This is a genomic window from Pseudomonas sp. PGPPP1, assembly GCF_002255865.1.
Lineage (GTDB): Bacteria > Pseudomonadota > Gammaproteobacteria > Pseudomonadales > Pseudomonadaceae > Aquipseudomonas > Aquipseudomonas cremoris.
The window spans coordinates 1-57,671 of sequence record NZ_NKIG01000037.1; the positions used below are offsets into that span (position 1 = coordinate 1).

Here is a 57,671-nt window from a genome sequence, read left to right on the forward strand (position 1 = left end):
GCCGCTGCTCGCGAAATCTCGTACTTTTTCGCTGCTACTGAAGTAACCGCTCGCTAAGCATTGGCTTAAAGAGTGAGGGTGAATCCATGACTACATCGACTGTTAAAACCAACCTGCTGGGTCTGACCCAGCCGGAAATGGAGAAATTCTTCGACTCAATCGGGGAGAAGCGTTTCCGTGCCGGTCAGGTAATGAAATGGATTCACCACTTTGGCGTCGACGATTTCGACGCCATGACGAACGTCAGCAAGGCCCTGCGCGACAAGCTCAAGGCCATTGCTGAGGTCCGTGGTCCCGAAGTGGTCAGCGAGGACATCTCCAGCGACGGTACCCGTAAGTGGGTAGTGCGCGTGGCGTCCGGCAGCTGTGTCGAGACCGTGTACATCCCTCAGGGCAAACGCGGCACCTTGTGCGTTTCGTCCCAGGCAGGCTGTGCCCTGGATTGCAGTTTCTGCTCCACCGGCAAGCAAGGCTTCAATAGCAACCTCACCGCCGCCGAAGTCATCGGCCAGGTGTGGATTGCCAACAAATCCTTTGGCAGCGTCCCGGCAACCGTCGACCGTGCCATCACCAACGTGGTGATGATGGGCATGGGTGAGCCGCTGCTGAACTTCGACAACGTCATCTCTGCTATGCATTTGATGATGGACGACCTTGGCTACGGCATCTCCAAACGCCGTGTGACCCTGTCGACCTCCGGCGTGGTACCGATGATCGATGAGCTGGCCAAGCACATCGACGTCTCCCTGGCGTTGTCGCTGCACGCACCCAATGACGCATTGCGTAACCAATTGGTGCCGATCAACAAGAAGTATCCGCTTAAGATGCTGCTCGAATCCTGCCAGCGTTACATGGCGACCTTGGGCGAGAAACGCGTGTTGACCGTTGAGTACACCCTGCTCAAGGACATCAACGACAAGGTCGAGCACGCGGTTGAGATGATCGAGTTGCTCAAGAACACTCCGTGCAAGATCAACCTGATCCCGTTCAACCCGTTTCCACATTCTGGCTACGAGCGGCCGAGCAACAACGCCATCCGCCGTTTCCAGGATCAACTGCATCAAGCCGGCTACAACGTCACCGTGCGCACCACGCGGGGTGAAGACATCGATGCCGCTTGTGGCCAGTTGGTAGGGCAGGTAATGGACCGCACCCGCCGCAGCGAACGTTACATCGCCGGGCGCGAATTGAACGCCGCCGACGATTTGCCGCTAATCGCTGTGAATCGAATCTGAGAGAGGATCTCTATGCCCTTGCGCCTTGCGCTGCTTTTGCTTGTTACCGGTCTAGCGGCCGGTTGTGTTTCATCGGGTTCTGACAACCCTTTGCAAACCAGTAAAGGCCGTGACGAGGCGCGGGTTGCCTATGTGCAACTGGGCTTGGGCTACCTGCGACAGGGCATGAGCGAGCAGGCCAAAGTGCCGTTGAAAAAGGCCCTTGAACTCGACAGCAACAATGCGGATGCCAATGCCGCGCTGGCCCTGGTGTTCCAGGCACAAGTGGAGCCTGAACTGGCTGACCGCTATTTCCTCAAGGCACTGGCCTCCCGGCCTGCAGACCCGAGGCTGCTGAATAACTACGGCAGCTTCCTGTTCGAGCAGAAACGTTATGACCAGGCAGCCCTTTATTTCCAGCAAGCCAGCGCCGATACCCTCTATCCTGAGCGTTCCCGTGTATTCGAGAACCTTGGGGTGACCTCGATGCGGCTCGGCCAGCGCGACAGCGCACGCAAGCAACTGGAAAAAGCCCTGCACATGAATGGTCGTCAGCCTCGGGCATTGCTCGAAATGGCTGAGTTGTCCTACGAAGACAGGCATTATGTGCCGGCACGTGACTATTACGAGCGTTTTAGCCTGCTCAGCGGGCAAAATGCACGTAGTCTATTGCTCGGTGTGCGCCTGGCGACGGTTCATGAAGAACGCGACACGGCCGCACGTTTTGGCCAGCAACTCGAACGACTCTATCCCGGTACGCCGGAATATCAGCAATACCTGTCGGAGCAATGATGAAAGCGGCGCACCCGGAAGTTGTAGCAGCTAATCGCGTAAACCCAGGCGACACCTTGCGCCAGGCCCGCGAAAGCAATGGTTGGTCGCTGGCAGAAGTGGCCCTCAAGCTCAATTTGACCACCACGTCCCTGGCCAATCTGGAAGCCGGCGCGTTCGATAAGCTGCCTGGGCATACCTTTGCTCGCGGCTATATCCGCGCCTACGCCAAATTGCTGGGCATCGACCAGGCCGTGCTGGTCCAGGAATTTGATCAGTTCACCGGTACCGACTCCCAGGGCAGCAATGTCCATGGCTTGGGGCGTATCGAAGAGCCTGTGCGTGTTTCCCACACTATTTTGCGAATTGTCAGCCTGCTGCTGCTGATCGCCGTGATCGGCGGCGGTTTCGTCTGGTGGCAAGACCAGACCTCCCAGCGCACCAAGGACCTGACCAGCAACGCCATGGAGCACGTCGAAGTCGAAAGCGCCGACGGCACCACCCAGATTCACCCGCTGGACGAGCCGGAAGACCAAGCCGTTGCCGAAGGCCAGGCCGCGCCAGAAGCGCCAGCCACCGTAGAACAACCTGCGCCGGAAACTACGCCGTCCACGACCGCTGCGGTACCGGCCACTCCAGCAACTGCCCCGGTAGCCCATGTTCCCGCCGCACCCGTGCCGGCTCCTGCTCCAGCCGCACCGGCTGCTCCTGCTATTTCTGCGCCTACCACCCCAGCACTCATTGCCGGTGATGGCCGCGTGCAAATTACCTTCATCGCTGACTGCTGGACGCAAGTCACCGATGGCAATGGCAAAGTGCTGTTTAGCGGTCTGAAGCGTAAGGGAGATACGCTCGACCAGGGCGGCAAGCCTCCTTTGACGCTGCGTCTGGGCTTTGCCCGTGGCGCGCAAGTGGCCTACAACGGCCAGCCTGTGGACGTGGCGCCGTTCACCAGTGGCGAGACTGCTCGCCTGAAGTTGGGACAATAGTCATGCACGGCGAATCTCCAATCAAACGTCGCGTATCGCGCAAGATCTGGGTCGGCTCGGTGCCTGTGGGTGGTGATGCCCCCATCGCAGTACAGAGCATGACCAACAGCGACACCAACGATGTGGCCGCCACTGTCGCCCAGATCAATCGTCTGGAAGCGGCTGGCGTCGACATCGTGCGGGTATCCGTACCGGACATGGACGCTGCAGAAGCCTTTGGCCGCATCAAGCAACTGGTCAAGGTGCCGTTGGTTGCCGACATTCACTTTGACTACAAGATCGCCTTGCGCGTCGCTGAACTGGGTGTGGACTGCCTGCGTATCAACCCGGGCAACATCGGTCGCGAAGACCGTGTTCGCGCCGTGGTGGACGCGGCCCGTGACCGCGGCATTCCAATCCGTATCGGCGTCAACGCCGGTTCCCTGGAAAAAGACCTGCAAAAAAAATACGGCGAACCTACTCCGGCCGCACTGGTTGAGTCGGCACTGCGCCATGTAGAACATCTTGAACGCCTGAATTTCCAAGACTTCAAGGTCAGCGTAAAGGCTTCCGACGTGTTCATGGCCGTAGAAGCCTACCGCTTGTTGGCCAAGGAAATCGTGCAGCCGCTGCACCTGGGCATCACCGAAGCCGGCGGTTTACGCTCAGGCACAGTGAAATCTGCGGTGGGTCTCGGTATGCTGCTCGCCGAAGGGATTGGCGATACTATTCGCATCTCGCTGGCGGCAGACCCCGTAGAGGAAGTGAAGGTCGGTTACGACATTCTCAAATCCCTGCGTTTGCGTTCCCGTGGTATCAATTTCATCGCCTGCCCGAGCTGCTCGCGGCAGAACTTCGACGTGGTGAAAACCATGAACGATCTGGAATTGCGCCTTGAAGACCTGCTGGTGCCGCTGGATGTTGCGGTGATCGGTTGTGTGGTCAACGGGCCTGGCGAAGCCAAGGAAGCCCATGTGGGCTTGACTGGCGGTACACCGAACCTGATCTACATCGACGGCAAGCCGGCGCAGAAGTTAACGAATGACAATCTGGTGGATGAGCTCGAAAGACTGATCCGCGAGAAAGCGGCCGAGAAGGTCGCGGCTGACGCAGCGCTGATCGCGCGCGGCTGATTGAACGAATTTAAGGATTTGATGTGAGCAAGTCTCTGCAAGCCATTCGTGGCATGAACGACATCCTGCCGGAGCAGACGCCGCTGTGGCGTTATTTCGAAGGCACTGTCGCGCGCCTGCTGGATAACTACGGTTACAAGCAGATCCGCATGCCGATCGTCGAGTTCACCGAGCTGTTCAAGCGCTCCATCGGTGAAGTTACAGACATCGTCGAAAAAGAGATGTACACCTTTGAAGACCGCAACGGCGACTCCCTGACCCTGCGTCCGGAAGGCACCGCCGCGTGCGTGCGCGCCGTGCTGGAGCATGGCCTCACCGGTGCTGGCCAACCGCAGAAATTGTGGTACATCGGCCCGATGTTCCGCCACGAGCGCCCCCAGAAAGGCCGCTATCGCCAGTTCCACCAGATCGGCCTGGAAGTGTTCAACATCGACGGTCCGGATATCGACGCCGAACTGATCGTGCTGACCTGGCGCCTGTGGGGGCTGCTGGGCATCCGCGACGCGGTCAAGCTTGAGCTCAACAGCCTGGGCACCAGCGAATCTCGCGGCCGCTACAAGGTAGCCCTGGTCGAGTACCTGTCGGCCCACCTCGACAAATTGGACGAAGACAGCCAGCGCCGTCTGAAAACCAACCCGTTGCGTGTACTGGATACCAAGAACGCCGACACTCAGGCCGTCCTGGTCAACGCGCCGAAAATGGCCGATTACCTGGACGACGAATCGCGCATTCACTTCGAAGGCCTCAAGGCTCGTCTGGATGCGGCCGGTATTCCGTTCGTGATCAACACCAAGCTGGTGCGCGGTCTCGATTACTACAGCAAGACTGTGTTCGAGTGGGTCACCGACAAACTTGGCGCCCAAGGCACTGTGTGTGCGGGTGGCCGCTACGACGGCCTGGTCGAACAGATGGGCGGCAAGCCGACCACCGGCGTAGGTTTTGCCATGGGTATCGAGCGGCTGATCTTGCTGCTGGAAACCCTGGAGCAAGTCCCGGAAGAAATTTCCCGTCAAGTCGATGTGTACCTCTGCGCCTTTGGCGAGGCCGCCGAACTGGCAGCCTTGGCCCTCAGCGAAAAAGTACGTGATGAGTTGCCGAACCTGCGCCTGCAGGTCAATGCCGGCGCCGGCAGTTTCAAGAGCCAGTTCAAGAAGGCCGACAAGAGCGGTGCGCTGTACGCACTGATCCTCGGCGATGACGAACTGGCCCAGCAAGTGATAGGTTTCAAACCCCTGCGTGGCCAGGGCGAGCAACAGAACATTGCCTTTGATGCGCTCGCTGCGCACTTGGCCACCTGCGTCGTGCAGGGTTGAAGCTGTCGAACAGCCGAATTTAGCGATTAAGGAGTATTGGGGTGTCGAGTACTGATGATGAGCAGTTGGCCGAGTTCAAGGACTGGTGGCAGCGTAACGGCAAACCCCTGGTTACCGGCGGCCTGCTGGCTTTAGTGGTGGTGTTCGGCTGGCAAGCCTGGCACAAGTATCAGGCCAACCAATCCCAGGGCGCCTCGATCCTGTATCAGCAATTGCTGGAAACCACGCTGACCCCGGACGGCAAGCCTGATCCTGCTCAGGTCGCAGACCTGGCCGGCAAGCTGAAAAACGAATTCGGCGGTAGCACCTACGCCCAATACGGCAGCCTGTTCGTCGCGAAAGTCGCGGTCGATACCGGCAAGCTGGATGACGCCGCTGCGGAACTGAAGGCTATCGCCGACAAACCGACCAACCCAACCCTGGGTGAAATCGCACGTCAGCGCCTGGCTCAGGTACTCGCCGCACAGAACAAGGCTGACGAGGCACTCAAACTGCTCGACGGCGATGCTGACAAGGCATTTGTAGCCACTCGCGAAGAGCTCAAGGGCGACCTGTTGGTCCAATTGGGTCGTACCGACGAAGCCAATGCTGCGTACCAAAAAGCCAAGGCGGCGCTGTCTGATGAAGCGGCGGTCGGTGGCTTACAAATCAAGCTGGACGACTTGGCCAAAGGGGATGCGTGACGTGATCCGTTGGAAACATGCAGCATTGCTGGCTCTGGCCGTTCTGGCCGCGGGTTGCAGCAGCAACAGTAAAAAAGAACTGCCTCCTGCGGAGCTGACCAGCTTCAAGGAAGAAGTGGTCCTGCAGAAGCAGTGGAGCCGCTCCATCGGTGATGGTCAGGGCGACCTCTACAACCTGTTGCAGCCGGCAATCGACGGCGACAACATCGTGGCCACTGACTCCACCGGCGTGATCGTTGCCATGGATCGCATGAACGGCGACGTCAAGTGGAAGAAAGACCTCGAACTGCCGGTTTCCGGTGGTGTGGGTGTCGGTTATGGCCTGGTGCTGATCGGTACGCTCAAGGGCGAAGTCGTGGCACTGGACTCCAGCACCGGTGAGGAAAAATGGCGCGCTCGCGTGACCAGTGAAGTCCTCGCAGCACCTGCTACCAACGGCGATGTTGTCGTTGTGCAGACGCAGGATGACCGCCTGATCGGCCTCGATGCCAGCACCGGCAACCAGCGTTGGCTGTACGACAACACCCCGGCGGTGCTGACCTTGCGCGGTACCAGTGGTCCGATTGTGACCAACAATCTGGCCGTTGCAGGTCTGTCGACCGGTAAAGTGGTCGCCCTCGATACCCAGAACGGCGTGCCGGCCTGGGAAACCCGTGTGGCTATCCCGCAAGGTCGTTCCGAACTGGACCGCGTAGTGGACATCGACGGCGGCCTGCTGCTGTCCGGTGAAACCATCTACGTTGCCACTTACCAGGGCCGTGTAGCGGCACTGGACCTGCAGAGTGGCCGTGTGAACTGGCAGCGTGATGCTTCCAGCTACGCCGGTGTCGCCCAAGGGTTTGGCAGCGTCTACGTAAGCCTGGCGTCCGGCACCGTTGAAAGTGTCGACGAGCGTTCCACCACTGCACTGTGGAGCAACGACTCCCTGGCTCGCCGTCAGCTGTCGGCACCGGAAGTGTTCTCCAGCTACGTAGCGGTGGGCGACTTCGAAGGCTACCTGCATCTGCTGAGCCAGGTAGACGGTCGCTTTGTCGGTCGCGAACGTATCGACAGCGACGGCCTGCGCGCTCGTCCGCTGGTCGTGGGTAACATGCTTTATGTGTTTGGCAACAGCGGCAAGCTGGAAGCCCTGACCATCAAGTAAGAACTATGCTTGGGGTAACACCCAGGCGGCCCCGCTTCGGCGGGGCATGCGGCATTTGATTATGCTGCCCCGAGCACCAGCCGCTGCCCTGCAGCGGCTTTTGTATTTTCTGAAATAACGAAGTGGAGAGCCGCATGGTTCCCGTAATCGCCCTGGTGGGCCGACCTAACGTCGGCAAGTCCACCTTGTTCAACCGCCTGACCAGGACTCGCGACGCCATCGTCGGCGACTTGTCCGGTCTGACCCGTGATCGCCAATACGGTGAGGCAAAGTGGCAAGGGCGCTCCTACATTATTGTCGACACCGGTGGTATCTCCGGTGACGAGCATGGCATGGACGAAAAGATGGCCGAGCAGTCGCTGCTCGCCATTGAAGAAGCCGATGTCGTGTTGTTCCTGGTGGACGCCCGTGCGGGCTACACCGCCGCCGACCAGATGATTGGCGAGCACCTGCGCAAGCGCAACAAGCGTTCCTATTTGATCGCCAACAAGATCGATAATATCGATCCTGAGCAGGCCCGTGCCGAATTCAGCCCGATGGGCCTGGGCGACGCGATCCCGATCGCCGGTGCCCACGGTCGCGGTATCACTCAGATGCTGGAAGTCGCCCTGCGCGATTTCCCTAAGGATGATGCTGAGGAAGAAGAGGGCGAAGAGGAAATTGTCGCCGAAGGTGAGGAAGCCAAGCGCATTCCTGGCCCGAGCGAAAAAGACGGTATCAAGATCGCCATTATCGGCCGTCCGAACGTCGGCAAGTCGACCTTGGTCAACCGTATGCTCGGTGAAGACCGCGTCATCGTGTACGACCAGCCCGGCACCACCCGCGACAGTATTTACATCCCGTTTGAGCGTAACGACGAGAAGTACACACTGATTGACACCGCCGGTGTGCGCAAGCGCGGCAAGATCCACGAGGAAGTTGAAAAGTTCTCGGTGGTCAAGACCCTGCAAGCGATCAAAGACGCCAACGTGGTGATCTTCGTGATGGACGCCCGCGAAGGCGTGGTGGACCACGACCTCAACCTGCTGGGCTTTGCCCTGGAGGCCGGTCGGGCACTGGTCATCGCGATCAACAAGTGGGACGGCATGACGCCGAGCGAGCGCGACTTCGTCAAGATCGAGCTGCAGCGTCGCCTGTTCTTCGTCGAGTTCGCTGATATCCACTTTATCTCGGCACTGCACGGTACTGGCGTGGGCAACCTCTACGCGTCCGTACAGAACTCGTTCAAGTCCGCGGTGACCCGCTGGCCGACCAACCGCCTGACCCAGATCCTGGAAGACGCTGTTGGCGAGCACGCGCCGCCAATGGTCAACAACCGCCGGATCAAGCTGCGTTACGCCCACTTGGGTGGTGCCAACCCGCCGATTATCGTGATCCACGGTAACCAGATCGAGAAGGTGCCGAAGTCCTACGTGCGTTACCTGGAAAACACCTATCGCCGTGTCTTGAAACTGGTCGGTACGCCGATCCGTATTGAGTTCAAGGGCGGTGAGAACCCGTACGAAGGCAACAAGAACACATTGACTGACCGTCAGGTGAACAAGAAGCGTCGTTTGATGACTCACCACAAGAAGGCCGACAAGAAGCGCCGCGACAAGAAATAACAGCCGCTTCAAGTTGTAAGCTACAGGCTGCAAAAAAGGGCTCCTTTGGAGCCCTTTTTTGTGCGCGGTAGTTTGTCGCTTGACCTGCTTGCAGCTTGCAGCTTAAAACTTGAGGCTCACCTGCAGGGGCCTTTTGATGATCACCAGCAAGCTGCCGAATGTCGGCACGACCATTTTCACCACGATGTCGCAACTTGCCGCCGAGACTGGCGCGCTCAACCTGTCCCAGGGTTTCCCGGACTTCAATGGCCCCCAAGGCTTGCTCGATGCGGTGGGCAAGCACGTCGCCAGCGGGCACAACCAATATTCGCCGATGACCGGCCTGCCCGCCCTGCGTCAGCAGGTGGCGGGCAAGATCGCCCGCAGCTATGGTGCGACGGTCAACGCCGATAGCGAAGTGACCATAACCCCAGGCGCCACTGCCGCGATCTTCTGTGCGATCCAGGCCGTGATCCGCAGTGGCGATGAAGTCATCGTGTTCGACCCAAGCTACGATAGCTACGAGCCGTCGGTCGAGTTGGCCGGTGGGCGTTGCGTGCACGTGCAGTTGAGCCTGCAAGGCTTTGCATTGGACTTTGAGCAGATCAAGGCCGCGCTATCACCGCGCACACGCATGATCATCCTCAACACCCCACACAACCCCACAGGCGCCTTGATCAGCCGCGCCGAATTGGACCAGTTGGCCGAGTTGATCCGCGACCGTGATATCTACCTGGTCAGCGATGAAGTCTACGAGCACCTGGTCTTCGACGGCGTGCCCCACGTCAGCGTGCTGGCCCACGAAGAACTGTATCAACGCGCGTTCGTCGTCAGCTCCTTTGGCAAGACTTACCACGTCACTGGCTGGAAAACCGGCTACGTGGTTGCGCCACCGGCCCTTACTGCCGAGCTCCGCAAGGTGCACCAATACGTCAACTTTTGCGGTGTGACGCCGTTGCAATTCGCCTTGGCCGACTTCATGGCCGAACACCCAGAGCATGTGGATGAGTTGCCGGCCTTCTACCAGGCCAAGCGTGACCTGTTCTGCGACCTGCTGGCACCGTCGCGTTTCAGCTTTACCCGTGTGACCGGCACTTACTTCCAACTGGTGGATTACTCACAGATTCGCCCGGACCTGGATGACGTCGCCATGTCCCTGTGGATGACCCGCGAACACGGCGTGGCGACCATTCCTGTCTCGGTGTTCTACCAGACCCCACCCCAAGGCCAGCGCCTGGTGCGCCTGTGCTTTGCCAAACGCGAGGAGACGCTGCAACAAGCAGCTGAAAAACTATGCGTGATCTGAGTGCGCTGCCGAACCTGAATATCGCTCTGGTCCAGACCAGTCTGGCCTGGCACGACCGCCAGGCTAACCTTGAGCATTTTGAACTGCTGTTGGAGCAGGCCAAGGGCGCCGATCTGATTGTACTGCCGGAGATGTTTACCACCGGTTTCTCCATGGAGTCGGCCACCCTTGCCGAGCCGGAACACGGTCCGACTCATCACTGGCTCAAGGCTCAAGCCGCCAAGTACAACGCGGTGATCACCGGCAGCGTGATCATCCAGGCCGCCGACGGCAGCCATCGCAACCGCCTGCTGTGGGCGCGGCCTGATGGCGAGGTGTTGCACTACGATAAGCGCCACCTTTTCCGCATGGCTGGTGAACATAATCACTACACACCGGGCGAGCGCCAGGTGCAGTTCGAGTTGAAGGGCTGGCGCATACGCCCGCTGATTTGCTACGACCTGCGCTTCCCGGTGTGGAGTCGTGATGCCCAAGACACCGACCTGCTGCTGTACACCGCCAACTGGCCCGGTGCGCGGCGCCTGCACTGGAACCGCCTGCTGCCTGCGCGAGCCATCGAGAATCTGTGTTACGTGGCCGCGGTGAACCGGGTTGGCACGGACGGCAAGGGCTTTGCCTACACCGGTGACAGCCAGGTGCTGGACTTTCAGGGTGAGACGTTGCTGAGTGCAGGGGAGGCGGACGGGGTGTTCCAGGTGTGCCTGGATGCGGCGGAGTTGGCGGCGTATCGCACGCGGTTTCCGGCGAATCTGGATGCCGATACTTTTCAGTTTGTCTGACAGACTGCATTCGCAAGCAAGCCCGCTCCCACATTCGACCGCATTCTGTCTGTAGGAATGCGGCCGAATGTGGGAGCGGGCTTGCTCGCGAAGAGGCCAGAACTATCACCACACCCCTCAAATAAAAAGGCCCCTGGACTCGCACCCAGGGGCCTTTAGCATTTCAGCAGTAGTTAGGCCGCTTTGGCTTCCTGCTGGCTCAGCGAGCGATTCAGCGCGCTGAACAGTGCCTTGAAGCTGGCAGTAGTGATGTTTTCATCAATACCCACACCATGCACCGGACGCTCACCGTTCACGCGCAGCTCAATGTAAGCCGCTGCCTTGGCGTTGGTACCCGCGCCAATCGCATGTTCGTTGTAGTCCATGATCTCCACGCCAATCGGCAGGCCGGCCACCAGGGCCTCCAGTGCGCCGTTGCCTTTGCCTTTCCAGTGCAGGTTGGTTTCGCCTTGGCCCTTGCCAGAGACTTCAACCTCGACAAAGCTGTTGCCGTTCTCTTCCTGCAAACGATGGCTGACCAGCGCGTACGGGGTGTTGGCTTGCAGGTATTCACGCTGCAGCAAGGCGTAGATCTGCGGTGCGGTCATCTCAAGGCCGACGCGATCGGTTTCAGCCTGTACCACCTGGCTGAATTCGATCTGCATGCGGCGCGGCAAGCTGATGTCGTATTCCTGCTCCAGCAGGTAGGCAATACCACCTTTGCCGGACTGGCTGTTCACACGGATTACCGCTTCGTAGCTGCGACCGATGTCGGCCGGGTCGATCGGCAGGTACGGCACTTCCCACAGGGCGTCGTCTTTCTGCTGGGAGAAACCCTTGCGGATCGCGTCTTGGTGGGAGCCGGAGAACGCGGTGTGTACCAGGTCGCCTACATACGGGTGACGTGGATGAACCTGAATCTGGTTGCACTCCTCGACGACTTTGCGCACGCCGTCGATGTCGGAGAAGTCCAGTTGTGGGTCCAGGCCCTGGGTGTACATGTTCAGTGCCACGGTCACCAGGTCGACGTTACCGGTACGCTCGCCGTTGCCGAACAGGCAGCCTTCGACGCGGTCTGCGCCGGCCATCAGGCCAAGTTCGGTCGCTGCTACGCCGGTGCCACGGTCGTTGTGGGTGTGCAGGCTGATGATCACGCTGTCACGACGGTTGATATGGCGACCGAACCATTCGATCTGGTCGGCATAGATGTTCGGCGTGGCGCACTCAACGGTGGCTGGCAGGTTGAGGATCATCTTGTGCTCAGGCGTCGGGTTCCACACCTCGATCACTGCGTCACAGACTTCCTTGGCGAACTCCAGCTCAGTGGCGCTGAAAGTCTCAGGAGAGTATTCGAAGGTCCACTGGGTTTCCGGCTGCTGGGCAGCATATTTGACGAACAGCTTGGCCGCGTTGACCGCGATGGCCTTGATGCCGTCCTTGTCCTGATTGAATACGATGCGGCGGAAGGACGGTGAGGTAGCGTTGTACAAGTGCACGATGGCTTTCTTGGCACCGCGCAGGGATTCGAATGTGCGCGCGATCAGGTCTTCGCGGCCCTGGGTCAGCACCTGGATGGTGGTGTCCTCGGGGATGTGACCGTCTTCGATCAGGGTACGTACAAAGTCGAAGTCGGTTTGCGATGCCGCCGGGAACGACGCTTCGATTTCCTTCACGCCCACGGCGACCAGCGTCTTCCAGAAACGCAGCTTTTTCACCGCATCCATTGGCTCGATCAGCGACTGGTTGCCATCACGCAGGTCGGAGCTGCACCAGATCGGCGCGGTGGTGATGGTTTTCGAAGGCCAGGTGCGATCCGGGATATCGATGGTCGGGAACGCGCGGTACTTCGAAGACGGGTCTTTGAGCATGCTCATCGGGAAATCCTTTGTTTTGGGGCCGAAAAGAGGCGGCCTGCCGTGGAACTATTGTTGGGGATAAAACGGGGACGAGGCAGATCGATTCAGCCTGGCAGTCGTGCGCTGACGAGGCACAGGCTGCGGTGCTGGCGAAGCTGAATGAGGGTGTGAGAGGTTTTCATAAGCCCAACCCTAACCGCCGGGGTGAAAGATGGCAAGCTGTCGAGAAAAATTGAGAGAAGTTCTGCTATGTGTGTATGAAACGAGATTTTATGCTAAGAGATAAGTGCTGGGTTGGTTTTAATTGCGCGCCCATTATCGAGCGCGCAATCGAGCGCATCACGGCTGGAACGCGCCAATAAAGATTGCCGGATCGACCCGCGCATCGTTGAGGCTTATGTTCCAATGCATGTGCGGCCCGGTGGCGCGGCCTGTTGAACCGACCTTGCCAACTACTGCGCCGCGTGTGAGTTGATCGCCGACTTTCACATCGATCTTCGACATATGGCAGAACATGCTGATAAAGCCCTGGCCGTGGTCGACGAACACGGTGTTGCCATTGAAGAAGTAGTTACCCACCAGAATCACCTTGCCGTTGGCTGGCGTCTTGATCGGCGTGCCGGCCGGCACGGCGAAGTCCAGGCCCGAGTGCGGGTTGCGTTCTTCACCGTTGAAGAAACGACGCACGCCGAACTTGCTCGACAATGGCCCGTTCACCGGTTTATCCAGCACCAGATTGCTCGGCAGGTTTGGGCTGAAACTGCGGTAGGCCTTGAGCTGCACCGCCAACTCCGCCTCGATGCGCTTGAGCTGCGCCGGGTCGGGGTTGACCTGGCTTTTATTCTTCAAAGTGATGTGTTGTTCCGGGTACTTCTTGTAGCCGACGATAAACGGCAGGCTACGGCTGCCGCTGCTGATGCGCTCGTTGCCCGGCTTGACCGTCAGCGGAATACCGACAATCGCCAACCAATTCTCCTGCTCTTTCACCACCAGTACCGGCTTGCCTTGGTAAGTGGCTTTCGGCGCCGCCGCCGATGGGCCCAGTTCGACCACGGCAACACCGCCTGGCACCGGCTTGTTCAAAGTGCGGGTGATGTAGCTGTCGGCGTGGGCATTAAAGGCGAGGCACAGCAGCATCAACAGGCTAAATAAACGTGGCATCAATCAATCCAATAACGAAAGGGTGACGGGTGTCAGGTGGTTGTCTTCCACCCGCACTTGCAATTGGCCTTCACCGAGGCGCGCGGTCAGGCGCTGGCCGGTGTGGGTTTGCGCGGCATTGCGGATCGCCTGGCCACGCTCGTCCAGCAGGATGCTGTAGCCACGGCCCAAGGTCGCCAGTGGGCTCACCACCTGCAACGTCTGCACCTGGCTTTGCAGTTGCAAGCGGCGCGCCTTGAGGCCTTCGCGCATGGCGCGGGGCAACCGTTCGGCAAGGCTGTCCAGGCGTTGGCGCAGCAGGGCCAATTGGCGACCAGGGTGCTGGCCGGCGAGGCGGGTGTCCAAGCGGATCAGGCGCTCGCGACGGGTATTGAGGCTGCGTTCGAAGGCCCGGCGCAGGCGCATGTCCAGGTCATCCAGGCGCTGGGCTTGCTGGCGCAGGCGCTCGCCGGGGTGACGCAAGCGACGGGCCATGCCTTCCAGGCGCAGACGGTCATGGGTCAGGCGGTTGCGCATCAGCATCACCAGGCGGCGATGCAGGTTTTCCACTTGACGTACCAAGTGGCTGGCGTCTGGCGCGAGCAATTCAGCTGCGGCGGAGGGGGTAGGCGCGCGCACGTCGGCGACGAAATCGCTGATGGATACGTCGGTTTCATGGCCGACGGCACTCACGATCGGCGTGACACAGGCGTCCACCGCACGGGCCACGGCTTCTTCGTTGAAGCACCAGAGGTCTTCCAATGAGCCGCCGCCACGGGCCAGGATCAATGCATCAAAGCCGCGCGCATCCGCGAGTTTCAGTGCTCGCACAATTTGCGGGATGGCTTCGCGGCCTTGCACGGCGGTGGGGATCAGCGTCAGTTCAACGTTTGGCGCACGTCGGCGGAACACACTGATGATGTCGCGGATAACGGCGCCCGTCGGCGAACTGATGATGCCAATGCGACGAGGATGGGCCGGCAGCGGCACCTTGCGTTCGGCACTGAACAAACCTTCGGCGCTGAGCTTTTCCTTCAGCGCATCGAAGGCCATGCGTAGCGCGCCGTCGCCGGCGGGCTCCACTGTGTCGAGGATCAACTGGTAGTCGCCACGGCCCTCGAACAGCGAGACCTTGCCGCGCACTTTCACCGCCAAGCCATCCTTCAACGCTTGGCGCACCCGCGCGGCGTTATTGCGGAACAGTGCGCAACGCACCTGGGCACCGCTGTCCTTGAGGGTGAAATACACGTGGCCGGAAGCCGGGCGGGCGAGGTTGGAGATCTCGCCTTCGACCCAGATATTGGTGAACACGTCTTCCAGCAACACCCGCGCACGGCCGTTGAGCTGGCTGACAGTCAGGACTTCGCGGTCCAGGCCCAGACGGGCAAAAGGATCTTTAATCATGGGCGGCAGTTTATAGGCATTCGTGCAGGGTTTGGCAGAATTGCTCCACCAGCGCACTTGGCGTTTGCTGGCAGGCCAGGGCCACGGTGCTGAGGCAGTCCGGGTCCGCCAGGGGTAAAAAACGCACACTGGCGGGGGAAATGTCCTGCATGGATTTTGGTAACAAGGCAATACCGAAGCCTGCCTGGATCAGTTGCAGTTGGGTGGTCTTGCGCGACATCACCCGTGCGGCCTTGGGGAAAAATCCCGCGCGCATGCACAGCTCGGCTGACAGATAACTCAGGCCGCCGCGTTGGGGGTGAGGGATGGAGATAAACGCTTCGTCCTTGAGTTGCTCCAGTTCTATCGGCGTATTGCTGGTCGCCAGCGGATGATTCGGCGGTACTGCCAGCAACAGTTGTTCACTGTATAGCGGCACCACTCGCACACCATCGCGCTGACGTAATACCGGCAGGCGCAATAGCCCAACGTCCAGGCGTCCGTCAGCGATTTCTTCCAACTGCGCTTCGGAGGACAGTTTGGCAATATCCATCGACACACCAGGGCAGCGCTCCAGCCAGGTGCTGATGCCTTGCAACAGCGGTCCGCTCATTGGCACGGTGCTTGAGTGGCTCAACCTCAGGGTGCCGAGTTGGCCGTTGCCGATTTGAGTGGTCATCTCGCTGGCCTTGAGCAGTTCACTCAACAGGTTCCTCGCCCGTGGGTAAAACGCCTCACCGGCGGTCGTCAGCCGGGGCTGGCGCGCGGTGCGTTCAAATAGCGGGGTTTGCAGCTGGGTTTCCAGCTCTTTGATCTGTCGGCTCAAAGCGGATTGCGCGACAAACAAACGCTCGGCGGCGGCGCTGAAGCTGCCACTGTCGGCGATTTCGACGAAGTAACGCAGTTGGCGAGTGGAAATCACGCGTCATGCCTTTTCGAGATGGGTGGAGGGCTTTGAAGATATTAGTCGCAACCCTCGTCGATGGCTAAAGTGAAGGTCATCTCTTTCAAGGAATAACCCATGAGCCCGCTTGAGCTGATGAGCCAGTGGTCGTTTGGCAGTGTGGATTGGCTGGTGATCGGCCTGGGCGTGGTAGTGGCTTACATTGTGTTCGGCATCGCAGGTTTTGGCACGGCGCTGGTGGCGGGCCCGGTGCTGATCCTGTTCATGCCGTTGTCGAAGATCATTCCGCTGCTGGTGCTGCTGGATTTTGTCGCGGCGTTCGGCAACCTGCTGCAGTCGCGCCGAGACGTCAATAAGCCGGAGTTACTGCGCTTGCTGCCGTGCATGGCCATCGGTTGCACATTGGGCGTGGTGTTTTTGCTCAATCTGCATTCGGATTTGTTGCTGCTGTTGATGGGGCTGTTTATCAGCGCCTATGCGGTCTACAGCCTGGCGGTCAAAGCCCTGCCGACACAATTGGCGGCGGGCTGGTCGATTCCCATGGGCACCGTCGGTGGGTTGTTTGGGGCGCTGTTTGGCAGCGGTGGCTTTTTATATGCGATCTACCTCAATAGCCGTTTACCCAAAGACGCGGCCCGAGCCACCCAAAGCGCGTTGATCAGTTGCAGCACGGTGGTGCGCCTGAGCCTGTTTCTGATCGCCGGGGTGTATGCGGAATTGCCGTTGTTGATGCTGGCGGTGTGCCTGTTGCCGGCGATGGCGCTGGGCTTGTGGTGTGGGCGCCGGCTGACCATGCGCCTGTCGCGGGAGGCGTTTGTGCGGTTGGTGACGTGGTTGGTGCTGGCAAGTGGCATTGCGTTGATTGGGCGGTATTTGAGTACTTGACCTGAGTGGGGCAGGGATTAAGCTGCCTGCCTTTAGGGCCTCTTCGCGAGCAAGCCCGCTCCCACATTTGGAATGCGTTCCTCTGTGGGAGCCGGGCTTGCCCGCGATGGCGCCAGTGGCCACACCGCAGGACTCCCATGAACTCCCAAAGCATCCTTGTCCCGAAAATCTCCACCTTGCCCGTTCACGAACCCCGCGCCCGGGCGATCGTGCGTTGGCTGGTGCGCAAGAACATCATCAAGGAAGAACTGACCACCTGCGGCCGCACCGGCAATCGCATGGGCTATGCGCTGGCCGATGGCGCCCGCGCCGTAGTGCTGCACCCGCAAGCGTTGCCGTTCAATGAGCCGGTCAATGGCCTGGAGATCATCTACAAACGCTGCATCTACACCCCAGCCAAGGGCTTTCTCGAAGAAGCCGGTTGCCCGGAATGCCGCAAGGAAGTCGGCGAGGCGTTGTTCGAAAGCCTGGAAGACTGGATGCCCGGCCACACCGACAACTTCACCTGCCCGCTGTGTGGGCATGAAGATGACATCAACGGGTTTCTTTTCCTGCAGGAATGCGGGTTTTCCAACCTGGGATTCATTTTCAACAACTGGGCGGAGGCGGGGTTCAAGCAGAGCTTTATCGACGAATTTGCCGATTGGCTGGATCAGAAGATGAGTTGGGTCAAAGTCGAGTTGTAACCCTTCTATCAGTATTACCAAGTTTGTCAGAGTTTTACATTGAGCCCGGCAGGGTGCATGTATATAATGGCGCGCTTCCATTTTCCCGCTCGGGAGCCCCCGCGATGCTGCGTATCAGCCAAGAAGCTCTGACATTCGACGACATTCTCCTAGTGCCCGGTTATTCCGAGGTGCTTCCTAACGAAGTCAGTCTCAAGACCCGCCTAACCCGTGGCATCGAGCTGAATATTCCCCTTGTTTCCGCTGCCATGGACACCGTCACTGAAGCCCGCTTGGCAATTGCCATGGCTCAGGAAGGCGGCATCGGCATCATCCACAAGAACATGACCATCGAGCAGCAAGCTGCCGAAGTGCGCAAGGTCAAGCGTTACGAAGCCGGTGTGGTCAAAGACCCCATCACTATCGAAGCCGACGCTACCGTGCGTGACCTGTTCGACCTGACCCGCCTGCACAACATCTCCGGTGTTCCTGTGCTGCACGATGGCGACCTGGTTGGCATCGTCACTTCCCGTGACGTGCGTTTCGAAAACCGTCTTGAAGTCACCGTCCGTGAAGTGATGACGCCGAAAGAGCGCCTAGTCACTGTCAAGGAAGGCGCCGACAAGAACGATGTGCGCGAGCTGCTGCACAAGCACCGTATCGAACGCGTGCTGATCGTCGACGACAAATTCGCCCTCAAAGGCATGATGACCGTCAACGACATCGAAAAAGCCAAGGCTTACCCGCTCGCCAGCAAGGATGACCAAGGTCGTCTGCGCGTTGGCGCTGCCGTTGGTACCGGTAAAGACACCGGTGACCGCGTTTCGGCCCTGGTTGCTGCCGGCGTTGACGTGGTGGTGGTCGACACTGCCCACGGTCACTCCAAAGGCGTGATCGACCGCGTGCGTTGGGTCAAACAGAACTTCCCTGAAGTGCAAGTGATCGGCGGCAACATCGCCACCGGCGCAGCTGCCAAGGCCCTGGCCGAAGCGGGCGCGGATGCGGTCAAGGTCGGTATCGGCCCAGGCTCGATCTGCACCACCCGTATCGTCGCCGGTGTGGGCGTGCCGCAAATCAGCGCCATCGCCAACGTCGCCGCTGCCCTTGAAGGCACGGGCGTTCCGTTGATCGCCGACGGCGGCATCCGTTTCTCCGGTGACCTGTCCAAGGCCATCGTCGCCGGTGCCTCCTGCGTGATGATGGGCTCGATGTTCGCCGGTACCGAAGAAGCGCCAGGCGAGATCGAACTGTTCCAGGGCCGTTCCTACAAGGCTTACCGTGGCATGGGTTCGCTGGGCGCCATGTCCCAGGCGCAGGGCTCTTCCGACCGTTACTTCCAAGACTCCTCGGCAGGTGCCGAGAAGCTCGTTCCGGAAGGCATCGAAGGCCGTGTACCTTACAAAGGCACCCTGAGCGCGATCATCCATCAACTGATGGGCGGCCTGCGTTCCTCGATGGGCTACACCGGCAGCGCCGACATCGAAGAAATGCGCACCAAGCCAGAGTTCGTACGGATCACCGGCGCCGGCATGGCTGAATCCCATGTCCACGACGTGCAGATCACCAAGGAAGCGCCAAACTACCGCGTAGGTTGATGCTTCCAGCAAAACGTTAAGTAACCGGGGCTGTTCTTTCAGCCCCGAGTTGTTTCTGATTCATTAGACGAGACTGACTTCATGGCCCTCGACATTCACGCCCACCGCATCCTGATCCTCGACTTCGGTTCCCAGTACACCCAGCTGATCGCCCGCCGCGTGCGTGAAATCGGCGTGTACTGCGAACTGCATCCGTTCGACATGGACGACGAAGCGATCCGCGAATTCGCACCAAAAGGCGTCATCCTCGCCGGTGGCCCCGAGTCCGTGCACGAAGCCAACAGCCCGCGCTGCCCGCAAGCCGTATTTGACCTGGGCGTGCCCGTCTTCGGTATTTGCTACGGCATGCAGACCATGGCCGAGCAACTGGGCGGCAAGGTTGAAGGTTCCGAGCTGCGTGAATTCGGTTATGCCCGTGTAGACGTGGTCGGCAAGAGCCGCCTGCTGGACGGCATCGAAGACCACGTCGACGCCGACGGCCTGTTCGGCCTCGACGTGTGGATGAGCCACGGTGACAAGGTCACCAAGATGCCGGAAGACTTCCACATCCTGGCCAGCACCCCGAGCTGCCCGATCGCCGGTATGTTCAGCGACGAGCGTCGCTACTACGGCGTGCAGTTCCACCCGGAAGTGACCCACACCAAGCAAGGCGGCCGCATCCTGTCGCGCTTCATCCTCGACATCTGCGAGTGTGAAGCCCTGTGGACCCCGTCGAAAATCGCTGAGGACGCTATTGCTCAAGTCCGTGCTCAAGTGGGCACCGACAACGTACTGCTGGGCTTGTCCGGCGGCGTTGACTCCTCCGTGGTTGCAGCCCTGCTGCACAAAGCCATCGGCGACCAACTGACCTGCGTCTTCGTCGACAACGGCCTGCTGCGTCTGCACGAAGGTGAGCAAGTGATGGCCATGTTCGCCGAGAACATGGGCGTCAAGGTGATCCGCGCCAACGCCGAGGACCAGTTCCTCAACAACCTGGCCGGCGAGTCCGACCCAGAGAAGAAGCGCAAGATCATCGGTCGCACCTTCATCGACGTATTCGATGCCCAGTCCAACAAACTGGACAACATCAAGTACCTCGCCCAGGGCACCATCTACCCTGACGTGATCGAGTCGGCTGGCGCCAAGAGCGGCAAGGCCCACGTGATCAAGTCCCACCACAACGTGGGTGGCCTGCCTGAGGAAATGAACCTCAAGCTGGTAGAACCGCTGCGCGAACTGTTCAAGGACGAAGTCCGCCGTCTGGGCCTGGAACTGGGCCTGCCGTACGACATGGTCTACCGCCACCCATTCCCAGGCCCGGGCCTGGGCGTGCGTATCCTGGGTGAAGTGAAGAAGGAATACGCCGACCTGCTGCGTCGCGCCGACCACATCTTCATCGAAGAACTGCGCAAGGCCGACTGGTACCACAAAGTCAGCCAGGCATTCGTCGTGTTCCAGCCGGTGAAATCCGTTGGCGTGGTAGGCGATGGCCGTCGTTACGCGTGGGTCGTGGCCCTGCGTGCCGTAGAAACCATCGACTTCATGACCGCTCGTTGGGCACACCTGCCGTACGAACTGCTGGAAACTGTCAGCGGCCGTATCATCAATGAAATCGAAGGCATCTCGCGCGTTACTTATGACGTGTCGAGCAAGCCGCCGGCGACGATTGAGTGGGAATGATCCTGCAGTAGTAGGTGAACGCTGAACAACAAAACCCCGGCCAAGTGCCGGGTTTTTGTATTTTGGAATAAAGTAAATCAAACACAACCGACCTAATTGTGGGAGCTGGCTTGCCTGCGATGGCATCACCTCGGTATGGCTTGATACCCAGGCGTCTGCATCGCAGGCAAGCCAGCTCCCACATTTGATCTCTGTTTGGCCTTACCAGAGCGCGATATCCGAAAAGTAAAACATTGACGTTTTCAACGAACGGCACAGGTTGGCGCAGGTATCAGAGAAACTGCGATCGAATCAAATCCGTATCAAACGGTGTTATCCCTTGATCAGCCGCAAACACCGTCTGCGCCTGCTGCGGTGAAGCCACGCGTTGTCCCCGCGCTCGAACGTGTAAATCGAACAGCGTCTCCAAATCCGGTCTTGGCGTATGTATCAAGGCTCGCAGCATCAACGATACCCCGCCGAGGTTGTTCTCGACGTTGTTCCACCGCGGAGATGAAGTGAGCCCCAGATCAGCCCAAATCATGCGTCGCTCCTGCAAGTCCATCACGAATGGCAGACAGATAACGGTGTCAGATGCGATATCAATACGGTCGAACACGGATTTAGGTTCGAATACTTCACCCGAAGCCGTGTCGGCGCGGGCCATCCAGCCAGCGAAGCATTCTGGAAGATCGCAGTAAGGCTGCTCGGTGAATGAGTTGATCGACGTGACGACATAGCGAATACCCTTCTCAACGAGGACATCAAGGTCAAGATCGATGAACTCCGAAGCCCCTTTGGGCGCGTCCACGATATCGCCACTGTGGTAGCCGCCGTAACCCTTAAGGTTGTAGTACGCAACCGCTTCTCTGAATACGAAGTTGGTGTCGAAAAAAGCGGCGGACAAGTCAATGTCCGTGCGCCCACCGCCGTTCTTCCACCACAGGAACAGGCGAATGAAGCGTGTGTCGGGCATCGGCAACCGACTGCCGCGCACTAGCGTACGTAGCGATTTTGATGAAGCACGCTGCGCCAGCGGCACTCTGTATTCACGTAATGTCGGATCGATAAAGCAGCGGCCCAGTGGCGGCAGTAACGCAAAACGCGTTACGAGAGCGTCCTCGCAGATTTGGGCTGCACGCGCCAACACGTCGGGTGTAAGAGGTTCGCGCCGATCCTTGATGCCATAGACTTTTGCCAATGATCCTTTCGGTGTGAAGGCCCGCAGAGGTAGGGGGCGCGGAGCACTAACCTGGGCCAGCAACTGCAGCAGGACAGGTGAGGAGACTTGTGCCGCAACCGCCTCGAACGCGTCGAGAACAGCCTCTGGTTCCATGGAGCGCCGCAGGGTCGCATCCAGCCGTCGTGCGAACTCACCAGGACGGCTTTGTAGCAGGGGCGTAAGTGTGGCGATGTGACGCTGGGCAAACAATGTTTCGACACGCGATCCAAATGAAGCTGGCGCTTCGTTACGACGCGCTGCCGTGATGGCGGCTAGCGCTCTTGGGTATTTATCGGCGTAGTCGCCTGGATGCAGCACTTCAGCCAGTCGTTTCCAACGCTCAGCATGGCGCATCACGTCCTCTACAGCGTTGGGTATGGGCTCGAGTAACCGCAACAGCAGACGGCGCATTGAGCGCTTCATCGCTGTGAAACGCGTCGAAGCGGTCGCCAGCGATACGTCTCCTCCATTCAGTGCTACGGCGAGCCGTAGCACGTCAGTCGCCGTTTCGACGTTATGCTCCAGGAATGCGTTCACTCGTGCATCGCCGGGTACATGCAGGATAAGTGCGCTGCCAACCTGTGCGCGGATCTCCCGGAACGGGACGGCATCAGGCAGCAGGCGGAATACATCGTCTTTGTAACGCCGGATAAACCAGATGACATCGGCAGTTTCCTCTTCGGAAAGCGAGCTGCGCGATGAAACCAGTTGCTCGAGCAGTGACTCGAACTCAGAGACACTTCCCGGTTCGATAACACGGGATATGAAGTTACCTTCAAGCATCGCAGGTCGAGAGTGTTCAGACGGTGGTAAGCGTCGAAGCGTGAGGTAGTGCATGACGGCGTTAAGGTACAACTGCGCCTCTGAGGCCGCCAGAACCTGCTCTGGGAAGTCAGGATAAAGCGGCGAGTAGTGCACGTGAGCACCCGTCTCCCGCCGAAGGACTCCGACAATTTCGCGCAGCCAGCACTTGAGCTCTATCGCTGACAACCTACCGATTTGTTCAATCAGAGGCTCTGATAGTACGCATCGGAACGCCGCAACTTCCCGGACAGCTGACGCAACCTGAGCATGTGTAGCTCCGCCAGTGCCCATCGGTACGTGAACTTTGCTACGACGACGCAGGAATAACTCCTGATTCATGCTTGGTTTTCTCCCTTGGCCACCGTCGCGGATGAGCTGCAGCAGCGTTCTACAGCAGGTGTAAAAACGCCTGCAAGAAGCAGGCGCAGTGTGGAGAGCGAAACCCCTAGGTCATAGGAGGTTAGAAGGAAGGTGTTCCATAGCCACGCCGGCATTCTACGTAGGGTTGAATCTGTTTGTCAGGTCGCTAAGCATATCAACCGTAACGAACTGCTTCGCCAGAAGGGCAGGGGACGCTTAAGCGCCCTCGGCACCGTGCCTTCGCTCCTACTGACCCCTTACAAACGCTACTTCAAGTCTGGAAGGCTTGGAGAAACTCCCGAGCTTGCCAATAATCGAAATAAATCAAAGCTACTCTACTGTTCTAAATCGAGCGTACTAGCTGATGACATTGCTCATTGTGAGCGGTCGCAATGCTGGAGGCCTGTGGGCATAGGCAATTACGCGAAGGCTTCTCGTAATCCTGACACAGGCGCTGTTACCCCTGTGGCCGACCTCGAAACACTTGCCGTTGAGGTGTTTCAGCGACTGGGTGTCAGTGCTTCCGTGCAGGTCGGCTCATCTGTATCCGGGCGTTCAGTTGCCTCAAAAGACGCAAAAATCTGCGTAAAAGGTAGTCGCCGAATTCGTCGCAAGCTGTCGCTCGGCGCAAGGTCAGTGGTTTATGTCAATGAGCTCACATCTTCCAGAAAAGCGAAAAGCTCGGTACGACGTCATCCCAAAACGGGAGCCTTGATCATTCCGAAGTCTGGACTACGGCGTTACGTGATGGATCTGGCGGACTCTTGCCAGGTCGCTTATGTCAGGACTTACGCGGATGAATGGGCGGAAAGTGTTTCTAGATTGGCGGGAGACGATGTTCGCACCGACGTCATTGAGAACCGGGTTATCGCGCTGAAGAAAGAGAAAAAAGTCACCGGTCTGGAGGCGGTTCACCTACTGGCCAACTACTTGAGGGAAAAGCAGCGAGTTTGACCCATTCAAGGACTTTGACGCGAAGGGCTAGCTCAGAAGCCGCTATTCATTCCGTCCCTGGCCTGAATGGCTTAGTGACGACGGATACTGTCGAGGGGCATTCAGACGATCCTGCGATCTCCCGAAAATATCAGGAGTTTGATCAGCGACGGGGCTACGCCATCGATTGATACGCGCGCGGTGCTCAAGCCGTTCGCTCGTCCAACCAGCGCGCGGATTTCATCGCCGCGCAATATCCGAAAAATAAAACTTATCCAACGTATGCCGCGACTCGGTGTACTCGAACTGCCGCCCATCCTGCAAAAACGTCTGGTTGCTCACCACGATCACATGGCTTTGGCCGTCGAGGTCCAGGTGCGCCTGGTCGTCTTTGCTGCGGGGCAGGGCTTCGATGGTGCGTTGGGCGTAGGCGATTTGTAGCTGCAGGGTCTGTTCGATAAACGCGTAGATCGACTGCTCGGCAATCGCCTGGTCCAGGCCTGGGATTACCTCGGCGACGAAGTGGTTGATGTCGAGGATCACGCGTTTTCCGCCAATGCGCCGTACCCGTTTGATGCGGGTGATCAGCGTGCCGGGTTCGGCTTCGATGTGTTGCAGCAGTGAGCCTTCCAACGGGAATTGGGTGAGTTCGACCACTTCGGTGCGTACGTCGTCGCCCAGGTCGGCGTGGGTTTCGTAGAAGCTGACGATGCCGCCCAGTTGGAACTCAATCGGGTTAGGGGACAGAACGAAGGTGCCTTTGCCGTGGATCTTCTGGGCAAACCCGCGCTCCTGCAACTGCTCGATAGCACGGCGCACAGTGCCTCGGCTGGCCTGGTAGCTGTCCATCAATTCAGTTTCGGAGGGAAGGCGCGTGCCGCGTTGCAGACGTTCAGTGGTGATGCTGGCAAGCAGATCCGTATAGATCTGGTTGTATTTGCTCATGGGGATGGCTCTGTGCCCGACTTGGTGAAGGTGAACTGCGCGTTCAAGGCAGGAACCTTAGTGGGTCGGCTGGGGTTTGTCCATTAGACCCTTGGATTTATGCGGCTTGTAGCGATGCAGGGCCAGCAAAAAATAAACATTTTGTAACTCGTACAGACGAGTTGTTGCTTTAACTCGTACAGACGAGTACTTTTGCCCTCGGCGTGCTGCCAATGACTGCCCTCAAATAAAAAAATCAAAGTGGAAACCAAGCATGAGCCACGACTATTCCAATATTGCCCGCGAGATCCTTGAGTACCTCGGGGGCAGCGACAACCTTGAGCAGGCCGCCCACTGCGTGACCCGCCTGCGCCTGGCACTCAAGGACCCGAGCCTGGTCAACAGCAGCGCGCTGAACCAGGTCGATCTGGTCAAGGGTTCGTTTTTTACCGGCGGCCTGTTCCAGGTAGTGATCGGCCCCGGCGAAGTGGAGAAGGTCTACGCCGCCCTGCGCGAGCAAACCGGCCTCGCCGCCGCCACCATCGCCGACGTGAAGAAGAAGGGTGCCGACAAGACCAACGCCATGCAGCGCCTGGTACGGGTGTTCTCCGATGTGTTCATGCCGATCCTGCCTGCGCTGATCATCGCCGGCCTGTTGATGGGCGTGAACAACCTGATGGGTGCCAAGGGCATGTTCATCGAGGGCAAGACGCTGCTGGAGGCGTATCCGAACCTGGATGGCCTGTGGAGCCTGATCAACCTGATGGCCAACACTTCGTTTGTGTTCTTGCCGGCGTTGGTAGGTTGGTCGGCGGCCAAGCGTTTTGGCGGCAGCGAAATTCTCGGCATCGTGCTGGGGCTGATGCTGGTGCACCCGGACCTGCTTAATGCCTGGAACTACGGCAAGGCCGTGGCGGGGCTCGACGGCCAGAGCCTGCCGTACTTCGATATCTTCGGCTGGTTCAAGATCGAAAAAGTCGGCTACCAGGGGCAGATCCTGCCGATCCTGATGGCGGCTTATGTGATGAGCGTGATCGAGAAATGGCTGCGGGCGCGAGTGCCCAATGCGATTCAACTGTTGGTCGTGCCCATTACTACCATCGTCGTCACCGGCGTGTTGGCGCTGGCGATCATCGGCCCGGTGACCCGTCACCTCGGCATCCTGATCACCGAAGGCGTGGTCACCCTGTTCGACCTGGCGCCGATGCTGGGCGGGGCGATTTTCGGCCTACTGTATGCACCGCTGGTGATCACCGGCATGCACCACATGTTCCTCGCCGTGGACCTGCAGCTCATCTCTACCCAGGGCGGGACGTTTATCTGGCCGATGATCGTCATGTCCAACCTGGCCCAGGGCAGCGCCGCACTCGGCGTGTTCTACATGACCCGCAATGCGCGGGACAAAAGCATGGCCTCCACTTCGGCGATTTCCGCGTACTTCGGCATCACGGAACCGGCGATGTTCGGGGTAAACCTGCGCTTCAAGTTTCCGTTCTACGCCGCGCTGCTGGGTTCGGCGCTGGGCAGTATTTTCCTGTCGCTGAACAAGGTGCAGGCGTCGGCCATCGGCGTCGGTGGGTTGCCTGGGTTTATCTCGATCATTCCGCAGTACATCCCAAGTTTTGTGATTGGGATGGTCATCGCGATGGTGGTGCCGTTTGTTTTGACCTGTGCGTTGAGCATGAAGATTGTTCGGCCGGGGTATCGGGTCGCCTGATTGATCGCTATCGCAGGCAAGCCAGCTCCCACAGTTGATCGCATTCCACGTTGAAGGAGTTTCCATGCAGAACTGGCAACACTCGGTGATCTACCAGATCTACCCAAAAAGCTTCCACAGCCACGCGGGTAACGCCACCGGTGACCTGCTGGGCATCGTGGATAAACTCGATTACCTCAAATGGCTGGGCGTCGACTGCCTGTGGATCACCCCGTTCCTGCGCTCGCCGCAACGCGACAACGGCTACGACATCAGCGACTACTACGCCATCGACCCCAGCTACGGCACCATGGCCGATTGCGACCTGCTGATCAGCGAAGCGGCCAAGCGCGGCATCAAGCTGATGCTCGACATCGTGGTCAACCACACCTCCATCGAGCATGAGTGGTTCCAGCAAGCACGCAGCAGCCTCGACAACCCGTACCGCGACTTCTACATCTGGCGTGACCAGCCGAACAACTGGGAGTCCAAGTTCGGCGGCTCGGCCTGGGAATACGAAGCACAAACCGGCCAGTACTTCCTGCACCTGTTTGACCACACCCAGGCCGATCTGAATTGGGACAACCCCAAGGTGCGCGCCGAGGTGTTCAAGCTGATGCGCTTCTGGCGCGACAAGGGCGTGGGTGGTTTCCGCCTGGACGTGATCAACCTGATCTCCAAGCCCGCCGACTTCCCCGAGGACAACACCGACGGTCGCCGCTTCTACACCGACGGCCCGAACGTGCACGCGTACCTGCAGGAAATGCACCGCGAGGTGTTTGAAGGGCATGACCTGATCAACGTCGGCGAGATGTCCTCCACGAGCCTGGAGCACTGCATTCGCTACTCCAATCCTGAGTCGAAAGAACTGTCGATGACCTTCAACTTTCATCACCTGAAAGTTGATTACCCGAACCTGCAAAAGTGGGTGCGGGCTGACTTCGATTTCCTGCAGCTCAAGCAGATTCTTTCCGATTGGCAACTGGGCATGCAGGCCGGGGGCGGTTGGAATGCACTGTTCTGGTGTAACCACGACCAGCCACGAGTGGTCTCGCGCTTTGGTGATGACGGCGAGCACCGCGTGGTGTCGGCCAAGATGCTCGCCACCGCGCTGCACTTCCTGCAGGGCACGCCGTATGTGTACCAGGGCGAAGAGCTGGGCATGACCAATCCAGGCTTCGACAACATCTCGCAGTACCGCGATGTAGAGACGTTGAACATCTTCCGTCTCAAGCGTGATGCGGGTGAGTCCGAGGCGTCGAGCATGGCGGCGATCAAGCAGAAGTCGCGGGACAACAGCCGTACGCCGATGCAGTGGAGCAACGCAGTCAACGCCGGGTTCAGCAGCGGCGAGCCATGGATCGGTATCCCGGCCAACGCCAAGCAGATCAACGTCGAAAACCAACTGGATGATCCGGACTCCGTGCTGCATCACTACCGCGCGCTGATCGCGTTGCGCCGTCACGAGCCGCTGATCCAGGAGGGTGTCTACCGTCAACTGCTGCAAGACCATCTGCAGGTCTGGGCCTACTTGCGCGAAGGCCGCGGCGAACGCCTGCTGGTGCTGAACAACTTCTATGCCGCGCCGTGCGAAATCCAATTGCCCGATGACGTGATCAGCGCGGCGAGCGAGCAGCGCCTGCTGATCAGCAACTACCCCGACAGCCCGGTGCGCACCAGCACCGTGATGCTGCGCCCTTACGAATCGTTTGTACTGCACCTCAAGGACTGAGGCCCGCAACAACCCCTGTATGGGAGTGCAGGGGCGCTTCAAAAACCATAATAAAAATATCGGAGTGCTTCATGAAAACAACAATAAAGCTGGGCCTCATTGCGTCGTGTCTCACCGCACCTTTTGCTGCTCAGGCCCTGGAGTTTGCCGGTTACCTGCGCAGCGGCGCGGGCACCTCCACGGGCAGCGGCAAGCAGCAGTGTTTCCAGCTGCCGGGGGCGCAATCCAAGTACCGTTTGGGTAACGAATGCGAACAGTACGCCGAGCTGGAACTGCGCCAAGACCTGCTGACCCTCGACGACGGCTCGGTGCTGAGCGTTGATGCCATGGCGTCGCTGTACAACAAGTACGACCGCGCCCTCAAGTTCCAGGGCGAAGACAACGGCTCGGCACGCATGCCGCAGATGTATGCGCAGTGGTCCAACCTGCCGAGCCTCAATGGCGGTTCGGTGTGGGCTGGCCGGCGTTACTACAAACGTAACGACATCCATATCTCCGACTTCTACTACTGGAACCAGAGCGCCACGGGCGGTGGTATCGAGGACGTGCTGATCGGCGACCTCAAGTACAGCTATGCCATTTCCCGCAAGGACAACCTGTACCAGAAGGACTACGCCACCCGTCATGACTTCAACGTGGCGGGCTTCAAGACCAACCCCGGCGGCGAGCTGGAACTGGGCTTGAGCTACATCGAAAAAGCCGGCGGACGCGACACCAATAGCGGCTGGGCGATCACCGCGCAGCACGTGCAAAAACCTTTCCTGGGCGGCAAGAACAAGTTCGCCTTGCAGTACGGCGAAGGGCCCGGCACCGGCCTTGGGTATACCGGCAATACCTTCCTGGACAAGAGCAGCAAAAGTTATCGTGCCGTGGAGTTTTTTGACTGGCAGGTGACCCCGCGTTTTGGCGGGCAGATCGAAGCCGTGTATCAGAAAGACATCCGCCCCGGCAGCCAGGACCAGACCTGGATGTCCGTTGGCGTGCGCCCAGCGTATGCCATCAGCGAACAGTTCAAACTGGTGACCGAGCTTGGGCATGATCAGGTCGATGCGGCCGGTGGCACGCGCAAGCTGAGCAAATTTACCTTCGCCCCGACATGGTCACCGAACGGCCCGGATTTTTGGGCACGGCCAGAGGTGCGTTTGTACTACACCTACGCGAGCTGGAACGAAGCGGCCAAACGCGCGGCCAATGAACTGGCGGCGGGCTCGGCGTTGTCCGACACCGGTGCCTACGGCACGGCGCGGCATGGATCGAACGTGGGTGTGCAAGTCGAATACTGGTGGAAATAAACAGGCGGGTACACACGGACTAAAAATGTGGGAGCAAGCCCGCTCCCGCATTTGGACTGTCGTCCGCCCGATGATTTTTACAGAACACAACAACAGGTGAAGTCATGACCACAACTCAACCCCTGGAACTGCTCGCGCCGTTGTCCGGTGTGCTGCTGGCGCTGGACACGGTGCCCGACCCGGTGTTCGCAAGCCGCGTGATCGGCGACGGCCTGTGTATCGACCCGACTTCGCAGACCCTCTGCGCGCCACTGGCCGGGGTGATCAGCAATATCCAGGACAGTGGGCATGCGGTCAGCATCACCGACGACCATGGCGTCCAGGTATTGCTGCATATTGGCCTGGACACCGTGAACCTGGCCGGCCAGGGCTTCACCCGCTTAGTGCAGGAAGGCCAGCGGGTGACCGCCGGGCAAGCGCTGATTGAGTTCGACGCTGACTATGTGGCGCTCAATGCACGCAGTTTGCTGACGTTGATGCTGGTGGTCAGCGGCGAGCCGTTCACCGTGTTGGCAGACGACCTCGTGGAAGTAGGCCAGCCACTGTTGCAGTTATCCACAAGCGAAACCATTGAAGCGGCGGATGAGGAGGAGGGTGATGCGCTGTTCTCCAAACCACTGACCTTGCCCAATGCCAATGGTCTGCACGCACGCCCGGCGGCGGTATTTGCCCAGGCCGCGAAAGGTTTCAACGCGAGTATCTACCTGCACAAGCAAACCCAGAGCGCCAACGCCAAGTCGCTGGTGGCGATCATGGCGCTGCAGACGGTGCACGGCGATAGCTTGCAAGTCAGCGCCGCAGGGGAAGATGCCGAAGCGGCGATCGCCGCGTTGGTTGCGTTGTTGGCGCAGGGCTGTGGCGAGACGGTTGCGGCACCGGCTGCGGTGGTTGAACCGGTGTTGTCGACGTCAGTCTTGAAGGGCGTGTGTGCCTCGCCGGGTTCGGCGTTTGGCCAGGTGGTGCAAGTGGCCGAACCTGAGCTGAACATCACTGAGGCGGGCGCAGGAGAAGCGCTCGAACGTGCGGCTTTGCAGCGCGGTCTGAGCGCCGCAAGCGGAGCGCTGCAAGCGTTGCAGGGCAAGGCCGTCGGCAGTGCTCAAGCGGACATTTTCCGTGCCCACCAGGAGCTGCTTGAAGACCCCACATTGCTGGAGCACGCCCACAAATTATTGGCTGAGGGCAAGAGCGCCGCCTTTGCCTGGAGCAGCGCCACAGCCGCCACTGTCAAGGTGTTCCAAGGCCTGGGCAACGCGCTGATCGCCGAACGTGCGGCGGACCTGGCGGATGTCGGCCAGCGTGTGTTGAAACTGATCCTCGGTATTGAAGACAGCGCCTGGGATTTACCCGAGCGCGCGATCCTGATCGCCGAACAACTGACACCCTCGCAAACCGCCAGCCTGGACACCCGCAAGGTGCTGGGGTTCGTCACGGTCGGCGGCGGTGCGACCAGCCACGTCGCCATTCTCGCCCGAGCCTTGGGCTTGCCGGCCATTTGCGGTGTGCCGTCCCAAGTGCTGGCGCTGGTCAACGGCAAGCAGGTCTTGCTCGACGCCGATAAGGGCGAGCTGCACCTGGACCCGAACCTGACCGAGATCGAGCAACTGGAGGCGGCGCGCAAGCAGCAGGTACAGCGACGTCAGCGCGACGTGGCACAGGCGTTTTTACCGGCGACTACCCGTGATGGGCATCACGTTGAAATCACGGCCAACGTCGCATCGTTGCAGGAGGTCGAGCACTCCCTGACCCTGGGCGGCGAAGGCGTCGGCTTGCTGCGTTCGGAGTTCCTCTACCTGGACCGCAATCGCGCCCCTAGCCCCGAAGAACAGGCCGGCACCTATACCGCTATCGCCCGCGCGCTGGGCACCGAGCGCAACCTGGTGGTGCGCACCCTGGACGTCGGCGGCGACAAACCGTTGGCCTATGTGCCGATGGCGGCGGAGACCAATCCATTTCTTGGCCTGCGCGGCATTCGCCTGTGCCTGGAGCGCCCTGAGTTATTACGCGAACAGTTCCGCGCGATCCTCGCCAGTGCCGGTTTTGCGCGGTTGCATATCATGTTGCCGATGGTCAGCCTGCTGTCCGAGTTGCACGTGGCACGCCAGATTCTGGAAGAGGAAGCGTTAGCACTCGGACTCACTGAATTACCGAAGCTTGGGATCATGATCGAGGTGCCGTCGGCTGCGCTGATGGCGGATGTTTTCGCACCTCATGTCGACTTCTTTTCCATCGGCACCAACGACCTGACCCAATACACCCTGGCCATGGACCGCGACCACCCGCGCCTGGCCAGCCAGGCCGACAGTTTTCACCCGGCGGTGCTACGCCTGATCGCCACCACGGTCAAGGCAGCCCATGCCCACGGCAAGTGGGTCGGCGTGTGCGGGGCGCTGGCGTCCGAAGCGCTGGCGGTGCCGATGTTGATTGGTTTGGGGGTGAATGAGTTGTCGGTCAGCGTGCCGTTGATCCCTACCATCAAGGCCACTGTGCGCGAGTTGGACTTGGCTGACTGCCAGATCATTGCCCGCCAAGTGCTGGGCCTGGAAGAAGCCGCCCAGGTCCGCGAGGCGCTACGCCTGTACCACGCGGCCACCGTTGAAACCTCATCTGTCGTGGAGCTTTGAGCATGTTCGAGAAATTGCAGCAGGCGTTCTGGAAAGCCCTGACCCCGGATTTGATAGCGGAGACGGTAGCGACGCCGACGCAGAGTTTGCTGTCGGCTGAGGTGCTCAGTGCGTTGGGTGGGGCGGATAATCTCAAGTCACTGCAGCGCGTGGCGCTCACGCGGGTTCGGGTGCAGTTGCAGGATGTGGCGAAGATGGATGCTGGGGCGTTAAACGTGGCGGGTGTGCCAGCGGTGATGGTGCTGGCGGGGGGGATCGTGCATCTGCTCACCGGCCTGAATTCGGTGTAGGGATCAAAGACGATAAATGTGGGAGTCGGGCTTGCCCGCGATAGCGGTGTGTCAGGCAACGGATATTTCGACTGGCAAGGCGCCATCGCGGGCAAGCCCGGCTCCCACAGGGTTTTGCAGTATTTTGATTACGGTGTTTACAACTGCGGATTATCTTCCGGCGGCTTGGTCTTGTTCACACCCGGCACATGCAGGTTGCCTTCGACCACCTGGTTACCTTCCAGCTGCGGCTGCGTTACCCAGGTAAGAATGTCGTAGTAGCGCCGGATGTTCGCCACAAAGTGCACCGGCTCCCCACCACGCGCATAACCGTAGCGGGTCTTGCTGTACCACTGCTTCTGCGACAGGCGCGGCAGCATCTTCTTCACGTCCAGCCACTTGTTCGGGTTCAAGCCTTCGCGCTTGGCCAGCGTGCGCGCATCGTCCAGATGGCCGGTGCCGACGTTGTAGGCGGCGAGGGCGAACCAGGTGCGATCCGGCTCCGCGATGCTGTCGTCCAGTTCATCCTTGATCTTGGCCAAGTACTTGGCGCCACCCATGATGCTTTGCTTGGCGTCCAGGCGGTTGGACACGCCCATGGCCTGCGCGGTGTTCTGGGTCAGCATCATCAAGCCGCGTACGCCGGTCTTGGAGGTGACGGCGGGTTGCCACAGGGATTCCTGATAGCCGATGGCGGCCAGCAGGCGCCAGTCGACCTTTTCTTCCTTGGCATAGGTCCGAAAGTGCTTCTCGTACTTGGGCAAACGCTGTTGCAGATGCTGGGCGAAGGTATAGGCGCCGACATAACCCAGTACATCGACGTGCCCGTAGTAGCGGTCTTTGAGGCGCTGCAGGGTGCCGTTCTTCTCGACCTTGTCCAGGTAGCTGTTGATTTCGTTGAGCAGGCTGTTGTCTTCGCCGGCCGCCACGGCCCAGCTCTGGTTGCTGGCATTGCCCAGGTCGAAGGCCACCCGCACGTTGGGGAAGTACACCTGGTTCATCGCCACTTCGTTGGAGTCCACCAGGGTCAGGTCGATCTGCCCTTCGTCCACCATGCGCAGCAAGTCGACCACTTCTACGGCGTCGGATTCTTCGTATTCGATCGCAGGATTCTGCTTTTTAAGTTCCGCCAGTTGCTCGGCGTGGGTGCTGCCCTTGAGCACCATGATCTTCTTGCCCACCAGGTCCGCCGCGTTCGTCGGGCGCGACTGGCCGTTGCGGTAGATGACCTGCGGGGTCACTTCAAGATAAGGGTGGGAGAAACGCACCTGCTGTTCGCGCGGCTCGCTGCTGACCAGGCCGGCGGCGGCCAGAACCGGGCCGTTGGGCTTGCCCAATTGGGCGAACAGGTCATCGAGGTTGTCAGCGGTCTCGATCTCCAGCTTTACACCCAGGTCGTCGGCAAAGCGCTTGACCAGTTCGTACTCGAAACCGGTTTCACCGTTGCGGTCCTGGAAATAAGTCGCCGGGCTGTTCCGGGTGATCACCCGCAATACGCCATCCTCCTTGATTCGCTCGAGCGTGCTGGGTTTATCAACACAGGCGCTGAGCATCAGGAAGAGTCCGGTTGCGATCAGCCATTTGGCATATCGCGGGCGCAAAGCAGTAGGGGAGAACATCTGCGCAGTATACGCAAACGGCCCACGGCGCCATATCTCGACAGAGGGGGACTTGTCTGCTAGCGCCGGGGAAACTGCGCTGCAGCCCGCAGAAACGGGGCTTGGCGGGGGATTGTGACGGTTAAAATAACTGCTGCGAATGCCTGGCTGCAGTGCCTTAAAGGGGTGGAATCCAGCCAACTGACGTTCGGCAGCAGCCAGCAGCACCGTTTCGGGTGCCGTTGGCGGCGGTTTACGCTAGAATGCACGGCCTCAAAGCACACCCCCTTCCCGAGGCTGTCCCGAAGATGTTGATCCTGCGCGGCGCTCCTGCCCTTTCTGCCTTTCGCCACAGCAAACTCCTTGAGCAACTGAGCCAGAAGGTTCCAGCTGTTACAGGCCTGTACGCTGAATTTGCTCACTTCGCCGATGTTACCGGCGTGTTGACCGCCGACGAACAGCAAGTGCTGGCACGCCTTCTGAAGTACGGTCCCAGCGTTCCCGTTCAAGAGCCGACTGGCCGCTTGTTCTTGGTTCTGCCACGGTTCGGCACCATCTCGCCTTGGTCGAGCAAAGCCAGCGACATCGCCCGCAACTGCGGCCTGGAAAAAATCCAGCGTCTGGAACGCGGCATTGCCTTCTACGTGGCTGGCCAGTTCAGCGATGCCGAAGCCGAGCTGATCGCCAGCAGCCTGCACGACCGCATGACCCAGATCATCGTCAGCCAGCTGGAACAGGCTGCCGGCCTGTTCAGCCACGCCGAGCCAAAGCCGCTCACCGCGATTGACGTGCTCGGCGGTGGCCGTGCCGCCCTCGAGAAGGCCAACACCGAGCTGGGCCTGGCCCTGGCGGAAGACGAGATCGACTACCTGGTCAACGCCTTCAATGGCTTGAAGCGCAACCCGCACGACATCGAACTGATGATGTTCGCCCAGGCCAACTCCGAGCATTGCCGTCACAAGATCTTCAACGCCAGTTGGGACATCGACGGCGAAAGCCAGGAAAAAAGCCTGTTCGGCATGATCAAGAACACCTACGTGATGCACAGCGAAGGCGTTCTGTCGGCTTATAAGGACAACGCCTCGGTCATCGTCGGCTCTGTCGCTGGCCGCTTCTTCCCGGACCCTGAAACCCGCCAGTACGGCGCGGTGCAGGAGCCGGTGCACATCCTGATGAAGGTTGAGACCCACAACCACCCAACCGCGATTGCCCCGTTCCCGGGCGCAGCCACCGGTTCCGGTGGCGAGATCCGTGACGAAGGCGCCACCGGCCGTGGCGCCAAGCCAAAGGCGGGTCTCACCGGTTTCACCGTGTCCAACCTGCAGATCCCGGGCTTCGAACAGCCGTGGGAAGTGCCGTACGGCAAACCTGAGCGCATCGTCACCGCGCTGGACATCATGATCGAAGGCCCGCTGGGCGGCGCCGCGTTCAACAACGAATTTGGTCGTCCGGCCCTCACTGGTTACTTCCGTACCTTCGAACAATCCATCACCACGCCACGTGGCGATGAAGTGCGCGGCTACCACAAGCCAATCATGTTGGCCGGCGGCATGGGCAACATCCGTGAAGAACACGTCAAGAAAGGCGAGATCCTGGTCGGCTCCAAGCTGATCGTGCTCGGCGGCCCGGCGATGTTGATCGGCCTGGGCGGCGGCGCCGCGTCCTCCATGGCCACCGGCACCAGCTCGGCCGACCTGGACTTTGCTTCCGTACAGCGCGAAAACCCAGAGATGGAGCGTCGCTGCCAGGAAGTCATCGACCGTTGCTGGCAGTTGGGTGACAAAAACCCGATCAGCTTCATCCACGACGTCGGCGCAGGTGGTTTGTCCAACGCCTTCCCGGAACTGGTCAACGATGGCGACCGTGGTGGCCGTTTCGAACTGCGCAACATTCCAAACGACGAGCCGGGCATGGCCCCGCACGAAATCTGGAGCAACGAATCCCAAGAGCGCTACGTACTGGCAGTCGGCGCTGAAGACTTCGCGCGCTTCCAGGCCATCTGCGAACGTGAGCGCTGCCCATTTGCGGTCGTTGGTGAAGCCACTGCCGAGCCACAGCTGACTGTCACCGACAGCCACTTCGGCAACAGCCCGGTGGACATGCCGCTGGAAGTGCTGCTGGGCAAAGCCCCGCGCATGCACCGTTCGGCTGTGCGTGAAGCCGAGCTGGGCGATGATTTTGACCCAAGCAAACTGGAACTGGCCGACAGCATCGAGCGCGTGCTGCACCACCCAGCCGTGGCCAGCAAAAGCTTCCTGATCACCATCGGCGACCGCACCATCACAGGCCTCGTGGCCCGTGACCAAATGGTCGGCCCGTGGCAGGTTCCGGTGGCCGACGTTGCCGTCACCGCCACCAGCTTTGACGTCTACACCGGTGAAGCCATGGCCATGGGCGAGCGTACACCGCTGGCCCTGCTGGACGCTCCGGCGTCGGGCCGCATGGCTATTGGTGAAACCCTCACCAACATTGCCGCGTCGCGCATTGGCAAGCTGTCCGACATCAAGTTGTCGGCCAACTGGATGTCCGCTGCCGGTCACCCTGGTGAAGACGCCCGTCTGTACGACACGGTTAAAGCGGTCGGCATGGAACTGTGCCCAGAGCTGGGCATCACCATTCCGGTGGGCAAGGACTCCATGTCCATGGCCACCCGTTGGAATGAAGACGGCGTAGACAAGACAGTGACCTCGCCGCTGTCGCTGATCGTCACCGGTTTCGCACCTGTCACCGACGTGCGCCAGACCCTGACCCCGCAACTGCGCATGGACAAGGGCACCACCGATCTGATCCTGATCGACCTGGGCCGTGGCCAGAACCGCATGGGCGCGTCCATTCTGGCGCAAACCCATGGCAAGCTCGGCAGCCAGGCGCCGGACGTCGACGACGCCGAAGACCTCAAGGCTTTCTTCGCTGTGATCCAGGGCCTCAATGCCGATGGTCACTTGCTGTCCTACCACGACCGTTCCGATGGCGGCTTGCTGACCAGCGTTGTCGAGATGGCCTTCGCCGGTCACTGCGGCCTGAACATCGTGCTCGACAGCGTAGCCGAGGATGCTTCCGAAATTAACGGCATCCTGTTCAACGAAGAGTTGGGCGCTGTGATCCAGGTGCGCCAGGATGCAACGCCAGACGTACTCGCCCAGTTCAGCGCCGCTGGCCTGGACGACTGCGTGGCGGTGATCGGCCAGCCGATCAACAATGGCGAGATCAACATCTCGTTCAACGGCGATACCGTGTTTGCCGGCCAGCGCCGTCTGCTGCAACGTCAGTGGGCTGAGACCAGCTACCAGATCCAACGCCTGCGCGATAACGCCGACTGCGCCGAGCAGGAATTCGACGTGATCCTGGAAGAAGACAACCCGGGCCTGAGCACCAAGCTCAGCTTCGACGTCAACCAGGACATCGCCGCGCCCTACATCAAGAAAGGCATCCGCCCACAAGTGGCCGTACTGCGTGAGCAGGGCGTCAACGGCCAGGTTGAAATGGCAGCAGCGTTCGACCGCGCCGGCTTCAATGCGATCGACGTGCACATGAGCGACATCCTCGCCGGTCGCGTTGACCTCAACGAGTTCAAAGGCCTGGTGGCCTGCGGCGGTTTCTCCTACGGTGACGTGCTGGGTGCCGGTGAAGGCTGGGCCAAGTCGGCCTTGTTCAACAGCCGTGCCCGCGATGCATTCCAAGGCTTCTTCGAGCGCAACGACAGCTTCACCCTGGGTGTGTGCAACGGTTGCCAGATGATGTCCAACCTCAGCGAACTGATCCCGGGCAGCGAGTTCTGGCCGCACTTTGTGCGCAACCGTTCCGAGCAGTTCGAAGCCCGTGTCGCCATGGTGCAGGTGCAAGAGTCCAACTCGATCTTCCTGCAAGGCATGGCCGGTTCGCGCATGCCAATCGCCATCGCCCACGGCGAAGGCCATGCCGAGTTCGAAAGCGAAGAAGCCCTGCTGGAAGCCGACCTGTCCGGTTGCGTGGCCATGCGTTTCGTCGACAACCACGGCAAGGTCACCGAGAGCTACCCGGCCAACCCGAACGGCTCGCCGCGCGGGATCACCGGCCTCACCAGCCGCGACGGTCGCGTCACCATCATGATGCCGCACCCGGAGCGTGTATTCCGCGCCGTGCAGAACTCGTGGCGTCCGGAAGAGTGGAACGAAGACGGCGCCTGGATGCGCATGTTCCGCAACGCCCGCGTGTGGGTGAACTAAGACGGTGTACAAGCTCGCCTTCTTTGTGCCCCCAAGCCACGTGGAGACGGTGAAAACCGCCGTCTTCGCCGCTGGCGGCGGGCGCATCGGCGACTACGACAGCTGCGCCTGGCAAGTGCTGGGCCAAGGCCAATTTCGCGCGTTGGACGGCAGTCATCCGTTCATTGGGCAGGTTGGCCAAGTTGAAGTGGTTGAGGAGTGGAAGGTGGAGTTGGTGGTGGCAGATGCGTTGATCGTGGCTGTTGTGGCTGCGCTCAAACTGAGCCACCCGTACGAGACACCGGCGTATGAAGTGTGGCAGTTGGCGGATTTTTGATTCGCAGGCTGTAAAAACAAGAAACCCGCTGGGCCAGTTTGGTCTGCGGGTTTTTTGTTGCCTGTAAGGGCCTCATCGCAGGCAAGCCCGCTCCCACATTTTGAATGTATTCACAGATCAAAATGTGGGAGCGGGCTTGCTCGCGAAGGGGCCAAAACAGTCACTACATGTCTAAACCCTGGCGCCGACTTCATGGCCACTGACCAGTCGCCCCAGCGCCTCACCCAACCCCGATGCCTTGTCACCAATCAAGAGGTGCCAAACACCACTGTCGAGTTGGCTCAGGCCCTGGCAGCCCAGCGCGGTCAGATCAGCTTCAGACAACACCGAATCATCCCCCAGTTCCACGCGTAACCGGGTCATCGCCACGGCTTCCAACTGGCGCACATTCCCTCGGCCACCCAACGCCTTCAGCCATTTCTCGGCTTCCTGCACATTCACCGCAACCGGCTTATCCACAGGCGTAACCGCGACCGGCGCGCTGGCAACAAACGAAGGCATCGCCAGTCGAATTTCATCGGCAATGCTGTCGGCCATCGGCCCGACGACTACTTGCAAACTCCCGCCATTACCCGGCCGTACGACGGCCATTGCGCCCAGCGCTTTCAAGTCCGCGTCCACTGCCTTGTTGCGATCAACCATGTCCAACCGCAGGCGAGTAGTACAGGCGCCGACACTCAATAGGTTCGAAGCACCGCCCAGCGCCCGGATATACGCACTGGCACGTTGGTTATCAGTCATCACCTCAGCCTGCACCACTGGGATATCTTCACGCCCTGGCGTCTTCAAGTTGAACCGGCGAATGCAGTAGTTGAACACGCTGTAATAGACCACCGCATACGCCAACCCCACCGGGAACACCAACCAACCATTGGTCGATTTGCCCCAACCCAGCACCATGTCGATAAACCCACCGGAGAAGGTAAACCCGAGGTGGATGTTCAGCATATTGGTGACAGCCATCGACAGGCCCGTCAGCACCGCATGGATCAGGTACAGAAACGGCGCGAGAAACATGAAGGCGAATTCAATTGGCTCAGTCACCCCGGTCAAGAACGAGGTCAGCGCCATCGACAGGAAAATCCCGCCCATCACCTTGCGTCGTTCCGGCAGTGCATTGCGGTACATCGCTAAACACGCGGCAGGCAGGCCGAACAGCATCACCGGGAACATGCCGGTCATGAACTGGCCGCCTTTCGGGTCGCCGGCGAAGTAGCGAGTCAGGTCGCCGGTTACCACCGCGCCGGTAACTGGATCGGTAAAGCTGCCAAACACAAACCACGCCATGTTGTTGAGGATGTGGTGCAGGCCAGTGACAATCAGCAGGCGGTTGAACACACCAAACACAAACGCGCCGAAGCTGCCGCTTTCCATCAGCAACACACCGAAGCTGTTGATGCCATGCTGGATCGGCGGCCAGATCAAGCCAAAAATCACCCCCAGCCCAACCGCGCTGAACCCGGTGACAATCGGCACAAACCGCCTCCCACCAAAGAACGCCAGGTACTCCGGCAGCTTGATGTCCTTGAAGCGGTTGTACAGCCCGCCCGCCATCAAACCACTGGCGATACCGGCGAGCATGCCCATGTTGATGGTTGTATCCATCACCTTGAGGGTGGAGATCATCACCAGGTAACCGATCGCACCGGCCAGCCCGGCGGTGCCGTTGTTGTCGCGGGCAAACCCCACGGCGATGCCGATGGCGAAGATCAGTGCCAGGTTGGCGAAGATCGCCTGCCCGGCATCGTGCATCACCGCGATGTTCAAAAGATCGGTATCGCCCAGGCGCAGCAACAGGCCGGCGATAGGCAGGATCGCAATCGGCAGCATCAGCGCACGGCCGAGGCGTTGCAGGCCTTCGATAAAGTGTTGGTACATGGCGAGTCTCCTTTTTTTCTTGTTGTTGTCAGCTCAGCGGCCAGTGGTGTTGACAGGCTTGGCGAACGGCCTTGGCGCTGCTCAGGTCGAGCAGGCCTTGGCTCAGTTGCCGGCAGTGCGCCGCATCCAGGTGACGGACGCGGTCCTTGATTTCTCCAATCTGCGGCGGGCTGACCGACAGCTCGCTAACGCCCAGGCCCACCAGTACCGGCGTAGCCAGTGGATCGGAGGCGAGTGCGCCACAGACGCCGACCCAACGGCCATGCTTGGCGGCGCCGGCACAGGTCAACGCAATCAGGCGCAACAGTGCGGGGTGCATGGCATCGACCCGCGCGGCGAGGCCGGCGTGGTCACGGTCCATGGCCAAGGTGTATTGGGACAGGTCGTTGGTGCCGATGGACAGGAAGTCGGCATGCTTGGCCAATTGCTCGGCGAGAATTGCAGCCGCGGGGACTTCGATCATCACGCCCAGTTCGGGGCGTTGGGTCAGCTCCAGCTCAGCGCACAATTGATCCAGGCGCTGGCGGATCTGCAGCAATTCATCCACCTCAGTGACCATCGGCAGCAGGATGCGGCAGCGCCCCAACGGGCTGACTTGCAGCAGGGCGCGCAGTTGTTGGTCGAGCAGTTCAGGACGAGCCTGGGCCATGCGAATACCGCGCAAGCCCAGCACCGGGTTGGCCTCGATGGGCAGTGGCAGATAGTCGAGTTGCTTGTCGCCGCCCACATCGATGGTGCGGATGATCACCGACTTATCGCCCATCGCATCCAGTACGGCTTGATAGGCCTGACGTTGTTCCTGTTCGTCTGGCGCGGTATCGCGGTCGACAAAAAGGAACTCGGTGCGTAGCAGGCCGACGCCATCCGCGCCGTTTTCAAACGCCACCTGGGCTTCGGCACTGGAGGCAACGTTGGCAGCTACCTCAATCGTGATGCCGTCGCGGGTGCTGGCGGGTAGTTGAGCCAGCACCTGTTGCTGTTGGCGGCGCAGTGTTTGCGCATCGCGAATCTGGTGCACTTCGGCGTGGCGCGCTTCGCTGGGGGCCAGTTCCAGGCGACCGTTGGCGGCATCCAATACCACGCGCTGGCCTTGCGGGACGTCGAGTACTTCGGCGCCCAACGCCACCACACACGGCAAGCCTTTGCCACGGGCCAGGATCGCCACGTGAGACGTCGCGCCGCCTTCGGCCATGCAGATGCCAACGGCGTGTTGCGCGCTCAATTGCAGCAGGTCCGATGGGGTCAGCTCATGGGCGCTGACAATCGCACCCGCCGGCAATTCAAAGTGCCAGGCCTCACCCAGTAGCGCACGCAGCACGCGTTGTTGCAGGTCGCGCAGGTCGTTGGCGCGCTCGGCAAACAGCGGCTTGCCCAGGGCCAGCAGCACGGTGCATTGGGCCTGGATCGCATCGCGCCAGGCATGCGTGGCGGCACTGCCTTGTTCAATTGCACGGGCAGCCGCGTCGAGCAGCGTCGGGTCCTCCAGCAGGGCCAGGTGGGCGGTGAAGATGTCTTCTTCTTCGACGTTCTTGCGCTGGCGGGCGTGGGTAAGAGTGCTGCGAATTTCACTGCGCACCTGCTCCAGTGCCACGTCCAGCCTTTGCAGTTGTTCGTCGGGTGCATGCTTGCCGGTGTCTTCCGGCAACTCGATGCCGCTCAGCCGAAACAGCGGCCCACACACCAGGCCCGGTGCTGCGCATACGCCTTGCAGTACATCGGCTTCGTGACTCGTGTGGCGGGGAGTAATGAGGATGGGTGTGTGGTGCTCTTCTTTAGTGGCGACTGACAAGGCGTTGATCAACGCCTGCAATGCGGCTTCGCAATCCTTGCCGCGGCACGTCACACGTACCTCGTCGCCCTCGCCAATACCCAACCCCATCAGACCCATCAGGCTGTCGCACGAGGCGGATTTTTCGCCATAGTGCAACTGCGCTTGGCTGCTGAAATCCTGCGCCGTCTTGCGGATCAGTGCGGCCGGACGTGCATGCAAACCGCCGCGATGGGTGATGCGCACGCTGGCACTGGCTTCGGCGACCGAGTTATCCACAGAAGACTGAGCCGACGCGGTCGAGCGGGCCAGCACTTGCAGCAAGGGTTCACCGACATTGATCGACTTGCCCGCAATCGGTCGCAGCTCAAAACGCTCGCCGTTGGTGAGAATGATCAGGCTGACCAGGCTCTTGCACTGGCGCGCTATCCGGTCCAGGTCAAATTGCACCAGCGCTTGCCCTTCGCTGACCCGCGCGCCTTCCTTCACCAGCAAGGCAAACCCTTCACCGTTCAACTCCACGGTGTCGATGCCCACGTGCATCAATACTTCGGCCCCGTTATCGGCGCGAATCGTCAGCGCATGCCCGGTGCGAGCGACGTGGATGATCACCCCGTCACACGGCGCATGCAGGCAGTCGTTCAGCGGGTCGATGGCAATGCCGTCGCCGAGGGTGCCACTGGCGAACACCTCATCGGGAACGTTGCCCAGGGCCAGCACCGGCCCACTCAGGGGGGCGCTTAGGGTCAATTCATTATTGTTGTTGGACATGGGCACGGTACTCATCAGGAAAACGCGGCAACCGACTCAGTGAGTGCGGGTGACTTTGCTCAGGTGGCGCGGCTGGTCCGGGTCCATGCCCCGGGCAACGGCCAGGCCTGCAGCCATGACGTAAAAACTTTGGATCGCCAGGATCGGGTCCAGGGTCGGGTGTTCGGCGCGGCTCAGGGTCAGGTCGCGCTCGGTGATATCGTCTGGCGCGGCCAGCAACACACGGGCACCGCGTTGGCGCATATCCGCGGCCAGGCTCAACAGGCCGGCTTGTTCGGCGCCGCGTGGGGCGAAGACCAGCAGCGGGTAGTTGTCGCCAATCAGTGCCATCGGCCCGTGGCGCACTTCAGCGCTGCTGAACGCTTCGGCCTGGATCGCCGAGGTTTCCTTGAGTTTGAGCGCGGCTTCCTGGGCGATGGCAAAACCTGCGCCACGGCCGATCACCATCAATTGCTGGCAGCCGCGCAGGGCTTCGATCGCCTTGCTCCAATCCTGTTTGGCTGCAGCGCGCAGGTCGTCGGGCAGGGCGCGGCAGGCTTGCAGCAAGTCGGTTTCCTGGTTCCAGTGGCCGATCAGCAATGCGCTGGCGCTGAGGGTGGCGATAAAGCTTTTGGTCGCGGCCACGCTGTGTTCCGGCCCGGCGCACAGCGGCACATGAAATTCGCAGGCGGCTTCCAGTGGTGATTCTTCGGCGTTGACCAGCGAGATGCTCAGGGCGCCGCGTTTACGCAGCAGGCGCAGGCTGTTGACCAGGTCCGGGCTTTGGCCCGACTGGGAAAACCCGAATGCCACCTGGCCACTGACCTTCAACGGCGCTTGCAACAAGGTCACCACCGACATCGGCAATGACGCCACCGGGATGCCCACGTGTTGCATGGCCACATACGCGAAGTAGCTGGCGGCATGGTCCGAGCTGCCACGGGCGATGGTCATCGCCACTTGCGGTGGCTGGCGGCGCAGGCGTCCGGCGATCTCTTCCAGCGCCGGTTCCAGGCGTTGCAGTTGGGCGGCGACGGCGTCGCAGGAGGCCAGGGCCTCTTCAAGCATTTTTGAAGTCAATGGTTTCTCCTTCGACCATTACGTCGGTGAGTGTCAGGGAGCGGTCCAGGCGCACGCAGTCGGCGAAGCTGCCGGGTTGCAGGCGGCCGCGTTCTTCCAGGCCCAGGTAGTCCGCAGGAAATTGCGACAGGCGTTGTGAGGCTTCGCTGATGGGCAGGCCGATCTTCACCAGGTTGCGTAGCGCCTGGTCCATGGTCAGCGTGCTGCCCGCCAACGTGCCGTCGGCCAGGCGCACGCCGCCCAGGCATTTGGTCACGGTGTGGCTGCCCAGTTTGTACTCGCCATCGGGCATGCCGGCGGCGGCGGTGGAATCGGTGACGCAATACAGGCACGGGATCGAGCGCAGGGCCACGCGCATGGCGCCGGGGTGTACGTGCAGCAAGTCGGGGATCAATTCGGCGTACTGGGCGTGGGCCAGCGCGGCGCCGACGATGCCGGGCTCACGGTGATGCAGCGGGCTCATGGCGTTGTACAGATGGGTAAAACTGGTGGCTCCGGCGGCGAGGGCGGCGACGCCTTCTTCGTAGCTGCCCAGGGTGTGGCCGATCTGCATGCGCACGCCGCGTTCGCTGAGGGCGCGGATCAGGGCGTCATGGCCGGCAATTTCCGGCGCAATGGTGATCACGCGGATCGGCGCCAGGCGCAGGTAGGCTTCCACTTCTGCCATCAGTGCGGTGTGGGCGAAGTTGGGCTGGGCGCCGAGTTTGCCGGGGTTGATGTAGGGGCCTTCCAGGTGCACGCCAAGTACGCGGGCGCTGCCGGTCGGGCGTTGCTCGCAGAAACTGCCGAGTTGGCCTAGCACACGAGAAATTTCGTCCACCGGTGCTGTCATGGTGGTGGCCAGCAACGACGTCGTACCAAAACGCACATGGGTGCGGGTGATGGTCTCGAAGGCATCGATGCCCTCCATGATGTCTGCGCCGCCACCACCGTGTACGTGCAGGTCGATAAAGCCCGGCAGCAGGTAAGGCAGGTCATTGTCGGCCGGGTCGCACGGCGTGCCTTCGATGGCGATCACCTTGCCGTGTTCGTGCACCAGGCGGCCGCGAATCCAGCCGTGGGGCGTGAGGATATTGTCTTCGGACATGGGCAGTTCTCTAAGGCCGCAATTCAGCGGCAAAGTCGTAGCGGCGCAGCTCTGCGACGAAGTCGTAGTAGTCGTTGCGGCAGTAGGTATCGGTGATTTCAATCGGTGTGTTGTCGGCGGTGTAGCCAACCCGGGTCATCAGCAGCATGGCGGTGCCGGGGGCGATGCCCACCAGCTTGGCGAACTCGTCCGAGGCGTTGATCGCCTGGATATGTTGCAGGGCGCGCACGATGGGTTTGCCAATGCCTTCCAGGTATTCGTACAGCGAATTGCCGATGGCTTGCGGATGGGGCAGTACGGACGCGGGCATGGCGGTCATTTCGATTGCCATCACCGTGTCATCGGCCTTACGCAAACGCTTGAGGCGCGCGACTTTGTCGGTGGGCGAGAGGCCCAGGCGGATCAGCTCTTCGTGAGTTGGCGGGCTGATTTCACGCTCAAGCCACTGGGAGGTGGGCACAAAGCCCTTGAGCCGCAACATCTCGCTGAAGCCCGACAGGCGTGACAGCGGCTGTTCCAGGCGCGGCGTAATAAACGTGCCGGAGCCCTGGTTACGGCGGATCAGGCCTTGGGCAAACAACACTTCCAGCGCTTTGCGGGCGGTCACCCGTGAGATGCCCAGTTGCTCGCTGAGCACACGTTCCGACGGCAGCGCCTGTTCGGACGTCCACTGGCCGGCATGGATCGCCGCTTCCAGTTTGCGCGCCAGTTGCAGGTACAGCGGCGTGGATTGTTTGTCGTCGGGGCGCAGGGCCAGGATGGAATTCATCTGTCAGGTTTCCGATGCGGTTATTGGAGTGTTGTCGCCCGGTATTGGCCGGAAATTAATACCACTTAAATACCATGTCAATGCAGCCAAAACGCTGCGATCAACGGTTTGCTGGGCCTGCAAGAGGGTTGGGTATCAAGTGGTATTAGAGAGGTCTTTATCGCGCGCAGAACGGCGCAGCCCGCGGGGTGAACTGGTATTCACCGGCGGGCGTAGTCGGGGGCGGGGAAATATTTTTGAATTATTTTACGAACGGTCGACGATTACGGCCGAATCTCGACCATGGTGCCGTCTTTGACCAGGTTCCAGACTTCACGCATATCCACGTTGCGCATGCCGATGCAGCCATCGGTCCAGTCCAGGGTGTGGAACCACTGCTCCGGGTATTCCTCGGTGTCGGGTGTGCCGTGGATCATGATCATGCTGCCGGGGCTTACCCCTTCGCGGCGGGCGCGGGCGGCGTCGCTGATGTTGGGGTAGGAAATGTGCATGGACAGGTTGAAGCGGTCGCTGGTCTTGCGCCAGTCGATCCAATAGAAACCTTCCGGGGTGCGGCGGTCGCCTTCTATCAGCTTGGCGCCCTTTGGGTTTTTACCCAGGGAAATACGGTAGGTCTTGAGCGGTTTGCCGTCGTTGATCAGTTGCAACTGACGTGCGGACTTGAGCACCAGGATTTTCTCGATCGGCTTGCCGCCGATGGTTTCGACTGTGGAGGCGCAAGACAGGGTAGCGAACGACAGGCAGATAAGAGCAAGCAACCAACGCATTAAAACGGTATCCCTTTGTGCCGGGTTTTTATTGGGTGGGCTTGCCCATGAGGGACACGGCTTCGCTGCGCACCGGAAACACTTGTTGCCGACGGTCGGCAAAAAAGCATTCTAAGGTACGCCCGACCGTGCGGAAAGCCAGCTCGGACCAAGGGACGTCGGCTTCATCGAACAACTGCACTTCCAGGCTTTCTGGGCCGGCCGCGAAGTCCAGGTCGACCAACTCGGCGCGGTAGAAGATGTGCACCTGGTTGATATGCGGCACATCGATCAGGGTGTAGATGCTCAGGTTGCGCACGCGGGCGCAGGCTTCTTCCAGGGTTTCGCGGGCGGCGGCCTGTTCGACAGTCTCGCCGTTCTCCATGAAGCCGGCGGGCAGGGTCCAGTAACCCAGGCGCGGTTCGATGGCGCGGCGGCACAGCAGCACTTTGTCGCCCCACACCGGGACGGTGCCGGCGACGATGTTGGGGTTTTGATAGTGAATGGTCGAGCAGTGATCACACACAAAGCGCAGGCGGCCGTCGCCTTCGGGGATGCGCTGGGTAACCGGTTTACCGCACTGGCTGCAGAAGTTCATGCTGGGGTTCCTGGAAAGTGCGTCTATCTTGGCTTGGCGGGCAGGGCCCTGCAAGTTGTCGTTTAGCGACACCTGCGGGGTTTTGGGGTTGGGCGTGCGCACGCTTTGGTGCATGATGCAAGGTAGCCAACAGACCGAGATGACTCATGCTGGACGAGCTACTTCGCCGGGTAAGCAATCACACCCCCCACACGCTTGAGACCGACGGGCGTTTTCCCGAGGCTGCGGTGCTGGTGCCGATCACCCGCAGTGACGAACCTGAGCTGATCCTGACCCTGCGCGCCAGCGGCCTGTCGACCCACGGAGGCGAAGTGGCCTTTCCCGGCGGGCGCCGCGATCCCGAAGACCCGGACCTGATTTTTACCGCTTTGCGCGAAGCCGAAGAAGAAATCGGCCTGCCTCCCGGCCTGGTGGAAGTCATCGGCCCGCTGAGCCCGTTGATCTCCCTGCATGGCATTCGGGTCACGCCGTATGTTGGCGTAATCCCCGACTACGTCGAGTACCTGGCCAACGATGCCGAGATTGCCGCCGTTTTCAGCGTGCCCCTGGACTTCTTCCGACAGGACCCACGCGAACATACCCACAGAATCGATTACCAGGGCCGCAGTTGGTACGTGCCCAGTTATCGGTTCGGTGAATACAAGATCTGGGGCCTGACGGCGATCATGATTGTCGAATTGATCAACCTGCTCTATGACGACGCCCAGATCAGCCTGCACCAGCCACCGAAAAGCTTCATCAATATCTAAGCCATCGCTTGAATGGCAACGCCGTGAGGAAAAACCATGAAATATCGCCTGGGCGACGCCCGCGTCGAGACGCACCCACACAGCTGGGTAGCCCCCAATGCCACGCTCGTGGGCAAGGTCAAGTTGGAGGAGGGTGCCAACGTCTGGTTCAACGCGGTGTTGCGTGGCGACAACGAACTGATCCTGATCGGCAAGAACAGCAACGTGCAGGACGGCAGCGTGATGCACACCGACATGGGCTACCCGCTGACCCTGGGCACCGGCGTGACCATCGGTCATAACGCCATGTTGCATGGTTGCACCGTCGATGATTACAGCCTTATCGGCATTAACGCCGTCATCCTCAACGGCGCGAAAATCGGCAAGCACTGCATCATTGGCGCCAACTCGCTGATCGGCGAGGGCAAGGAAATCCCCGATGGTTCGCTGGTGATGGGCTCGCCGGGCAAGGTGGTGCGTGAATTGACCGAGGCGCAAAAACGTATGCTGGAAGCCAGCGCTGCGCACTATGTGCATAACTCGCAGCGGTATGCGCGTGATTTGGCAGAGCAGGAAGAATGAACCCGATTGAGCGCCCCGTTGCATCGCCATGCGTGAGTATTTGCGCGTTGGATGATGACGATATCTGTACCGGCTGCCAGCGAACCGTGGATGAGATCACGCGCTGGAGCCGGATGGACAACGCCGAACGCCGTGTGGTGCTGGGGTTGTGCCATGAGCGGGCGAAGGCGAGTGGGTTGGTGTGGATGATTCCTGGGAAATCGGGCGCCTGATAGATCGCCATCGCAGGCAAGCCAGCTCCCACGTTGTTCGATGCCAGGCAAGACAACGCGGTCAACTGTGGGAGCTGGCTTGCCTGCGATAGGGCCCTCCCAGACGACATATTTCCAATTGTGAAGTACCCTGTGCGGCATAACCCACAGGTCCACTTTCCCATGTTCTTCCTGATCGCCTACATCAGCAGCGTCGTGCTGATCAACTTCGCCTTCTCCACCGCCCCGCACCTGGATGTGATCTGGTCCGCCTGGGGTGGCCTGGTGTTCATCCTGCGTGACATGGTGCAAACCCGTTTCGGTCACGGCGCAATCGTTGCCATGCTCGCGGCGCTGGTGTTGTCGTACGTAACGTCCGACCCGGCCATCGCCCTGGCCAGCGCTACCGCATTCGCGGTATCCGAATGCATCGACTGGCTGGTATTCAGCATCACCAAGCGCCCACTCCACGACCGCCTGTGGATAAGTTCGGCGCTGAGCATTCCCCTGGATACCTTTATCTTTTTCGGCTTGATCGGCGCGCTTACCCCGGCTGTGGTAGGCACTGCGCTGGCGTCGAAATTCGCCGGGGTCACGGCGGTGTGGCTGATCATGGCCTGGCGCATTCGCCGGCGGGCCGTCGCCAACTGAGGCCAATTTTTACAGTTCATGTAAAATGCCGGCCTTTCTCCAAACGATCCGCTCCCCTGAGGACCTGAGATGACCCGAATCGGAACTCCATTGTCGCCAACCGCGACCCGCGTTTTGCTGTGTGGCTGCGGTGAGCTGGGCAAGGAAGTGGTAATCGAACTGCAACGCCTGGGCGTTGAAGTGATTGCCGTGGATCGCTACGCCAACGCCCCTGCCATGCAGGTTGCGCACCGTAGCCACGTGATCAACATGCTCGACGGCGCCGCGCTGCGTGCGGTGATCGAAGCCGAGAAACCGCACTTCATCGTGCCGGAAATCGAAGCCATCGCCACCGCCACCCTGGTCGAGCTGGAAGCCGAAGGCTTCACCGTGATCCCGACCGCGCGTGCCACCTCGCTGACCATGAACCGCGAAGGCATCCGCCGTCTGGCTGCCGAAGAGCTGGACCTGCCGACCTCGCCGTACCACTTCGCCGATACCTTCGAAGACTACAGCAAGGCCGTGCAAGACCTGGGCTTCCCGTGCGTGGTCAAGCCAGTGATGAGTTCGTCGGGCAAGGGCCAGAGCCTGCTGCGCAGCGCTGACGATGTCCAGAAAGCCTGGGAGTACGCCCAAGAAGGCGGCCGTGCCGGTAAAGGTCGCGTGATCATCGAAGGCTTTATCGACTTCGACTACGAAATCACCCTGCTGACCGTGCGCCACATTGGTGGCACCACGTTCTGTGCGCCGGTGGGTCATCGCCAGGAGAAGGGCGATTACCAGGAGTCGTGGCAGCCACAAGCCATGAGCCCGATTGCGCTGGCGGAATCTGAGCGTGTCGCCAAGGCAGTCACTGAAGCCTTGGGTGGCCGTGGCTTGTTTGGCGTGGAGTTGTTCATCAAGGGCGATCAAGTGTGGTTCAGCGAAGTCTCGCCGCGCCCGCATGACACCGGCTTGGTGACCCTGATTTCCCAGGACCTGTCGCAGTTTGCACTGCATGCTCGCGCCATTCTTGGCCTGCCAATCCCTTTGATCCGTCAGTTCGGGCCTTCGGCGTCGGCGGTGATCCTGGTGGAAGGGCAGTCGACCCAGACCGCATTCGCCAACCTGGGTGCGGCCTTGAGCGAACCGGACACGGCGCTGCGCCTGTTTGGCAAGCCGGAAGTGAATGGTCAGCGTCGGATGGGTGTGGCGTTGGCGCGGGATGAGTCGATTGAAGCGGCTCGGGCTAAAGCGACCCGTGCTTCCAAGGCTGTTGTAGTAGAGCTGTAACCGCGTCGAGCCCATCGCAGGCAAGCCAGCTCCCACACTTTGAATTGTGAATCCCTTCAAATGTGGGAGCTGGCTTGCCTGCGATAGCGGTGCATCAGGCAACGCGATTCAAATCATTATCCCGTGTCTCTTTCAGGCACAGCACAGCAATCAAGCTGAGCAACGCTGCCGCCGACACGTACCCGCCGACATAACTCAGCCCGCCCATCGCCACCAGTTTGGTCGCGAAGAACGGTGCCGCCGAGGCCCCAACGATCCCGCCCAGGTTATACGCCGCCGACGCGCCGGTATAACGCACGCGGGTCGGGAACAATTCCGGCAGCATCGCGCCCATAGGGGCGAAGGTCACACCCATCAGGAACAGCTCCAGCGCCAGGAATAGCGCTACGGCCCAGGTCGAACCGTGGGTCAGCAGGGGCTCCATGGTGAAGCCCGACAGGATCGCCAGTACCGCGCCAACGATCAGCACCGGCTTGCGCCCGAAGCGATCGCTGGCCAAGGCTGCCAAGGGCGTCGCCAGGCCCATGAACAACACCGCAAAGCACAGCAGGCCGAGGAAGGTTTCGCGGCTGTAGCCCAGGGTTGAAACACCGTAGCTCAGGGAAAATGCGGTGGTGATGTAGAACAGCGCATAACACACCACCATCGATGCAGCGCCCAGCAGCACCGGCAACCAGTGTTGGCTGAACAGTTCCACCAGCGGCACTTTGACCGGGGCTTCTTTTGCGACGGCATTGGCAAACACTGGGGTTTCATGAAGCTTGAGCCGCGCATACAAGCCGACCATCACCAGCGCAGCGCTTAGGATGAACGGAATGCGCCAGCCCCAGCTGCGGAACTGCTCGTCGCTCAAGCTCATGGCCAGGATCAGGAACAAGCCGTTGGCCGCCAGGAAACCAATCGACGGGCCCAATTGCGGGAACATGCCGAACCAGGCACGTTTGCCCTTCGGCGCATTTTCGGTCGCCAGCAACGCCGCGCCACCCCATTCCCCGCCAAGGCCAAGGCCCTGGCCGAAACGCAGCACACACAGCAGGATCGGCGCCCAGGCCCCGATGCTGTCATAGCCCGGCAGCAAGCCGATCAACGTGGTGCACACGCCCATCAACAGCAGCGAGGCCACCAGCGTGGATTTGCGCCCGATGCGGTCGCCAAAGTGGCCGAACAGCGCTGAACCCAGTGGGCGAGCGATAAAGGCGATACCGAAGGTCAGGAACGACGCGAGCATCTGCGCGGTGCCGGACGTCTGCGGAAAGAACACCGGGCCGATCACCAGTGCGGCGGCCGTGGCGTAGATGTAGAAGTCGTAGAACTCGATGGCGGTGCCGACGATGCTTGCGGTGGCAACCCGTGCGGTCGAGTTGGTCGGGGCAGCGGTCGCCGCCTCGTTATAGGTGGTGCTCATGGCGGTATCCCTGACGGTCTATTGCGCGTTTGGACGCGGATTATTATTGGTCGAACACCCATGGATCAGGGTTGTGCGCGGGGTGGCTCGGGATGGGAGCGAACACCGGTCAGACACGGTAAAACGGTGCCCGGACGCGTTTAGTGCGGGTAGCACGCGGTCGGGCGGGGCTTTGGTAAGCCGCAGGGATTATAGGAAGGGGTTTTGAAATACAACAAGAGGGACTGATGCACCGCAAATCAAATGTGGGAGCGGGCTTGCTCGCGAAAGCGGTGTGTCAGATGGCAAGTTTTTAGCTGATCCACCGCATTCGCGAGCAAGCCCGCTCCCACATTTCTATCGCGTTGCATCAGATGGTTATGCGGCGACGGGCATCCGGCTGGTGTGCCAGATCAATACCTTGCTCACCCGATTGTCCTCGGTCTCGAGGATTTCCAGGCGATAGCGCCCAATCTTCAGGCACACCGCACAGTCGGGAATCGTCTCCAGCGCTTCGGTCACCAAGCCGTTGAGGGTCTTGGGGCCATCGCTGGGCAGGTGCCAGCCCAGGCTCTTGTTCAATTCGCGGATCGAGGCGGCGCCGTCGATGATGTAGCGGCCATCCGGCTGGGGTTCGATGTGCGGGTTGTCGACATTCTGTTCGCTTTCGAACTCGCCGACGATTTCTTCGAGGATGTCTTCCAGGGTGACGATGCCCAGTACTTCGCCGTATTCATCCACCACCATGCCCAGACGGCGCTGTTGCTTGTGGAAGTTCAGCAATTGCAGCTGCAGGGGCGTGCTTTCCGGGACGAAGTAGGGTTCGTGGCAAGCGGCGAGCAACGCCTCTTTGGTCAAGCTGGCGTCCGGCAGCAGGTGCTGGATCTGCCGGGTGTTGAGCACCGCTTCTACCTGGTTGATGTCGCTGTGGAACACCGGCAGGCGCGTACGCTGTGAGGTGCGCAGCTGTTCAATGATTTCTTCGACCGAGTCGTCCAGGTTGATGCCGTCTACTTCGCTGCGGGGCACCAGGATGTCATTGACGGTGATGTTGTCCAGCGCATGGATCCCCGGCATGCCGGGTGTGCGGCTTTCGTCGGCTTCGGGCTCCGGGTCATCATCGTGATCGGGCAGCGGTTCGTCGCTTTTCTTGACCACGCCGGCCTTGCGCGCGAATGGGCGCAACAGCAGCAAGGCGATGCCATTGAGCAGCCAGGCGAAGGGATAGAGGATTTTCAGCGGCACGCCCAACAGCGTGTTGCCAAAGCCAAGCACCGCTTGCGGATGGCGAACGGCGAGGGCGCGGGGCAGGTAGTCGGCCAGTATCAGGAGGATCGCGCAGGAGATCAGCCAGCCCAGCCATGGGCCGTTTTGCGCCCAGGCGTAGATCGCCAGCAGGGTGCAGAGGATCACCACGGCGGCACGGCACAGGCTGTTGCACAGGATCAGGCTGTTGCGTGGAAAACTCAGGCGGGCGGCGGCTTTATCGCCCTGGCGTGTACCCGGGCGCAGCGCCAGCAGGTGTTGCTGGGCAGCCTCGATGGCGGTAAACAGCGCGGCCCATAACACCAGCAAGGCAATCACGGCGAGCATCGGCCCTAAGGGCAAGTTGTCCATGGTAGCTGCCCGTCAGATATGCAGGATGTATTCGCGAACCAGCTTGCTGCCGAAATAGGCCAGCATCAGCAGGCAGAAACCCGCAAGGGTCCAGCGGATCGCCTTGTGCCCACGCCAGCCGAGGCGGTTACGGCCCCACAGCAGCACGCTGAACACCACCCAGGCCAGGCACGCCAGCAGGGTTTTGTGCACCAGGTGCTGGGCGAACAGGTTTTCGACAAACAGCCAACCGGAGATCAGCGACAGCGACAGCAGGGTCCAGCCCGCCCACAGGAAACCGAACAGCAGGCTTTCCATGGTTTGCAGCGGCGGAAAGTTCTTGATCAGCCCGGACGGGTGCTTGTGCTTGAGCTGATGGTCCTGCAAGAGCAGGAGGAGCGCCTGGAACACCGCGATGGTGAACATGCCGTAGGCCAGGATCGACAGCAGGATGTGGGCGAGAATGCCCGGCTCTTCATCGATCACCTGCACTGTGCCGGTGGGCGCGAATTGCGCCAGCAACACCGTCAGCAGCCCCAGGGGGAATAGCAGGACCAGCAGGTTCTCCACCGGGATGCGATAGCACGCAATCAGCGTCAGGGCGATGACGGCAGCGGCGATCAGGCTGGCGGCGCTGAAAAAATCCAGGCCCAGGCCGACCGGCGTCATCAAGTGGGTAAACAGGCTGGCAGCGTGAGCCAGCAGGGCAAGGACACCAACGCCGACCAGCAGGCGTTTGTCCGCCTTGGTGCCTTGGGCCAGACGAGTGCCCTGATAGAGAGTCGCAGCGGCGTACAAAATGGCGGCGGCGAGGCTGGGTAGCAAACTGGGTGACAAAGGGAGCATAAATCCTGTTAGGCAAGCCCGAAAGGCGCTGAGTTTGGCATACCCCCGCGTAACACGAAAGACTCTCAAGCCAGACAGCGGGTGTGCATGGCGGCAGTCTTCGCTATAATCCGCGACCTGCCCACGCCGCAGGCTTGCCGAGCGCTGTTTTTAACAGCGATTTACTACAGCCTGGGCCGCCATTACCTCGGTCTAACACTGCACTTCGCTGAATTAGGGCCTGAAAGGATCGCGCATGTTTGAAAACTTGACTGACCGTCTCTCGCAGACGCTGCGCCACGTAACCGGCAAGGCCAAGCTGACCGAGGACAATATTAAAGACACCCTGCGCGAAGTGCGCATGGCTTTGCTGGAAGCCGACGTGGCCTTGCCGGTAGTGAAGGACTTCGTCAACTCGGTCAAAGAGCGCGCAGTGGGCACTGAAGTGTCCCGCAGCCTGACCCCGGGCCAGGCGTTCGTGAAGGTCGTCCAGGCCGAACTCGAAAGCCTCATGGGCGCGGCCAACGAAGACCTGAACCTCAGCGCCGTACCGCCAGCCGTCGTGCTGATGGCGGGTCTGCAGGGTGCTGGTAAAACCACTACCGCCGGCAAACTGGCGCGCTTCCTTAAAGAGCGCAAGAAGAAGTCCGTGATGGTGGTGTCGGCTGACGTCTACCGTCCGGCGGCTATCAAACAGCTGGAAATGCTCGCGGGTGAAGTGGGCGTGACCTTCTTCCCGTCCGACCTGAGCCAGAAGCCGGTCGACATCGCCAACGCTGCTATTAAAGAAGCGAAGCTGAAATTCATCGACGTGGTTATCGTCGATACCGCCGGTCGCCTGCACATCGACGAAGAGATGATGGGCGAGATCAAGGCGCTGCATGCCGCGATCAATCCGGTCGAGACGCTGTTCGTGGTCGACGCCATGACCGGCCAGGATGCGGCCAACACCGCCAAGGCCTTCGGCGACGCGCTGCCGCTGACCGGCGTGATCCTGACCAAGGTCGACGGCGACGCCCGTGGCGGTGCCGCGCTGTCGGTACGTGCCATCACCGGTAAACCGATCAAGTTCATTGGTATGGGCGAGAAGAGCGAAGCGCTCGAACCGTTCCACCCAGAGCGTATCGCCTCGCGCATCCTCGGCATGGGTGACGTGCTCAGCCTGATCGAACAGGCCGAAGCCACGCTCGACAAGGACAAGGCCGACAAACTGGCCAAGAAGCTGAAGAAGGGCAAGGGCTTCGACCTCGAAGACTTCCGCGACCAGCTGCAGCAAATGAAGAACATGGGCGGCCTTGGCGGCCTGATGGACAAGCTGCCGAACATCGGCGGTGTGAACCTGGCGCAAATGGGCAATGCCCAGGGCGCGGCAGAGAAGCAGTTCAAGCAGATGGAAGCCATCATCAACTCCATGACCCCGGCCGAGCGCCGCGACCCTGAGCTGATCAGCGGTTCGCGCAAGCGTCGGATCGCCATGGGCTCCGGCACCCAGGTGCAGGACATCGGTCGCTTGATCAAGCAACACAAGCAGATGCAGAAGATGATGAAGAAATTCTCCGCCAAGGGCGGTATGGCCAAGATGATGCGCGGCATGGGCGGTATGTTGCCCGGCGGCGGCATGCCGAAAATGTAAAGAATTCGAGCAAGAGCCCGCTCTTGCTCCGACCCACAGGGATGTGGGATCTCCAGCAAACCCGCCGTTGGCGGGGGCTGACTCGCCGTTTTAATCGACGGCTCTATAGCAGATCTGAATGGCACGCTGATAGGCGCCAGAAAAAGACATTTGCAAAAGTCCGGATATTCCTTAGAATATGCGGCCTTTCGGGCACCTATGCCCGCTGTGCATTTAGATTTGCAGCACCGACTACAGGAACGATGTTCACATGCTAACAATCCGTCTTGCCCTTGGCGGCTCCAAAAAGCGCCCGTTTTACCACTTGACCGTAACTGACAGCCGCAACCCACGTGACGGCTCTCACAAGGAACAAGTTGGCTTCTTCAACCCGATCGCTCGTGGTCAAGAAGTTCGTCTGTCCGTGAACCAAGAGCGCGTAGCCTACTGGCTGAGCGTTGGTGCACAACCATCTGAGCGTGTTGCTCAGCTGTTGAAGGACTCGGCTAAGGCCGCAGCCTGAGCAATATGAACGCGACGCCAGCTGTTGCTGATGATTTGATCGTTATCGGCAAGATTTACTCTGTTCATGGCGTTCGCGGCGAAGTGAAGGTGTATTCCTTTACTGATCCGACTGAAAACCTGTTGCAGTACAAAACCTGGACGCTCAAGCGCGAAGGTAGTGTGAAACAGGTCGAGCTGGTCAGTGGACGCGGGAGCGACAAGTTCCTGGTCGCTAAGCTCAAGGGTCTTGATGATCGTGAAGAAGCTCGTCTTCTGGCCGGTTATGAGATCTGCGTGCCGCGCAACCTGTTCCCTGAATTGACCGACGGCGAGTACTACTGGTACCAGCTGGAAGGTCTGAAGGTTATTGATCAACTCGGGCAATTGCTCGGGAAAATCGATCATCTTCTGGAAACCGGCGCCAATGATGTAATGGTGGTCAAGCCTTGCGCTGGCAGCCTGGATGATCGCGAACGCTTGCTGCCCTATACCGGGCAATGTGTGTTGGCAGTCGACCTGGCAGCGGGCGAGATGAAGGTGGAATGGGACGCGGACTTCTAAGCGTGGCTAATTTGCGCATTGAAGTGATCAGTTTGTTTCCCGAGATGTTTTCCGCCATCAGCGAGTACGGCATCACCAGTCGGGCGGTGAAACAGGGGCTTTTACAGCTCACCTGTTGGAACCCGCGAGACTACACGACGGATCGACATCACACTGTGGACGATCGCCCATTTGGCGGTGGCCCAGGCATGGTGATGAA

48 protein-coding genes (1 of these 48 running past the window's edge) are annotated in these 57,671 nt (G+C 60.2%); 31 read left to right on the forward strand and 17 right to left on the reverse strand.

Annotated elements, in window-relative coordinates:
- The first annotated feature begins 86 nt into the window (after positions 1-86).
- From rlmN to CFE47_RS27695, 10 genes are all read left to right on the forward strand, one after another.
- Positions 87-1,235: a dual-specificity RNA methyltransferase RlmN gene (rlmN, locus tag CFE47_RS27650; RefSeq protein ID WP_185708183.1), complete on the forward strand. Its 1,149-nt coding sequence runs from the start codon at positions 87-89 to the stop codon at positions 1,233-1,235.
- Positions 1,236-1,247: 12 nt separating this feature from the next.
- Positions 1,248-2,006 carry a type IV pilus biogenesis/stability protein PilW gene (pilW, locus tag CFE47_RS27655; protein ID WP_286841896.1) on the forward strand — a complete coding sequence of 253 codons (759 nt, stop codon included), beginning with the start codon at positions 1,248-1,250 and terminating at the stop codon, positions 2,004-2,006.
- The gene (locus tag CFE47_RS27660; RefSeq protein ID WP_286841898.1) at positions 2,006-2,974 is read left to right on the forward strand and encodes a RodZ domain-containing protein; all 969 of its coding nucleotides are present in this window, start codon (positions 2,006-2,008) and stop codon (positions 2,972-2,974) included. The genes pilW and CFE47_RS27660 overlap by 1 nt, the downstream gene beginning before the upstream one ends.
- 2 nt (positions 2,975-2,976) lie before the next feature.
- Positions 2,977-4,086, forward strand: coding sequence for a flavodoxin-dependent (E)-4-hydroxy-3-methylbut-2-enyl-diphosphate synthase (ispG, locus tag CFE47_RS27665; protein ID WP_099585613.1), 1,110 nt, complete (start codon positions 2,977-2,979; stop codon positions 4,084-4,086).
- A 23-nt stretch (positions 4,087-4,109) separates the two neighbouring features.
- Positions 4,110-5,399 (forward strand): histidine--tRNA ligase, encoded by a 1,290-nt coding sequence (hisS, locus tag CFE47_RS27670; RefSeq protein ID WP_185708180.1) that lies wholly within the window; start codon positions 4,110-4,112, stop codon positions 5,397-5,399.
- A 41-nt stretch (positions 5,400-5,440) separates the two neighbouring features.
- Positions 5,441-6,082, forward strand: a complete 642-nt coding sequence (locus CFE47_RS27675; protein ID WP_185708179.1) for a YfgM family protein — start codon at positions 5,441-5,443, stop codon at positions 6,080-6,082.
- Positions 6,075-7,226 carry an outer membrane protein assembly factor BamB gene (gene bamB / locus CFE47_RS27680; RefSeq protein ID WP_185708178.1) on the forward strand — a complete coding sequence of 384 codons (1,152 nt, stop codon included), beginning with the start codon at positions 6,075-6,077 and terminating at the stop codon, positions 7,224-7,226. Before CFE47_RS27675 ends, bamB begins: the two co-directional genes overlap by 8 nt.
- A gap of 134 nt (positions 7,227-7,360) precedes the next feature.
- Positions 7,361-8,830, forward strand: coding sequence for a ribosome biogenesis GTPase Der (der, locus tag CFE47_RS27685; protein WP_003175948.1), 1,470 nt, complete (start codon positions 7,361-7,363; stop codon positions 8,828-8,830).
- A 136-nt stretch (positions 8,831-8,966) separates the two neighbouring features.
- Positions 8,967-10,115: a pyridoxal phosphate-dependent aminotransferase gene (locus tag CFE47_RS27690; protein ID WP_286841905.1), complete on the forward strand. Its 1,149-nt coding sequence runs from the start codon at positions 8,967-8,969 to the stop codon at positions 10,113-10,115.
- A complete protein-coding gene (locus CFE47_RS27695) occupies positions 10,103-10,894 on the forward strand; it encodes an amidohydrolase (protein ID WP_185708175.1) in 792 nt (263 codons plus the stop codon). Before CFE47_RS27690 ends, CFE47_RS27695 begins: the two co-directional genes overlap by 13 nt.
- 173 nt (positions 10,895-11,067) lie before the next feature.
- On the opposite strand, the gene leuA is transcribed toward CFE47_RS27695, so the two are convergent.
- The 4 genes from leuA to CFE47_RS27715 all read right to left on the reverse strand — a co-directional run bounded on the left by leuA (position 11,068) and on the right by CFE47_RS27715 (position 16,174).
- On the reverse strand, positions 11,068-12,747 hold the full coding sequence (gene leuA, locus CFE47_RS27700; protein WP_286841908.1) for a 2-isopropylmalate synthase: 1,680 nt from the start codon (positions 12,745-12,747) through the stop codon (positions 11,068-11,070).
- 321 nt (positions 12,748-13,068) lie between these two features.
- Positions 13,069-13,890, reverse strand: a complete 822-nt coding sequence (locus CFE47_RS27705) for a peptidoglycan DD-metalloendopeptidase family protein (RefSeq protein ID WP_286841909.1) — start codon at positions 13,888-13,890, stop codon at positions 13,069-13,071.
- Between the two features lie 3 nt (positions 13,891-13,893).
- On the reverse strand, positions 13,894-15,273 hold the full coding sequence (gene xseA, locus CFE47_RS27710) for an exodeoxyribonuclease VII large subunit (RefSeq protein WP_286841911.1): 1,380 nt from the start codon (positions 15,271-15,273) through the stop codon (positions 13,894-13,896).
- Between the two features lie 10 nt (positions 15,274-15,283).
- On the reverse strand, positions 15,284-16,174 hold the full coding sequence (locus CFE47_RS27715; protein WP_286841913.1) for a LysR family transcriptional regulator: 891 nt from the start codon (positions 16,172-16,174) through the stop codon (positions 15,284-15,286).
- Between the two features lie 99 nt (positions 16,175-16,273).
- On the opposite strand from CFE47_RS27715, the gene CFE47_RS27720 reads away from it, so the two are divergent.
- The 4 genes from CFE47_RS27720 to guaA all read left to right on the forward strand — a co-directional run bounded on the left by CFE47_RS27720 (position 16,274) and on the right by guaA (position 20,960).
- Positions 16,274-17,041, forward strand: a complete 768-nt coding sequence (locus tag CFE47_RS27720; protein ID WP_286841915.1) for a sulfite exporter TauE/SafE family protein — start codon at positions 16,274-16,276, stop codon at positions 17,039-17,041.
- Positions 17,042-17,178: 137 nt separating this feature from the next.
- Positions 17,179-17,727 carry a sugar ABC transporter ATPase gene (locus CFE47_RS27725; RefSeq protein WP_185708167.1) on the forward strand — a complete coding sequence of 183 codons (549 nt, stop codon included), beginning with the start codon at positions 17,179-17,181 and terminating at the stop codon, positions 17,725-17,727.
- A gap of 104 nt (positions 17,728-17,831) precedes the next feature.
- Positions 17,832-19,301, forward strand: a complete 1,470-nt coding sequence (gene guaB / locus CFE47_RS27730; protein ID WP_010207937.1) for an IMP dehydrogenase — start codon at positions 17,832-17,834, stop codon at positions 19,299-19,301.
- 81 nt (positions 19,302-19,382) lie between these two features.
- Entirely contained in the window at positions 19,383-20,960 is a 1,578-nt protein-coding gene (guaA, locus tag CFE47_RS27735; RefSeq protein ID WP_016977685.1) for a glutamine-hydrolyzing GMP synthase, read from the forward strand.
- Positions 20,961-21,231: 271 nt separating this feature from the next.
- Here the strand turns inward: guaA and CFE47_RS27740 are convergent, their stop codons facing one another.
- Entirely contained in the window at positions 21,232-23,079 is a 1,848-nt protein-coding gene (locus CFE47_RS27740; protein WP_286841920.1) for a TerD family protein, read from the reverse strand.
- A 711-nt stretch (positions 23,080-23,790) separates the two neighbouring features.
- On the opposite strand from CFE47_RS27740, the gene CFE47_RS27745 reads away from it, so the two are divergent.
- A complete protein-coding gene (locus CFE47_RS27745; RefSeq protein WP_286841922.1) occupies positions 23,791-24,279 on the forward strand; it encodes a hypothetical protein in 489 nt (162 codons plus the stop codon).
- Positions 24,280-24,498: 219 nt separating this feature from the next.
- On the opposite strand, the gene treR is transcribed toward CFE47_RS27745, so the two are convergent.
- Positions 24,499-25,203 carry a trehalose operon repressor gene (gene treR, locus CFE47_RS27750; RefSeq protein ID WP_185708164.1) on the reverse strand — a complete coding sequence of 235 codons (705 nt, stop codon included), beginning with the start codon at positions 25,201-25,203 and terminating at the stop codon, positions 24,499-24,501.
- Between the two features lie 253 nt (positions 25,204-25,456).
- Here treR and treP point away from each other — a divergent pair, with 253 nt between their 5' ends.
- From treP to CFE47_RS27775, 5 genes are all read left to right on the forward strand, one after another.
- Positions 25,457-26,899, forward strand: a complete 1,443-nt coding sequence (gene treP / locus CFE47_RS27755; RefSeq protein ID WP_286841925.1) for a PTS system trehalose-specific EIIBC component — start codon at positions 25,457-25,459, stop codon at positions 26,897-26,899.
- 64 nt (positions 26,900-26,963) lie between these two features.
- Positions 26,964-28,610: an alpha,alpha-phosphotrehalase gene (treC, locus tag CFE47_RS27760; RefSeq protein ID WP_286841927.1), complete on the forward strand. Its 1,647-nt coding sequence runs from the start codon at positions 26,964-26,966 to the stop codon at positions 28,608-28,610.
- A 71-nt stretch (positions 28,611-28,681) separates the two neighbouring features.
- On the forward strand, positions 28,682-29,902 hold the full coding sequence (locus tag CFE47_RS27765; RefSeq protein ID WP_286841929.1) for a maltoporin: 1,221 nt from the start codon (positions 28,682-28,684) through the stop codon (positions 29,900-29,902).
- 104 nt (positions 29,903-30,006) lie between these two features.
- Entirely contained in the window at positions 30,007-32,523 is a 2,517-nt protein-coding gene (gene ptsP / locus CFE47_RS27770) for a phosphoenolpyruvate--protein phosphotransferase (RefSeq protein ID WP_286841931.1), read from the forward strand.
- Between the two features lie 2 nt (positions 32,524-32,525).
- Positions 32,526-32,813 carry a PTS sugar transporter subunit IIB gene (locus tag CFE47_RS27775; protein WP_286841933.1) on the forward strand — a complete coding sequence of 96 codons (288 nt, stop codon included), beginning with the start codon at positions 32,526-32,528 and terminating at the stop codon, positions 32,811-32,813.
- A gap of 137 nt (positions 32,814-32,950) precedes the next feature.
- On the opposite strand, the gene mltF is transcribed toward CFE47_RS27775, so the two are convergent.
- The gene (gene mltF / locus CFE47_RS27780) at positions 32,951-34,411 is read right to left on the reverse strand and encodes a membrane-bound lytic murein transglycosylase MltF (protein ID WP_185708158.1); all 1,461 of its coding nucleotides are present in this window, start codon (positions 34,409-34,411) and stop codon (positions 32,951-32,953) included.
- 287 nt (positions 34,412-34,698) lie between these two features.
- Here mltF and purL point away from each other — a divergent pair, with 287 nt between their 5' ends.
- Together purL and CFE47_RS27790 are read left to right on the forward strand one after the other, a co-directional pair.
- Complete coding sequence (gene purL, locus CFE47_RS27785) at positions 34,699-38,595, forward strand: phosphoribosylformylglycinamidine synthase (protein WP_286841936.1); 3,897 nt, start codon at positions 34,699-34,701, stop codon at positions 38,593-38,595.
- A gap of 4 nt (positions 38,596-38,599) precedes the next feature.
- Complete coding sequence (locus CFE47_RS27790) at positions 38,600-38,911, forward strand: YqfO family protein (protein WP_286841938.1); 312 nt, start codon at positions 38,600-38,602, stop codon at positions 38,909-38,911.
- Between the two features lie 171 nt (positions 38,912-39,082).
- Here the strand turns inward: CFE47_RS27790 and nagE are convergent, their stop codons facing one another.
- From nagE to CFE47_RS27825, 7 genes are all read right to left on the reverse strand, one after another.
- Positions 39,083-40,789, reverse strand: coding sequence for an N-acetylglucosamine-specific PTS transporter subunit IIBC (gene nagE, locus CFE47_RS27795; RefSeq protein ID WP_286841940.1), 1,707 nt, complete (start codon positions 40,787-40,789; stop codon positions 39,083-39,085).
- A gap of 28 nt (positions 40,790-40,817) precedes the next feature.
- Positions 40,818-43,328 (reverse strand): phosphoenolpyruvate--protein phosphotransferase, encoded by a 2,511-nt coding sequence (gene ptsP / locus CFE47_RS27800; protein WP_286841942.1) that lies wholly within the window; start codon positions 43,326-43,328, stop codon positions 40,818-40,820.
- 36 nt (positions 43,329-43,364) lie between these two features.
- Positions 43,365-44,375: an SIS domain-containing protein gene (locus CFE47_RS27805; protein ID WP_286841962.1), complete on the reverse strand. Its 1,011-nt coding sequence runs from the start codon at positions 44,373-44,375 to the stop codon at positions 43,365-43,367.
- Entirely contained in the window at positions 44,368-45,474 is a 1,107-nt protein-coding gene (gene nagA, locus CFE47_RS27810) for an N-acetylglucosamine-6-phosphate deacetylase (RefSeq protein WP_286841944.1), read from the reverse strand. The genes CFE47_RS27805 and nagA overlap by 8 nt, the downstream gene beginning before the upstream one ends.
- Before the next feature lie 10 nt (positions 45,475-45,484).
- Positions 45,485-46,243 carry a GntR family transcriptional regulator gene (locus CFE47_RS27815; protein WP_286841946.1) on the reverse strand — a complete coding sequence of 253 codons (759 nt, stop codon included), beginning with the start codon at positions 46,241-46,243 and terminating at the stop codon, positions 45,485-45,487.
- Between the two features lie 263 nt (positions 46,244-46,506).
- On the reverse strand, positions 46,507-47,010 hold the full coding sequence (locus tag CFE47_RS27820; RefSeq protein WP_185708150.1) for a L,D-transpeptidase family protein: 504 nt from the start codon (positions 47,008-47,010) through the stop codon (positions 46,507-46,509).
- A 28-nt stretch (positions 47,011-47,038) separates the two neighbouring features.
- The gene (locus CFE47_RS27825; RefSeq protein ID WP_286841949.1) at positions 47,039-47,587 is read right to left on the reverse strand and encodes an NUDIX hydrolase; all 549 of its coding nucleotides are present in this window, start codon (positions 47,585-47,587) and stop codon (positions 47,039-47,041) included.
- Positions 47,588-47,733: 146 nt separating this feature from the next.
- Here CFE47_RS27825 and CFE47_RS27830 point away from each other — a divergent pair, with 146 nt between their 5' ends.
- From CFE47_RS27830 to purT, 5 genes are all read left to right on the forward strand, one after another.
- Positions 47,734-48,336: a CoA pyrophosphatase gene (locus tag CFE47_RS27830; RefSeq protein WP_033898592.1), complete on the forward strand. Its 603-nt coding sequence runs from the start codon at positions 47,734-47,736 to the stop codon at positions 48,334-48,336.
- 36 nt (positions 48,337-48,372) lie between these two features.
- Entirely contained in the window at positions 48,373-48,897 is a 525-nt protein-coding gene (locus tag CFE47_RS27835; RefSeq protein ID WP_185708148.1) for a gamma carbonic anhydrase family protein, read from the forward strand.
- A complete protein-coding gene (locus tag CFE47_RS27840) occupies positions 48,894-49,109 on the forward strand; it encodes a DUF1289 domain-containing protein (RefSeq protein ID WP_178921668.1) in 216 nt (71 codons plus the stop codon). The genes CFE47_RS27835 and CFE47_RS27840 overlap by 4 nt, the downstream gene beginning before the upstream one ends.
- A gap of 162 nt (positions 49,110-49,271) precedes the next feature.
- Positions 49,272-49,739 (forward strand): preQ0 transporter, encoded by a 468-nt coding sequence (locus CFE47_RS27845; RefSeq protein WP_286841954.1) that lies wholly within the window; start codon positions 49,272-49,274, stop codon positions 49,737-49,739.
- Between the two features lie 69 nt (positions 49,740-49,808).
- Positions 49,809-50,990, forward strand: coding sequence for a formate-dependent phosphoribosylglycinamide formyltransferase (gene purT / locus CFE47_RS27850; protein ID WP_185708145.1), 1,182 nt, complete (start codon positions 49,809-49,811; stop codon positions 50,988-50,990).
- A gap of 94 nt (positions 50,991-51,084) precedes the next feature.
- Here purT and CFE47_RS27855 read toward each other — a convergent pair whose 3' ends face one another.
- The 3 genes from CFE47_RS27855 to CFE47_RS27865 form a co-directional block, all read right to left on the reverse strand.
- The gene (locus tag CFE47_RS27855; protein WP_286841957.1) at positions 51,085-52,395 is read right to left on the reverse strand and encodes an MFS transporter; all 1,311 of its coding nucleotides are present in this window, start codon (positions 52,393-52,395) and stop codon (positions 51,085-51,087) included.
- Positions 52,396-52,752: 357 nt separating this feature from the next.
- Positions 52,753-53,991: a transporter associated domain-containing protein gene (locus tag CFE47_RS27860; RefSeq protein WP_185708143.1), complete on the reverse strand. Its 1,239-nt coding sequence runs from the start codon at positions 53,989-53,991 to the stop codon at positions 52,753-52,755.
- 12 nt (positions 53,992-54,003) lie between these two features.
- Complete coding sequence (locus CFE47_RS27865; RefSeq protein WP_376750110.1) at positions 54,004-54,816, reverse strand: cytochrome C assembly family protein; 813 nt, start codon at positions 54,814-54,816, stop codon at positions 54,004-54,006.
- Between the two features lie 235 nt (positions 54,817-55,051).
- On the opposite strand from CFE47_RS27865, the gene ffh reads away from it, so the two are divergent.
- From ffh to trmD, 4 genes are all read left to right on the forward strand, one after another.
- Positions 55,052-56,428 (forward strand): signal recognition particle protein, encoded by a 1,377-nt coding sequence (gene ffh / locus CFE47_RS27870; RefSeq protein WP_017736777.1) that lies wholly within the window; start codon positions 55,052-55,054, stop codon positions 56,426-56,428.
- Positions 56,429-56,678: 250 nt separating this feature from the next.
- Entirely contained in the window at positions 56,679-56,930 is a 252-nt protein-coding gene (gene rpsP, locus CFE47_RS27875; RefSeq protein ID WP_025854836.1) for a 30S ribosomal protein S16, read from the forward strand.
- Between the two features lie 5 nt (positions 56,931-56,935).
- Positions 56,936-57,472, forward strand: a complete 537-nt coding sequence (gene rimM / locus CFE47_RS27880; RefSeq protein WP_056858695.1) for a ribosome maturation factor RimM — start codon at positions 56,936-56,938, stop codon at positions 57,470-57,472.
- Positions 57,454-57,671: part of a tRNA (guanosine(37)-N1)-methyltransferase TrmD coding region (trmD, locus tag CFE47_RS27885; protein WP_286841960.1), annotated on the forward strand (this coding region is incomplete at its 3' end). Its footprint extends 311 nt past the window's final position; the window shows 218 of its 529 annotated nt. The genes rimM and trmD, both read left to right, overlap by 19 nt.

What these genes read in the sequence shown, in the direction of transcription:
- CFE47_RS27695 (WP_185708175.1), top strand. Translation starts at nt 10,103, where the DNA reads ATGCGTGATCTGAGTGCGCTGCCGAACCTGAATATCGCTCTGGTCCAG.
- CFE47_RS27725 (WP_185708167.1), top strand. Translation starts at nt 17,179, where the DNA reads ATGAACTCCCAAAGCATCCTTGTCCCGAAAATCTCCACCTTGCCCGTT.
- ptsP (WP_286841931.1), top strand. Translation starts at nt 30,007, where the DNA reads ATGACCACAACTCAACCCCTGGAACTGCTCGCGCCGTTGTCCGGTGTG.
- treR (WP_185708164.1), bottom strand. Translation starts at nt 25,203, where the DNA reads ATGAGCAAATACAACCAGATCTATACGGATCTGCTTGCCAGCATCACC.
- purL (WP_286841936.1), top strand. Translation starts at nt 34,699, where the DNA reads ATGTTGATCCTGCGCGGCGCTCCTGCCCTTTCTGCCTTTCGCCACAGC.
- nagA (WP_286841944.1), bottom strand. Translation starts at nt 45,474, where the DNA reads ATGTCCGAAGACAATATCCTCACGCCCCACGGCTGGATTCGCGGCCGC.
- CFE47_RS27690 (WP_286841905.1), top strand. Translation starts at nt 8,967, where the DNA reads ATGATCACCAGCAAGCTGCCGAATGTCGGCACGACCATTTTCACCACG.
- rimM (WP_056858695.1), top strand. Translation starts at nt 56,936, where the DNA reads ATGAACGCGACGCCAGCTGTTGCTGATGATTTGATCGTTATCGGCAAG.
- xseA (WP_286841911.1), bottom strand. Translation starts at nt 15,273, where the DNA reads ATGATTAAAGATCCTTTTGCCCGTCTGGGCCTGGACCGCGAAGTCCTG.
- treC (WP_286841927.1), top strand. Translation starts at nt 26,964, where the DNA reads ATGCAGAACTGGCAACACTCGGTGATCTACCAGATCTACCCAAAAAGC.
- CFE47_RS27835 (WP_185708148.1), top strand. Translation starts at nt 48,373, where the DNA reads ATGAAATATCGCCTGGGCGACGCCCGCGTCGAGACGCACCCACACAGC.
- ispG (WP_099585613.1), top strand. Translation starts at nt 2,977, where the DNA reads ATGCACGGCGAATCTCCAATCAAACGTCGCGTATCGCGCAAGATCTGG.
- bamB (WP_185708178.1), top strand. Translation starts at nt 6,075, where the DNA reads ATGCGTGACGTGATCCGTTGGAAACATGCAGCATTGCTGGCTCTGGCC.
- CFE47_RS27840 (WP_178921668.1), top strand. Translation starts at nt 48,894, where the DNA reads ATGAACCCGATTGAGCGCCCCGTTGCATCGCCATGCGTGAGTATTTGC.
- CFE47_RS27865 (WP_376750110.1), bottom strand. Translation starts at nt 54,816, where the DNA reads ATGCTCCCTTTGTCACCCAGTTTGCTACCCAGCCTCGCCGCCGCCATT.
- CFE47_RS27805 (WP_286841962.1), bottom strand. Translation starts at nt 44,375, where the DNA reads ATGCTTGAAGAGGCCCTGGCCTCCTGCGACGCCGTCGCCGCCCAACTG.
- der (WP_003175948.1), top strand. Translation starts at nt 7,361, where the DNA reads ATGGTTCCCGTAATCGCCCTGGTGGGCCGACCTAACGTCGGCAAGTCC.
- rpsP (WP_025854836.1), top strand. Translation starts at nt 56,679, where the DNA reads ATGCTAACAATCCGTCTTGCCCTTGGCGGCTCCAAAAAGCGCCCGTTT.
- treP (WP_286841925.1), top strand. Translation starts at nt 25,457, where the DNA reads ATGAGCCACGACTATTCCAATATTGCCCGCGAGATCCTTGAGTACCTC.
- CFE47_RS27705 (WP_286841909.1), bottom strand. Translation starts at nt 13,890, where the DNA reads ATGCCACGTTTATTTAGCCTGTTGATGCTGCTGTGCCTCGCCTTTAAT.
- CFE47_RS27860 (WP_185708143.1), bottom strand. Translation starts at nt 53,991, where the DNA reads ATGGACAACTTGCCCTTAGGGCCGATGCTCGCCGTGATTGCCTTGCTG.
- CFE47_RS27720 (WP_286841915.1), top strand. Translation starts at nt 16,274, where the DNA reads ATGAGCCCGCTTGAGCTGATGAGCCAGTGGTCGTTTGGCAGTGTGGAT.
- CFE47_RS27855 (WP_286841957.1), bottom strand. Translation starts at nt 52,395, where the DNA reads ATGAGCACCACCTATAACGAGGCGGCGACCGCTGCCCCGACCAACTCG.
- nagE (WP_286841940.1), bottom strand. Translation starts at nt 40,789, where the DNA reads ATGTACCAACACTTTATCGAAGGCCTGCAACGCCTCGGCCGTGCGCTG.
- mltF (WP_185708158.1), bottom strand. Translation starts at nt 34,411, where the DNA reads ATGTTCTCCCCTACTGCTTTGCGCCCGCGATATGCCAAATGGCTGATC.
- rlmN (WP_185708183.1), top strand. Translation starts at nt 87, where the DNA reads ATGACTACATCGACTGTTAAAACCAACCTGCTGGGTCTGACCCAGCCG.
- CFE47_RS27775 (WP_286841933.1), top strand. Translation starts at nt 32,526, where the DNA reads ATGTTCGAGAAATTGCAGCAGGCGTTCTGGAAAGCCCTGACCCCGGAT.
- leuA (WP_286841908.1), bottom strand. Translation starts at nt 12,747, where the DNA reads ATGAGCATGCTCAAAGACCCGTCTTCGAAGTACCGCGCGTTCCCGACC.
- CFE47_RS27820 (WP_185708150.1), bottom strand. Translation starts at nt 47,010, where the DNA reads ATGCGTTGGTTGCTTGCTCTTATCTGCCTGTCGTTCGCTACCCTGTCT.
- ptsP (WP_286841942.1), bottom strand. Translation starts at nt 43,328, where the DNA reads ATGTCCAACAACAATAATGAATTGACCCTAAGCGCCCCCCTGAGTGGG.
- CFE47_RS27765 (WP_286841929.1), top strand. Translation starts at nt 28,682, where the DNA reads ATGAAAACAACAATAAAGCTGGGCCTCATTGCGTCGTGTCTCACCGCA.
- CFE47_RS27660 (WP_286841898.1), top strand. Translation starts at nt 2,006, where the DNA reads ATGAAAGCGGCGCACCCGGAAGTTGTAGCAGCTAATCGCGTAAACCCA.
- CFE47_RS27815 (WP_286841946.1), bottom strand. Translation starts at nt 46,243, where the DNA reads ATGAATTCCATCCTGGCCCTGCGCCCCGACGACAAACAATCCACGCCG.
- CFE47_RS27845 (WP_286841954.1), top strand. Translation starts at nt 49,272, where the DNA reads ATGTTCTTCCTGATCGCCTACATCAGCAGCGTCGTGCTGATCAACTTC.
- CFE47_RS27830 (WP_033898592.1), top strand. Translation starts at nt 47,734, where the DNA reads ATGCTGGACGAGCTACTTCGCCGGGTAAGCAATCACACCCCCCACACG.
- pilW (WP_286841896.1), top strand. Translation starts at nt 1,248, where the DNA reads ATGCCCTTGCGCCTTGCGCTGCTTTTGCTTGTTACCGGTCTAGCGGCC.
- guaA (WP_016977685.1), top strand. Translation starts at nt 19,383, where the DNA reads ATGGCCCTCGACATTCACGCCCACCGCATCCTGATCCTCGACTTCGGT.
- guaB (WP_010207937.1), top strand. Translation starts at nt 17,832, where the DNA reads ATGCTGCGTATCAGCCAAGAAGCTCTGACATTCGACGACATTCTCCTA.
- CFE47_RS27825 (WP_286841949.1), bottom strand. Translation starts at nt 47,587, where the DNA reads ATGAACTTCTGCAGCCAGTGCGGTAAACCGGTTACCCAGCGCATCCCC.
- purT (WP_185708145.1), top strand. Translation starts at nt 49,809, where the DNA reads ATGACCCGAATCGGAACTCCATTGTCGCCAACCGCGACCCGCGTTTTG.
- ffh (WP_017736777.1), top strand. Translation starts at nt 55,052, where the DNA reads ATGTTTGAAAACTTGACTGACCGTCTCTCGCAGACGCTGCGCCACGTA.